General features: G+C 61.2%; 41 protein-coding genes and 1 other RNA gene (1 of these 42 running past the window's edge). 22 read left to right on the top strand and 20 right to left on the bottom strand.

Annotated features, from left to right (window positions below; all coding sequences use genetic code 11):
- Positions 1–37 carry the 5' portion of a hypothetical protein gene (locus tag AC6LKD_RS09315; protein WP_498115987.1) on the bottom strand. Its footprint begins 1,454 nt before the window's first position, so 37 of the gene's 1,491 nt are visible here — the first part of the coding sequence; it begins with the start codon at positions 35–37; its stop codon lies off the left edge, out of view.
- Positions 34–4,968 carry an AAA domain-containing protein gene (locus AC6LKD_RS09310; RefSeq protein WP_498115986.1) on the bottom strand — a complete coding sequence of 1,645 codons (4,935 nt, stop codon included), beginning with the start codon at positions 4,966–4,968 and terminating at the stop codon, positions 34–36. Before AC6LKD_RS09310 ends, AC6LKD_RS09315 begins: the two co-directional genes overlap by 4 nt.
- Before the next feature lie 559 nt (positions 4,969–5,527).
- Between AC6LKD_RS09310 and AC6LKD_RS09305 the strand changes: the two genes are divergently transcribed.
- Positions 5,528–9,019 (top strand): UvrD-helicase domain-containing protein, encoded by a 3,492-nt coding sequence (locus AC6LKD_RS09305; RefSeq protein ID WP_498115985.1) that lies wholly within the window; start codon positions 5,528–5,530, stop codon positions 9,017–9,019.
- 354 nt (positions 9,020–9,373) lie between these two features.
- Here AC6LKD_RS09305 and brxL read toward each other — a convergent pair whose 3' ends face one another.
- From brxL to trfA, 9 genes are all read right to left on the bottom strand, one after another.
- Positions 9,374–11,422 (bottom strand): protease Lon-related BREX system protein BrxL, encoded by a 2,049-nt coding sequence (brxL, locus tag AC6LKD_RS09300; RefSeq protein ID WP_498115984.1) that lies wholly within the window; start codon positions 11,420–11,422, stop codon positions 9,374–9,376.
- On the bottom strand, positions 11,422–13,764 hold the full coding sequence (gene pglZ / locus AC6LKD_RS09295) for a BREX-1 system phosphatase PglZ type B (protein WP_498115983.1): 2,343 nt from the start codon (positions 13,762–13,764) through the stop codon (positions 11,422–11,424). Before pglZ ends, brxL begins: the two co-directional genes overlap by 1 nt.
- Complete coding sequence (locus tag AC6LKD_RS09290; RefSeq protein WP_498115982.1) at positions 13,761–14,477, bottom strand: hypothetical protein; 717 nt, start codon at positions 14,475–14,477, stop codon at positions 13,761–13,763. The genes pglZ and AC6LKD_RS09290 overlap by 4 nt, the downstream gene beginning before the upstream one ends.
- Positions 14,474–15,748: an AAA family ATPase gene (locus tag AC6LKD_RS09285; RefSeq protein ID WP_498115981.1), complete on the bottom strand. Its 1,275-nt coding sequence runs from the start codon at positions 15,746–15,748 to the stop codon at positions 14,474–14,476. The genes AC6LKD_RS09290 and AC6LKD_RS09285 overlap by 4 nt, the downstream gene beginning before the upstream one ends.
- Entirely contained in the window at positions 15,745–19,167 is a 3,423-nt protein-coding gene (locus AC6LKD_RS09280) for a DNA methyltransferase (RefSeq protein WP_498115980.1), read from the bottom strand. The genes AC6LKD_RS09285 and AC6LKD_RS09280 overlap by 4 nt, the downstream gene beginning before the upstream one ends.
- 72 nt (positions 19,168–19,239) lie before the next feature.
- Positions 19,240–22,701 (bottom strand): BREX system P-loop protein BrxC, encoded by a 3,462-nt coding sequence (brxC, locus tag AC6LKD_RS09275; protein ID WP_498115979.1) that lies wholly within the window; start codon positions 22,699–22,701, stop codon positions 19,240–19,242.
- Positions 22,702–22,732: 31 nt separating this feature from the next.
- Complete coding sequence (locus tag AC6LKD_RS09270; protein ID WP_498115978.1) at positions 22,733–23,296, bottom strand: BREX protein BrxB domain-containing protein; 564 nt, start codon at positions 23,294–23,296, stop codon at positions 22,733–22,735.
- Positions 23,286–24,008 (bottom strand): hypothetical protein, encoded by a 723-nt coding sequence (locus AC6LKD_RS09265; RefSeq protein ID WP_498115977.1) that lies wholly within the window; start codon positions 24,006–24,008, stop codon positions 23,286–23,288. The genes AC6LKD_RS09270 and AC6LKD_RS09265 overlap by 11 nt, the downstream gene beginning before the upstream one ends.
- A 999-nt stretch (positions 24,009–25,007) precedes the next feature.
- Positions 25,008–25,910 carry a plasmid replication initiator TrfA gene (trfA, locus tag AC6LKD_RS09260; RefSeq protein WP_498115976.1) on the bottom strand — a complete coding sequence of 301 codons (903 nt, stop codon included), beginning with the start codon at positions 25,908–25,910 and terminating at the stop codon, positions 25,008–25,010.
- Positions 25,911–26,598: 688 nt separating this feature from the next.
- Between trfA and AC6LKD_RS09255 the strand changes: the two genes are divergently transcribed.
- Together AC6LKD_RS09255 and AC6LKD_RS09250 are read left to right on the top strand one after the other, a co-directional pair.
- Positions 26,599–27,144 (top strand): HAD domain-containing protein, encoded by a 546-nt coding sequence (locus tag AC6LKD_RS09255; RefSeq protein WP_498115975.1) that lies wholly within the window; start codon positions 26,599–26,601, stop codon positions 27,142–27,144.
- Positions 27,145–27,152: 8 nt separating this feature from the next.
- Positions 27,153–27,347, top strand: coding sequence for a hypothetical protein (locus AC6LKD_RS09250; protein WP_498115974.1), 195 nt, complete (start codon positions 27,153–27,155; stop codon positions 27,345–27,347).
- Positions 27,348–27,687: 340 nt separating this feature from the next.
- On the opposite strand, the gene AC6LKD_RS09245 is transcribed toward AC6LKD_RS09250, so the two are convergent.
- Complete coding sequence (locus AC6LKD_RS09245) at positions 27,688–27,867, bottom strand: DUF6471 domain-containing protein (protein WP_498115973.1); 180 nt, start codon at positions 27,865–27,867, stop codon at positions 27,688–27,690.
- Between the two features lie 209 nt (positions 27,868–28,076).
- On the opposite strand from AC6LKD_RS09245, the gene AC6LKD_RS09240 reads away from it, so the two are divergent.
- From AC6LKD_RS09240 to AC6LKD_RS09230, 3 genes are read left to right on the top strand one after another with little or no spacing between them, the layout of a single operon-like run.
- Complete coding sequence (locus AC6LKD_RS09240) at positions 28,077–30,833, top strand: TnsB C-terminal domain-containing protein (RefSeq protein WP_498115972.1); 2,757 nt, start codon at positions 28,077–28,079, stop codon at positions 30,831–30,833.
- Positions 30,833–31,828, top strand: coding sequence for a TniB family NTP-binding protein (locus tag AC6LKD_RS09235; protein ID WP_498115971.1), 996 nt, complete (start codon positions 30,833–30,835; stop codon positions 31,826–31,828). The genes AC6LKD_RS09240 and AC6LKD_RS09235 overlap by 1 nt, the downstream gene beginning before the upstream one ends.
- Positions 31,825–33,159: a TniQ family protein gene (locus tag AC6LKD_RS09230; RefSeq protein WP_498115970.1), complete on the top strand. Its 1,335-nt coding sequence runs from the start codon at positions 31,825–31,827 to the stop codon at positions 33,157–33,159. The genes AC6LKD_RS09235 and AC6LKD_RS09230 overlap by 4 nt, the downstream gene beginning before the upstream one ends.
- A 206-nt stretch (positions 33,160–33,365) precedes the next feature.
- Here the strand turns inward: AC6LKD_RS09230 and ssrA are convergent.
- The 5 genes from ssrA to ompA all read right to left on the bottom strand — a co-directional run bounded on the left by ssrA (position 33,366) and on the right by ompA (position 37,506).
- Positions 33,366–33,755: a transfer-messenger RNA gene (gene ssrA, locus AC6LKD_RS09225) on the bottom strand.
- 91 nt (positions 33,756–33,846) lie between these two features.
- Positions 33,847–35,025: an MFS transporter gene (locus tag AC6LKD_RS09220; protein WP_498115969.1), complete on the bottom strand. Its 1,179-nt coding sequence runs from the start codon at positions 35,023–35,025 to the stop codon at positions 33,847–33,849.
- Between the two features lie 349 nt (positions 35,026–35,374).
- Positions 35,375–36,049: an HAD-IA family hydrolase gene (locus AC6LKD_RS09215; RefSeq protein ID WP_498115968.1), complete on the bottom strand. Its 675-nt coding sequence runs from the start codon at positions 36,047–36,049 to the stop codon at positions 35,375–35,377.
- The gene (ubiG, locus tag AC6LKD_RS09210; RefSeq protein WP_013392384.1) at positions 36,046–36,774 is read right to left on the bottom strand and encodes a bifunctional 2-polyprenyl-6-hydroxyphenol methylase/3-demethylubiquinol 3-O-methyltransferase UbiG; all 729 of its coding nucleotides are present in this window, start codon (positions 36,772–36,774) and stop codon (positions 36,046–36,048) included. Before ubiG ends, AC6LKD_RS09215 begins: the two co-directional genes overlap by 4 nt.
- 150 nt (positions 36,775–36,924) lie before the next feature.
- A complete protein-coding gene (gene ompA, locus AC6LKD_RS09205; RefSeq protein ID WP_013392385.1) occupies positions 36,925–37,506 on the bottom strand; it encodes an outer membrane protein OmpA in 582 nt (193 codons plus the stop codon).
- A gap of 414 nt (positions 37,507–37,920) precedes the next feature.
- Here ompA and gyrA point away from each other — a divergent pair, with 414 nt between their 5' ends.
- The 15 genes from gyrA (at position 37,921) to cysM (ending at position 54,451) form a co-directional block, all read left to right on the top strand.
- The gene (gyrA, locus tag AC6LKD_RS09200; RefSeq protein WP_013392386.1) at positions 37,921–40,590 is read left to right on the top strand and encodes a DNA gyrase subunit A; all 2,670 of its coding nucleotides are present in this window, start codon (positions 37,921–37,923) and stop codon (positions 40,588–40,590) included.
- A complete protein-coding gene (gene serC, locus AC6LKD_RS09195; RefSeq protein ID WP_498115967.1) occupies positions 40,590–41,720 on the top strand; it encodes a 3-phosphoserine/phosphohydroxythreonine transaminase in 1,131 nt (376 codons plus the stop codon). Before gyrA ends, serC begins: the two co-directional genes overlap by 1 nt.
- Positions 41,713–42,798 carry a prephenate dehydratase gene (gene pheA, locus AC6LKD_RS09190; RefSeq protein WP_207474123.1) on the top strand — a complete coding sequence of 362 codons (1,086 nt, stop codon included), beginning with the start codon at positions 41,713–41,715 and terminating at the stop codon, positions 42,796–42,798. Before serC ends, pheA begins: the two co-directional genes overlap by 8 nt.
- A gap of 11 nt (positions 42,799–42,809) precedes the next feature.
- Entirely contained in the window at positions 42,810–43,931 is a 1,122-nt protein-coding gene (hisC, locus tag AC6LKD_RS09185; protein ID WP_013392389.1) for a histidinol-phosphate transaminase, read from the top strand.
- Complete coding sequence (locus AC6LKD_RS09180) at positions 43,928–44,830, top strand: prephenate dehydrogenase (protein WP_492274747.1); 903 nt, start codon at positions 43,928–43,930, stop codon at positions 44,828–44,830. The genes hisC and AC6LKD_RS09180 overlap by 4 nt, the downstream gene beginning before the upstream one ends.
- 5 nt (positions 44,831–44,835) lie before the next feature.
- Positions 44,836–46,158 (top strand): 3-phosphoshikimate 1-carboxyvinyltransferase, encoded by a 1,323-nt coding sequence (aroA, locus tag AC6LKD_RS09175; protein ID WP_498115966.1) that lies wholly within the window; start codon positions 44,836–44,838, stop codon positions 46,156–46,158.
- A 13-nt stretch (positions 46,159–46,171) separates the two neighbouring features.
- Positions 46,172–46,858, top strand: coding sequence for a (d)CMP kinase (cmk, locus tag AC6LKD_RS09170; RefSeq protein ID WP_492274745.1), 687 nt, complete (start codon positions 46,172–46,174; stop codon positions 46,856–46,858).
- A 197-nt stretch (positions 46,859–47,055) separates the two neighbouring features.
- A complete protein-coding gene (gene rpsA / locus AC6LKD_RS09165; protein WP_041655272.1) occupies positions 47,056–48,771 on the top strand; it encodes a 30S ribosomal protein S1 in 1,716 nt (571 codons plus the stop codon).
- A 3-nt stretch (positions 48,772–48,774) separates the two neighbouring features.
- On the top strand, positions 48,775–49,134 hold the full coding sequence (locus tag AC6LKD_RS09160; protein ID WP_013392394.1) for an integration host factor subunit beta: 360 nt from the start codon (positions 48,775–48,777) through the stop codon (positions 49,132–49,134).
- A gap of 139 nt (positions 49,135–49,273) precedes the next feature.
- The gene (locus tag AC6LKD_RS09155) at positions 49,274–49,588 is read left to right on the top strand and encodes a LapA family protein (protein WP_013392395.1); all 315 of its coding nucleotides are present in this window, start codon (positions 49,274–49,276) and stop codon (positions 49,586–49,588) included.
- Positions 49,589–49,642: 54 nt separating this feature from the next.
- Positions 49,643–50,857, top strand: coding sequence for a lipopolysaccharide assembly protein LapB (lapB, locus tag AC6LKD_RS09150; RefSeq protein WP_498115965.1), 1,215 nt, complete (start codon positions 49,643–49,645; stop codon positions 50,855–50,857).
- Entirely contained in the window at positions 50,854–51,795 is a 942-nt protein-coding gene (gene rfaE1, locus AC6LKD_RS09145; RefSeq protein WP_013392397.1) for a D-glycero-beta-D-manno-heptose-7-phosphate kinase, read from the top strand. Before lapB ends, rfaE1 begins: the two co-directional genes overlap by 4 nt.
- Positions 51,792–52,781 carry an ADP-glyceromanno-heptose 6-epimerase gene (rfaD, locus tag AC6LKD_RS09140; protein ID WP_013392398.1) on the top strand — a complete coding sequence of 330 codons (990 nt, stop codon included), beginning with the start codon at positions 51,792–51,794 and terminating at the stop codon, positions 52,779–52,781. The genes rfaE1 and rfaD overlap by 4 nt, the downstream gene beginning before the upstream one ends.
- A gap of 184 nt (positions 52,782–52,965) precedes the next feature.
- Positions 52,966–53,460, top strand: coding sequence for a ComEA family DNA-binding protein (locus tag AC6LKD_RS09135; RefSeq protein ID WP_498115964.1), 495 nt, complete (start codon positions 52,966–52,968; stop codon positions 53,458–53,460).
- 82 nt (positions 53,461–53,542) lie between these two features.
- Positions 53,543–54,451, top strand: a complete 909-nt coding sequence (cysM, locus tag AC6LKD_RS09130) for a cysteine synthase CysM (protein WP_041655288.1) — start codon at positions 53,543–53,545, stop codon at positions 54,449–54,451.
- A 104-nt stretch (positions 54,452–54,555) separates the two neighbouring features.
- Here cysM and AC6LKD_RS09125 read toward each other — a convergent pair whose 3' ends face one another.
- Entirely contained in the window at positions 54,556–55,536 is a 981-nt protein-coding gene (locus tag AC6LKD_RS09125; protein ID WP_498115963.1) for a Bug family tripartite tricarboxylate transporter substrate binding protein, read from the bottom strand.
- On the bottom strand, positions 55,533–56,309 hold the full coding sequence (locus AC6LKD_RS09120) for an IclR family transcriptional regulator (RefSeq protein ID WP_498115962.1): 777 nt from the start codon (positions 56,307–56,309) through the stop codon (positions 55,533–55,535). The genes AC6LKD_RS09125 and AC6LKD_RS09120 overlap by 4 nt, the downstream gene beginning before the upstream one ends.
- A 67-nt stretch (positions 56,310–56,376) precedes the next feature.
- Here AC6LKD_RS09120 and AC6LKD_RS09115 point away from each other — a divergent pair, with 67 nt between their 5' ends.
- A complete protein-coding gene (locus AC6LKD_RS09115; protein WP_013392403.1) occupies positions 56,377–57,426 on the top strand; it encodes a cyclase family protein in 1,050 nt (349 codons plus the stop codon).
- Positions 57,427–57,465: 39 nt separating this feature from the next.
- On the opposite strand, the gene AC6LKD_RS09110 is transcribed toward AC6LKD_RS09115, so the two are convergent.
- On the bottom strand, positions 57,466–57,671 hold a 206-nt coding region (locus AC6LKD_RS09110), incomplete at its 5' end, for a lytic murein transglycosylase (RefSeq protein ID WP_498115961.1).

Raw genomic sequence — 57,671 nt, 5'->3', positions numbered from 1 at the left:
AGGTGATTCTGTTGAAGAGGGCTTGGTCGATGCTCATGCCCTGAACTCCTGTGCCTTGGCGATGGCGGCTCGGTCTGCGCCACGCAATGATTCAATCTTCTTTAGCACTTGACCCAGCGGGGTGTTCTCATTCTTGCCTTTCCACATGGGAGTGGCTCCTACGACCACGAGGCGTTCCATCGCTCGTGACATCGCAACGTTAATGCGGTTCGGGCTTCGCAGGAAGCCGGGGTTCTGTTGGGGGTTATTGCGAACGGTCGAGAGAATCACGATACGATTCTCTTTGCCCTGGTAGCTGTCAACCGTGTCTATCTTGACCAATCGGCGCAGGTCCGCTGGAATCCAGCGAGATTCGCTCTTTAGACGATTCAAGACCGCGCGCTGCTTTGAATACATGCAGATGATGCCCACGATAGGGTCGCCAGGCTGCAACCCTTCTTTCAGGGCTCGAACGAGTGCGGCATTCTGCAGCAACGCTCGCAGGACATCCATCACGACGCGGGCCTCGACGTCGTTCCAGCAATCGACCTTATCGGGTGAGGTGCTTTCTGAGGCACTGCGTCCAAGAGATGCGGTGTCGACCCAGCACACCTCATGCCTCAACGGTGCGGGAAGTAAGCTCGTATCTAGCCACGAAGCGCCGCGACCTGTTGCCAATTGTCCGCCGTAGAATACCTCCGACACCAGTTCCCCGATGGTAGGCGCCATCCTGTACTGCTCCTTTAACGTGGCGCCAACAGTGAGGCCATAAGGAGAATCAAAGACGCGCTCAAAGTCGCTAGCAAAGGCGCGGGATTCGGTGGCGTAGCCCAGCTTCTTGGATACGGTGTTGCGCACATCTTGTTCGAACGTTGGAGGCAATTGTTTGTGGTCGCCTACCAGCAAAATTCGTCGTCCTGTTTGCATTGCTACAGCCAGCTCACTCGGAGCGGCGCGTCCAGCCTCATCGATAACTACCCAGTCATACATGTTCTGTATGACGCCAGCTGCACGGCGACCGATGCCGACCAGCGTCCCAGCAACAATAGTTCGTGATTTTGCCAAGAACTCAACAAAGTTCGCTGCAGGTTCGCCAAGAGTTTTGAGCCAGTCATCAGACATCATCAGCAGGCGACGAAGGCGCTCTACCGCTTGTGGCGATTGAATCTCGTGCAAGTCAGCCAACTGTGCGTAGAGGTCATCCAGCACTTCGCCGAGTTGTTTTTCACCGATGTCGTACTGATAGTCGCGACTGCAGATGTCGAATAGCGCCTCCATCAGTTGCCGTCCCCGGTGCACCGCTGGGTCTTCACTGGGCGGCTCCTGGTCATGGCCGTTGCCCGTTCCGGACGGGGGCTCTGGTTTGTCCACTGCCAATGCCGATATTTGGTTAATCAGCCGCCCCACGCTCACGTGTAATTGCACCGCAGCGGAAGCGAAGGTCGCTGGGAGTCCCATCTCAGTGCCCAGGCGAACAACGCGCTCCTTGTACTCTGCCTTGAAGCTCTCGCGATAGGACTGTTCGATGGACGAGGAATGGAGGTGACGGATAGTGTCAGACACAACAGACTCGTGGCCCAGCCGCACGGCATCGAACACTTCCCCTTTGCCTTCAAATAACTCCAGAGCTTTTTCCAGCGCGTTATTTACGGCCTCGTGTGCCTGGCTTACCACTAGTATTCGGCGCGCCCCCTCTTTGGTCACGAGATAGTGCAACAGGGACGCGATGAACCAGGTTTTGCCAGTGCCTGGCGGCCCTTGAAGTAAGCTCAGGGGGCCGTACTGTAGTGCCTTGCGGAAGGCCTCTTTCTGGCTCTCGTTCAAGCTCTTGTTGCCTTGCGTGTATGCATCCAATGCTTCTTCGGAGGGGCGATGGAACTCCATCGGAAATGGCTGTGTGTCGCCGGGCTGGAAGAAATCCAGCAAGTCCGGCACGACGGAGCGTCCCTCGATGATGCGGTCGACCGCCGCGGCTCTGCGCGTCAACGACGCGCTTTCCATATTGGTGCGCAGTCTCAGCTTCTCTCCGACTTTGGCTGGTTTGCCGTTCCAGCGCTCTATAGCAAGTTCGGCGTTGGCACCGAGAGATGTGTCTCTCAGCTCCAGGTCTCCGCAACGACGCCATTGGCCTTCGCCATTTAGCCTTTCAACCCAAGTCCGGTCATCGATGTCGGGGTCAAATCCCGCGCCATCGAGAGCGCAAGGCAGCAGTATTTGGTGTCCGCGTTGAGGATTGCGCCGTGCTTCGCTCGTAACGGTTGCGACAGGCAGAGATTCTTCCTCTGCTGAGAGTAAAGCCTGCCAAAGTTCCTTGACGTCAATGTCGAGCTTCGGACCTTTGGCCAGAGCAAGCTGTTCTTCATTGTCGTCGGCCTGAGAAGATGCAATATTTTCGGTGGTTGTATCACTATCGAGCGATTCTTCCGCTTCTTGTGCCGCTTCGTCGCTAAACTGCTCATCCCACAGTTCCAATGATGGCTCTAGGTCAGCGGCGTCGTTTCTGACTCCCTCGGATATGACGAGCCTTGCACGGATTCGCCCGAGACATTTTTCCTGTGCCCAGATGAGCTGAGTCAAATCTATCGGTTTGACGGTTACCCACGACGAGCGGCGCTTTGCGGTCTCCCACTCCACTGTCATCTTGGCGGTTGCGCCTGTCAGATGAATCAAGCGGGAGCCGTGGTTCTTCCGAGAGTTTTCTATCGAAAGATAAAAGTATCCGTTGTCCCCAAGCAATTCTCCCGGAGGCACTCCGGTATTCCGTAATCCTCGAATGGTGACACGATAGGGTTCTACGTCAGGAAGCTCTGTTGATTGCCCCTTGCCGTCCAAAGCACTCTGCAGCGGCTCAAGCGCCGAGACTTGACGTTGTGTGAGTAGTTGCTGAATCTCCTCCTGTACCCGCTCGAGTCCCAACAAACTACCTTGCTCTTGTCCTTGTATCAGCAGTTCGTTCAGCACTGCTGCCAGGGAGTATCGGTCCCTACCCAGGGGAGAAAGCGTCTTATAGTCTGGGGGCAGGTATGCGGTGGAGTAGACGTCGCCAGAGGTCCTTCTGAAATCCAACATATCGACGTAGACAGGTTGGCCATCAGGCGTGATGATGATGTTGTCGGGCTTTATGTCCCCGTGTGGCCATTCGAACTCATGCATCTGAGCCAGGGTGCTAGTCAGCTCGCGCGCGATTCTCAGTCTAGCTTCCCGTTCCTGAGGTTGAGTCAACCATTCCGTCAGCGTCTCTCCTTCCACCCAGTGTTGCACCACCAGCAGACTGCGTCTGCTCAATCCGCTATCAAGAACTGTAGCAACGCCCGGCAGCGCTGCGGCCCGCAGGTTGCGAGCCCGTTCTAAGAATGATAGTAGGCGAATGGCTTGGTCTGGGTGTTTGAGGTCGGGTTCGACGCCATGCCATTCTTTGACCAGAACCGGTTCACCTTCGAATGTGCTGCGAAAGGCAAGTAAGTCATCGTCGTCAATGAGCGGCTCTCCTTCCTCAGGATAGTCGCGCACTCGACTTTTGGCGCGATAGACGTCGAACGCAGCAAGGTCGATGACCTGTTCGTTGTCGCCTTTGGAGGCCTCGTTCAGGGCTTCTAGCATTTCGCGCGCTGTTTCGAAGCGGTCCTTCGGTTCGCGGGAAAGCGCCTTTTTCAGTACTGTGTCTAGCGCTCCGTCGAACGCATCCGATGCCCGCGATTCCCACACATAGTGTCCGTCTATGCGGGCAGGGCGTTCGCCATGCAATATCAAATGTGCCAGTACGCCGAGCATATAGATGTCGCGTCTGAAGGGAGTCGCCGCTTCTAACTGATTGGCATCCTCCGGCAGATTAGAGCGCTCCACTTGCACGCGTTCTCGGAACGCGCCCATGGTAGTCATAGTGGGATAATAAGCCGCAGGGAAGCCGGAGATAACCACCTTGGCCGGGCGTTCGACCCACAGGCAATGAGCACCAATATCGCGATGAGCGACGTTTAGGTCATGCAAATCAGCGAACCGCTGCAGCATCGCTTTGACCAGAACGATACGTTCCGGCGAGGTGAGTTTGGGTAAGCCGGAGTTAACAAATTCGCTGAGCCGCGTCACCTTGGGTGGCAGTGCATAGAGTTCAGCAAAGTCACGTGTGACGTCGGCCTCTGCCATTCGAGCTATAGGCCGTAGCAGGCTACGTGAAAGTTCTTCGTTCCGGGGTTCTACGTGCTCGAAGACGCGCTGCTCACGGAGGCCGATGAATCCACGCTCACCCTCACCTATGAGCTCGCTGCCCAACGCACCAAAATCCCATTGACGAAGCAAGGCAAGCTTGTCCGGGTCCTGCGTCTCTTTAGCTCGGAATTCTGCATAGAGCTTCTTCGGATGTTCCCAAAGCGCTTGCGCTTCAGGGCGATAGCCATGGATATTGAAGCCAGCCGGCCGACCCTTCTGTCCTTCAAAGAACAGGTCGTATGCAGTCAAGAAGCCGAGAGGATTGATGCGCGATGGCTGACTTATGCATTGTCGATACTTTGCCTCTTGCGACCAAGCCAATAATGCTTCCAATGAGAGAGTCGACTTGGCTTCTCCCGGTTCCTCTGAGAAGTCGAGCTCTTTGATGCTCCCGGTTAGTACTACAAAAGACAACACCCAAGGTCTTTTGGCTGCTCCAACGCGGGTCTCCAACGTCGTACCGAGGCGCTTCGCTTTCAGGTTGACCAGTGGAACAGGAGAGCGGCCGCGGGGTTGGCCGTCAACATACCAATTTCCTCCTCGCGCCTTGAGTTTGTTGCCGCGCCAGTTCTTCAACTCTAGAACGATGATATGCGTATTCGTGACGAGTACGAGGTCAAAGTCGTCGTCTCCTGCACCGGGACCACCACGCGGTAGTTTGAAGGAAGCATAGCCACGCCACTCTTTAGTGAACTTCGAGGCGTCGAATACCTTCTGAATGCGCTGAAGAGCGTCAATTTCCGACGCTGGCACCCCGGCCTTCTCAATGAGGCGAATTTCCACTGAGTTGCTCTCCTTTGCGCCGGTCAAACGACTTCGGGCGCGATGCTTGTCTGTCTGCCAGCGTCAAGCGGAGGTCAACCACGTGGGCCAGACGGCATATCTCGCGGTCAGATGCCGTTGCGTTGCGCCGCATTGCAACGCGGCTCAACTCGAATCCTGACAATTTCAGATATTCGATTGGCTCTTACATTTATCTCAGCAGGACACTAGCAAGCCGCTAGTATTCCTATATGTTGCCATATGAAACATTGTTAGTGGCACGCTATGGCGTGTTTTTCTACTCAGATTGCTGAAATCGTCATTTGACTGAGGCATTTGTGCAAGTTCGCTTTCGACCAAAAATTGTCGACGCTATGCAGATATCGTTTCCGCAGGGAAAGTCCGGATGCACACGGTCTTCAGGCCATCTTCTGCCCGTATTACAGTGAGTTACTATTTATGCTGGTTGTTGCGGTGACACGCGCCAACGACGTTTCATTACATATCGAAGGGCCGTGGAATGGTTAACGAGTGGAGCCCCAGTCTTTGGGGGCGGTATCTCACTGGGTCACCAGATTGGGTGTTGCGCATCCAAGATGCGCAGTTTCAACTGACCATCACTGGTCAAATTTACCGGGTCAACATAGAAGAAGAAACGGCCTACCGCTTTACTCGCGGATATTTCTGGTCGGACTTTACTCTGCACCCAGGGCGTCCTAGCGAGCTGAGGGTCGACGGTCTCCCCAATGGTGAGATGGAAACGTTGAACGCAGCGCGCGATGCGGCGTTGGCGCAAAAGCGTTTACGCGAAGACGTTGCCTTTCTCCAGCAGGCCCAGGCTGAGATGGAAGCTTGGCTGCGCGACAAATCGGCACGAGAAAGCACCGCCCGCGAAGTGCGGCGCTGGTTCACCTCCGAGACGCAGCGTGAACTTGAAAGAGTTCGTCCAGTCGTAGACTTGCAAGCCATCAACCGACGCTTGAAGAAACACGAGGTGCAGGCTCGGTTTGGGCATGTCGTTCAGTCAGTGTCTGCAACGCTGGCACATTGGGCGGAGGACCATCGAGCTGCTTGGAGCGCATTCAATGAGCAGCATACGATATCCGAGCTGGAGCACTGCAAAAGCCTATTCGACACCGTTGAAAGCAAACCTCTGACGGAAGAGCAAGCAAGGGCCGTAATCTGCTTTGACAATCGCGTGCAAACCGTGGCGTCTGCTGGGTCCGGGAAGACGTCAATAATGGTGGCGAAGGCCGCTTATGCTGTGCACCGTGGCTTTGTGCTACCGAGCCAAATTGTCATGCTTGCATTCAATAAGTCGGCAGCGGAAGAGCTCGCAGAGCGGGCTCACCGGTCGTTTGAGCGCCTAGGTATGCAAGGTGTTTCGGTCGAAACTGCTACGTTCCACTCGTTAGGTCTAAACATCATCGGCAAGGCTACAGGAGAAAAGCCAGATGTCCCCGATTGGGCAACCGACGCCATCGCGGGATGCCAGAAGCTCACCGAGATTGTCGACCAGCTCAAGGACAGCAACCCATGTTTTCGGACCAAATGGGACCTCTTTCGATTTGTTTTTGGGAGAGACCTGCCAAAGTTCGGAAGTGGTAGCTCCGCCGACGTATGGGATGCTGAGGGGACCGGCCGGACGTTGACTGTCGATGGCAAACGAGTGCGCAGCCAAGAAGAGGCGACTATAGCGAATTGGCTGTTCTATAACGGAGTAGAGTACCAGTACGAGAGCCAATACAAGTTCAAGACCGCGGATTCAGAGCACCGGCAATACCGGCCTGATTTCTACTATCCAGGGATAGACCTTTACCACGAGCATTTTGCCCTCGACGAGCAGGGCAATGCGCCTCCCCACTTCGCTGATTATGTGTCCGGGGTTGAGTGGAAGCGACGGCTACACAGCGAGCGCGGGACTTCGCTAGTTGAAACTACGTCGCACCAAATCCGCGTGGGTGCAGCATTCACACACTTGGAACATGAACTCACGAGCCGTGGGATTGCACTCGACCCTAACCCTGACCGGAAAATTCCGCTGGGTGGGAAGGCGCCGATGACGCCTTCCGACCTGATAGGTCTAGTGCGCACGTTCATTTCTCATGTCAAGAGCAATTCGATGACGATGGAGGCATTGCGTGCTCTTCTAGATTCGATGCCCAAGGATTGCTTCAAATTCCGGCATCAGATGTTCTTGGACATCATCGAACCTGTTATCAAGGGGTGGGATGCCGCACTGCGTGCAGAGGGTGGAATCGACTTCGAGGATATGCTGAATGTTGCTGCTGCGTACTTGGAGAAAGACCGGTATGTCGCACCATACGAGTTGGTGATGGCGGACGAGTTCCAGGATGCTTCGCGTGCACGGGCGAGGCTGTGCCGCGCGTTGGTGAAGCGGCCAGGTCGATTCCTCTTTGCCGTCGGCGATGACTGGCAGTCTATCAACAGATTTGCGGGCGCCGACGTTTCGGTTATGACCGGATTTCGTGAATGGTTTAGAGATGGAAAAATTCTTAAGCTCGAGCAGACGTTTCGCTGTCCGCAAGCGCTGTGTGATGTGTCCAGTCACTTCGTATCGAAAAACCCAGCTCAGCTTCGCAAAAGGGTGACTTCGAAGACTCCGGCATCGGGCCCCGTCCTCCAGGCGATTCAGGTCGATGATAAGAATGAGCTGATGGATGCCGTTCACGAGTTCCTCAGTAACCTAGGTCGGGCCGTTCAAGATGGGGTGGTTCCGCCTGGCCGAGACGGAAAGGTGTCAGTCTATATTTTGGGCCGCTACAGGGCGGAAAAGCAGTATGTGCCTGCTCGTTCGACACCCTTCTTGAAGTGGTTAGACGTGTCGTTTCACACGATTCATCGGTCAAAGGGTAGCGAAGCGGACTACGTCATACTTCCAGAAATGCTCAGCGTAATGCGCGGGAGAAGTTTTCCGAGCACGCGTGCGGATGACCCCGTACTTGCGTTGGCAATGCCCGCAGGCGACTCCTATCCTCTAGGCGAAGAGCGCCGCTTGTTCTACGTTGCCTTGACGCGGGCGCGGCGCGGCGTGGCTATGTTTACGGTTCGAGGTAAACGGTCGACCTTTCTCGAAGAGTTGAGAGCAGATGGAGCCGTTGCGGTTACTAATATGCGCGACGAGGTGATTGAGGAGCGCAATTGCCCCGCATGCAAACAAGGTGTATTCGTGACGAGGTCGGGCCGTCACGGTAACTTCCTATCATGCTCCAACTTTCCGTCGTGCAAATACAAGCCGAATGGAGCTGGGGAGGCTTCGGGAGCGCAAGTCGCGCCATTGAGTCAGCCAAAGATGAGGCTTTCCGCTATCGGCCCTGCGCAGACTCCCCGTCCTCCCTTGAACGATATCGGTACGGTTTTATCTTTGCTGCAAGACCGGTTGGCGAAGCAGAAAGCGACTGCTACAAGCTCTGTTGGTCAAGCGAATACACTAGGCCCGCTCAAGGCCAAAACTGTCGGTGAGGGGCGAGAGGGCATATTAGCTAGGACGCCGTCGCTCAGTTTTGACAAGCCTGGTGGTACGCGCGCGCAGCGGGCTGGACAGCAGACATCTTCGCCCGGCATCCTCCAGAAAATCAATGGAGCATTGCGAGCAGTGGCCGACGGAGTGGAGGCTGTAAACGCATCGGTTGGTCGAGCGAGAGCGTTGCAGGAGGCGACTTCGAAACTCGAGCTCAGTCTCTATTCGGAAAGGCTATTACTCGAAGGAACTCTAGCCAGGGCCAAGTCTGAACTTGAACTTGCCATAAAGCTCCAAGATGCTCATTTCCGAACAGCCTACGAGGAGGTGGAGGCACTGGTCAGTCGAGATGAGGACGAAGATGCTAAGGTTGAAGACCATAAACTACCTTTGTTCGACCGTAAAACTCCTCATTCGGACCCTGAGGTAGACATGGCGATTCAAGCTAAGCTCGATAGCCTGCGCCTTCAGCGGGACGCCTTCTTATCCGGTATTCGGAAGCAGTTGGCGTCGGACCCGGACCTACGCATTCAGTTTTTAAATCAGCTCAAGGGGAGAGGGCTGACTTGTTATAACGAGCTTCTTCTATAACTCATTACCCTTTCAGCATCCCTCGAACCTTGTTCGTGGCAGGTGGATATGTTCGGGTACTCGCCTATCACTGCATGGCAGTCCGGTGTTGCGGTCTGCGACTGCTTGACGCCGTTTAGACGCTGGTGGGCTGCCAGCAAGGTCGTGGTGATTTGCCTTGCGTGTGGTGGTGCCATGCCACTTTACGCGCTGGCAGCACGCTGAGGTGCCCAGAGCTCGACCATCAGGGTAGGAAGTCCCGGGGCTCATGTCCTAGAGCTGAAACTGGGAAAATGGCTCATGGATGCCGTTACCTCTTTTTTACCGCGAGCTGGTAGAGGCTCCTTCATCCTAGGGCCAGCCAGGGAGGCGCAGTCAATCTGCTATCGCCTTCAACAACGCATCGCGCCCGTCCTGATAAAACTCGATATCTAGCTTCGTTGCCATCTCATCAGATAGGTCGAACAGCTGTCGTCGGCAGGACACCGGAAGTAATAACGATTTGGCCCCTTTTTCAACAGCGATTTCGGCCAATGTCACTGCGTTATGGATAGGTTCTATGGTGCCGCCTAGAGTCACTTCCCCAACTACAACGAGGCCGCCGCGTACTGATTTTTTCAGTAACGCGCTAGACAAGGCGATGAGCGAAGCCACGCCAGTCTTAGCGCCAGATTTTGCGGCATCGAAACCACGCAATTGCACGGAAAATTCGTGCGACCGCGGGTCTCTATCCCCCACCAATTGTTGTGAGCGAGCATACAAATTCTGCTCCGCATAACGAATCGACTCCTTGAATGGGGCTGGTACAGGGTTGTTGAGAACTTTCACGCCGCTGCCACGCCCTTCAGTAACCTCTAGGCGGAAAAGTCCCGGATGCTCATCCTGCCCGCCTGGGCTTAGAGTCCAAATTTGCCCACATTCGAGCGGTTCATCGCCAATTCCTCCTTGGCTCTGAAGCTCTGGGGTGCTCACAAATTTCTCGACACCTTCTGTCCCGATGGTGTAGCTGAAGTGGGTATTGCGGAACTCGGCTGCCCCGATTCGCTTCTGTTGTTCCTTGACTCGGCGTCGCACCTCCAGAGCCAAACGCACCGCCCACTCCAAGTCTTCGTCGCTAACAGAGGTCTCTGCATTCGGATATAGCAATTTAAGGAGGCCGCTGACAGTCTTATTGACGCCGTTAAGGTCTCGGCCCGAGAGAGCGCCGCCCCAGTAGACCCTGTTTTGAAGCGTAGAGACTCGGCTTTGGTTACGCAGTTGAGTGAAGCATTCCGAAAGGAAGTCACTTACTAAACCGAAGTGAGCAGTGAACAGCGCCGGGTTGAGCTTGGGGACGTCCCAGCCAGGCAGGAAGCAGTGGATGCGGTCCATGAACGCAGTGTCGTCCCGCATTTCCGCGGGGAGAGGCCCGAAAAGATGACCGATACGCTGCTGATGTTCGACGTCGACATCGAAGTTGCCTACCAGCACGATGGAACCGTCGGCGCGGATGCTCTCCTTGCCACGTGAGAACTCACCGCTCTCCATGTAGCCCTTCATGATGTTTACGCCATCCTTCTGGTCAAAGGACACGCCGGACACCTCGTCGAAGCAGACCACGTCGTACTGGCATACAAGACCACGCTGACCACTGGCGTTGTTAACGAACATGCGCGCCACCGTAGCTTTGCCACCGGAGATGAGGTGTGCATACGGAGACACCTGCTGGAAGAGGTGCGACTTGCCAGTGCCGCGCGGACCTAGTTCAACCAGGTTGTAGTTACGCTCAACGAAGGGAACCATGCGCAGCAGCAGCGCATCCTTGGCCCGCTCGGACAAGGTCTCTGGCTCGAACCCGACGCTGCGCAGCAGCAGGTCCCGCCACTCCTGGGTTGAAAACTGCTCTCGGCCCTTGGCCAAGACGTCCAGAACCTCGCGCTTCGACAGCTGGATAGCTCGCAGCGCATCAACGCCGAAGGGGCGCCCACCCTTTTCCTGGGCAATGGAGGCGTCATACCCCAGCGTGACCTCGGCGTAAAAGCCGCCGGTTAGCATGCGCTCATTGTCCTTGACCATCTCTGGCGTCAGCCGAACGTCGTTCAACCGCAGGCTGGGCAAGGTAGCGACGTAGGAGTCGGTCTTGGAGTCAAGCCGAGCCGTGATGATGTCGATGATTTTCACGGAGCCGGATTCACGCGCGCGTGCTTTGAACAGCTCCTCCTCGCCCGCCTTGACCGTGCGCGAGCCCAACTGCCGCTGCACGATGTCCAGGCCTTCCTGGATTTCGGTCTCGTCCGTCGTGGCGCAATAGCGGCCAAGCAGGAACTCGACCACGTAGGTCGGCACCGGGAACTGGCGGCTGAAGGTGCGGACCAGGTCCTTGCGCACCACGTAGCCCTCGTAAGTGGCCGTAGCCTTGCGGTCCAGTTCATCGAGTTGCATCATCACTTTTCTCCTACCGTGGTTGCTTGCTTCTGCAAGACCTCGCCGTCAGCTCCAAGCACCACTACCACGGCTGCCGCGCCTATCTGCTCATCATCCGCCACCGCCAGGCTAGCCTTACCGCCGTCCAACGGCTTGCTCACTGCCAGCGAACTGGAGGCCAGTGCCGCTTTGGTTCGAATGTCCACGCGCTGCGCCGCGGAGGCGCCGGCCACCACCACCGAGCAGCGCAGGCCCTTCCACGTGACCGACTGAATCGTCACGGCAGCTCCTGCAGCAGCCGTGCCGGCGCACTCCAGTTGCAGGACGGGGACCAGGCACTCCTGCAGGCTGATGCCGCCGTGCGCGTAGTCTGCGCCCGCCATGAAGTTGGTCACCCCGGGCGCGTACGCTACCTGCACGTCTTTGCACCAGTCCCACCCGAATGTCAGCGGTGTGCCATGGGCGCTGTCCTTAAGGACGGCGCAGCGTCCCCACCGCGTCTCGGCTTGGTGCTTGGCCAGTTCAGACTTCGGCAGCCCACCAGGCACCAATAGCCAGCCGTGGTCGGTCACAACGCGGATGCGCTTCCAGCCGGCGTCGGCCAGCTCGGTGATTCGCTCAAAGACCTGGTCTAGCTGGGTCGTCATATCTCGCGCTAGGCGGACACCGTGTTCGTGCCCATAGTGGTCCAGGTCACCAGCCTCGGTCCAGGCGCGACCTTGCGGGTCACCTGTTTCGTGCTTCTGCAGAGGTGCCACACCTTTTTCGGCCAGCAGCTTACGGAAGTTGTGGCCCGAGAGCGGCTTGCCATCGGCGGTCACCCTGGGTTCGAAGTCGACATCTTCAGTTGTGCCGGCAATGAAGCTCGCCACGGGCGAGCACCACGCCTTTCCAGATGCCGTGACCGAGGGCATGCTCGTCCAATTGGCTTTGAGGCTTGTTGTGCCCAGCGACGCAAGGCGCTGCTCCAGCAGTCGGGCGACGTCATACCGCAGGCCGTCGACAAAAACCGTGCAGGTCCCCTCCGCGAGCGTTCCGTCGTCCTGAGCTGGCAGTACCTTCAAGCCACCCGCGCCCTTGACCGCCTCTTGCAACCTCTTGGCAGATTCCTCTAACCAGGGGAGGTACATCGCACGCAAGGCCGCCCCAACGGGTTCCGCATCGCTCTTGGCCTGGACGCAGCCTAGAGCTTTCAGTGCAGCTAGGTCGACTTGCCACCCTGACTGCTGGTAGCTGGTTGCCAGTTCTGCAGGTGTCTGTCCGATGGGCAGAGTTGCGCTTCTCTGGGCAACTTCTGCCAGATGCTCCAGCGCGGCTGCGAGCGGCGACCGCCCCATTCGAGCCCACAGCCAGCCGCGGCGGGAGCCATGCTCCTTCTCTGCTGCGGCAACCGCTGAACGCGCCTGCGCCGCATCCAAGCTCGCGCAGGCTGCCAAGGCATAGCGCAGGGTGTTTTCGCTTTCCTCGTTGACCTGTGGGTAGCCGGCCAGTTGCTTCTCGTCCGGGAATAGTCCCAGTTGCGGCGGCTGGACCTTGGCCACCAACGGATAGATGTTTGGGAAGCTGGCGAACGAGTCACGGTACAGCATCGCAACTGCCGCCCACTTGCCTTCTCCTCTGGCCAGGCGCTCGGCAGCCATCAGAACGCCGTCGGCCACTGGGTCGAAGCTGAAGTCGGATTTGCAGCGTTTCTTGAACACATCCCACAGCACGTCGCCCCATTGCTGGCGTGTTTCGTCGGGCGCGTTCATCCATTGCAGCAGGTCTCTGGTGGGATTCGGTGCCAGCAAGCTCAGCAGCCATTCCGCGTTGATGGCACGCCCTTGAAGCTCGACCAGCGGCCGTTCGAGTAGCACGCCTGCCCGCAGAGCCTGGCCTAGCGCTTCCAGCGTCGCCTTGTCCTGGGCGACGTCTAGACCAAGGCCACCGTTCTTTGACGCAAGGAAAGCGCTGACCGTCCAGTCCTTCGCGTTCGCTTGGCTCCAGAACACGCCGCGGTACTGCAACTCTGCGAGCGGCTGAAGGTCGCGTGGACAAGATTCGATGGCGCGCAGCTCTGCCCGGCTGACGCCGGGTAGGTATACGACCGGCACATCATTCACCTGCACCTCAGGCACAAGCCCTGCCATCGCGCACTTCAACCAGATGGCCGGGCCGGAGTGGCGCTCAACGTCGTAGGTGTCCAACGTCAGCAGGTTGGGCATGGCCTGCCGCAAGAGTCCGATGGCCGGCTCCCAGTGGCGGTCCTTGTCGGGCCAAAGAACAGCGGCGGTTGGCGCCGCTGTGTGAGGGTTGCCCTTGGCTACGGTTTGGATGGCCGTGACTAGTGCCCGGGCCAGCGAGACGTGTTCTTCCTGCTTCATTGCTGACCTCTCATCCGCCGACGTCTCCGTTCTTCACGCTCAGCATGGCGCAGCGCGCTTTGGGCAATGGCAACACAGTAGGCTGGCAGACGCTGCTGCCCATCTGGCTGCATGACCTCTACGGCCAAGCGGCGAGCAGCCTGAGCGGACAACTTCGCTCCTTTTGGGTAAAGTGCTCCCTTGATGATTGCAGCACGGTCATGCACCAGCGTCTTGTGGTTCAGCTTGAGAACCTCGACGGTTTTGCTGCCGTTTGCCGTGCGCCCCGTGACCCTGCCATGCTCGTCGAATTTGAAGTGGGCTTCTGCGGCCTCAAGCACGGGCGAGACGAAGTTGTTCTCCTTAGCTGGGTCGAAGCTCGCCTTCGCGTGGGCACCGAACTCGCATGCCACTTTCGATTGACTGGGCGGATAGCAAGCGACCATGTTCCCGTAGTCGATGTCTTCACCAGGGACCTTTCGGCACTGTGGCAACAGGTGTTCGATGTGACAGGATGACCGAGTGTCTTTCGCGTCGGCTTCGCAAGCCGCGGCTGTTTTCAGCTGACGAAGCGTGTACGCGCACAGATGAAGCTGCTCCGCCAACAGGCTCCCTCGAACAGCCTCTCCAGGGAAGTTTCCTCCCCCATACACAAGGTTCTGAGGCGAGGCGGCATTGTCGGCACGCCATCGAATCAGTTCCTCTGGCTGCCCCCTCTTGTTGATGTGTCTCATGCGCCGTCTTCCTCCAGCCATTTGAGGCTGTCAGCGGCGGCTTGGAGTTCCAGCACCTCGGGTAGGTCGCCAACTTTGTTCTGCAAGTCCGAGAGCGCTGTCTGTGCTTGCGAAACGTCGTCGTTGTCGAGAAGCGTGCGAATCCTAGAAAGCTCGGCGTCCACTATCGTGTTCCGAGCATCACCTTCCATCAGTTCCTCGAGAACTTCTCCACTGCTCAAGCCGAGGGTACGTTCGGCATGGCCGAGCAGACGGCCGTCACGGAGAAGCATCACGGACTCGGGGGCGAGCTCTCCAACGACTTGAGGCGAGTGCGTGGAAATGACGAACTGGCAGCTGGGGAATACTCTCTCCAGAGATGACACGACAGTTCGTTGCCATTTCGGGTGAAGGTGCAGGTCAATCTCGTCTATCAAGACGATTCCGGCGCCTTCAAGCGGGTTGGCCCTTTCCGTATTCAGCAGGCTGAGGCGGCGTGCGAGGTCGCCGACCAGGGCGAGCAGACACTTCTCGCCGTCGGATAGTTGCAGGACGTTGAACTCGGTTTTACCCTTCTTGACGGTCATTCGCAGGGTTGGCTTGCGTCTAATCCGCAGTTCAGTGAACTTGGTGAAGCTCTCAATGGCATCGCGTACTGCCTTGAGGTCCCGGTCTGTGTATGTGGGGTCGTCGCGGACGCGTTCGTTCTCTGCATCCTCGCGGTCTCGAAACCAGGCGAAGAAGCCCCGGAAGTCCGTGCCGCCATGGCCTAGCGCGTCGTGATACGCCTCTCGTGGAGTGTTCTTGATGGCTCCTCGAACCCGTAGAGGCACATCAAGCACTGCGCGGTGGACGTCGTAGTAAACCGCGAGAGGGAGATTGATGGGCAGCCCGTTCGATTCCCGATAGAGCAACCGTCCATTCAACAGGCTCGTCTGAGCATTCAGCGCGTCAAGGTCGCTGCCCTGCTCGGCGGAATCCTTCGGCGTCTTCTTATGTCTCTTCAGCGCAATGGCCCAGGTCGTTCGCTCGTCAGCCTCCAAATTGACTGAGACCTTCAGGCGGGCGAAGTCCTCGCCGCTCTTGATGTCGTCAGGCGAGATTCTTCGAGCACGCGCGGCCTGCCCAACGATGCGCTCCGTCATGTTCGAAAGAGCTATCGCAAGCGCATCAAGCACCGAGGACTTGCCGACACCATTGACGCCTAGAACCGCGGTCGTCTGCTTGCTGAACGTCAGAGACATCTCTTTGATGCCCCGAAAGTTCACCAACTCGATTTCCTTAAGCATCATGGACGGTCTCCTTTGACAGCCAGTTTTTCAGCCAACGTGAGGTGATGGTCATTGATGCGGTCACCACCGAATACCTTGAACCACGGCGCGCTCTCGACATCCTTGCCGCGGTCCTTGTCCCAGGTGATGTTGAGCTTGGGCTTCTTGTTGTGACGCAGGACCTCGGCGGTCATGAAGGGGCGGATGTTCAGGCGCACGCCGTCGTTGAGGTCGGGGTTCCAGCCGATAGGTTGTTCGTGCAGGGCCTTCCAGCGCACGAAGATGTCGTAGCCGGTCTTGCCGTCAGACTCGCCTTCGAGGATGAGCTCCAAGCGGCGCTTCAGGTCTTGGGCAGCCGCTAGGCGCTGCTGTGCGCCGTCGATGCCATCACGCACGCCGGCCTCCTGCTGGCGTATCCAGTCGCCCACGTAGGTGTGGATGAGGCGCTCCAGCTTCTTGTGGTCGAGCTGGTGATAGTTCACCAGCGCAGCGAAGCCATCCTTCAGACCGTCCCACACATGCCAGATGAAGGGGCGGTGATGGAAGCGCTTGGCGTGCTGCTCGAAGAACTTCTCGCGCAGCCAGACGTCCAGGCCTATTCCGGCGCAGTCGGCATCGGCCAGCAGCTTATCGAGCACGGCTGGCTTCCAGCTGCCGGGCTGGACAGTCTCCCAGGCAGCAATCAGCAGCTTGAGCAGTCGGTCATGCGCAGGCGCCTCGCCGCGCACCGAGGGTAGGCAGACGATGCCGTCGTCGACGGTGTGCTCCGCCAGCTTCTCGCAGCGGGCAATCCAGGCGCGGGCCTCGTCGGCCAGTTCCATCGCTGTGTCGGTCTCGGCCGGCCAGCGGTAGCCGGCCAGGCGGGCGACGGCAACTTGCAGCGGGTCAGTAGCCGGCTGCGGGTGGCCGTGGAATAGCCATTGCGTGGGGTCGTCGGAGTACGGCTTGGGCAGGCCATTGGGGTAGCGCTCTGCGGCGACTCGTTGCCAATGGGCCAGGTCAAAGGGAACCTTAACCAGCGTGGCATTGGTGACATTCAGTTTTTGGTCGATGCGCCGGACGGCTTCGCTAAAGTCGGCCGACGAACAGAAGGACCAGAGCGCGGGCAAATGCTCCTGGTCATAGGGGACGACCGCGCTCATGTTGTTATCAAACTTGGTACCGCTGTACAGCGCGCGGGGGAGTTCTCGCATCAGACCTACTGCCACGCCACGCTTGCTCCAGACCGGAGCTCCCTGTCGGTCTCGGCCCCTATCTCTGTCTTGCGCAGCAGCAAGTGCGCGCATTCGTCCATTGCCCTTCTCGTACAAGACGATGCGCTCACATCCACCCCAGTACATCGACTCTTCGACTGTGCTCTGGTGAAACTCCCACGCGTCACCACGACTTGAGTTCTCCCAATGGAACTGGACAAAGAGCGGGGAATCGCTAGTCGGCATGCCTTGAGCGGCCAGCGCGAACTTCTGGAGCAAGTCACCGGATTGCTGTTCGCTAAGGCCGACCCGAGCATCTGGATTGGAAAGCTGCCCCCTCTGACTTACGGCCACCACCTCACCGTCGCGCAGTAGAGCCGCCTTTTCCTGCGCGACCTTGGGCGCGCTGGCATCCACGCCGCGCAGCTGAAAACCCTCCGCTGCCGGGGCGCGGGTCTGGGTGAGCAGGACGGCCTGCACTACCTCGCCGCTGATGGTCTCGAAAGCGCCGGCCCCCAGCCGTGCCAGCAAGTTCCACTGCACGCGCTTGAGTAGCGATTCCCGCTGTTTCTTGTAGCTGGTCAGGAACAGCCAGTTTTGCGGCATGACGATTTGCACCACACCTGCGCTCTGCGAGCCCTTGGCCGGTAGGCTCAGTTCCAGGCAGCGCTCCAGGAAAACGTTGGCCAGGTCGTTCTTGGCATCGGGGTAGTGGGTCTCGCAGTAGTCCTTCAGCGCATCCAGCTGCTTGCCGCGCGCCAGGTAGGGCACATTGGTCACCACCAAGTGGTAGCGCCGGTCCAGCAACCGCGCCGCATCGAGCAAGCCCTTTGCAGTGAGCGCCAGGTCCCAGCTATCGTCCTGCAGCTCGCTGATTTGCCCACACAGCGTGGTTGGGCGTTCGGTGGCTAGCGCGCGGCCCAGCAGGTCGCGTAGGGTGTCGAAGCTGGATGTGGTCAGGTCGTTCCTCAGGGTGCGCACCGGGTCCAACAGGCTGCCCAGCAGTGGTGCCTGAGCGAAGCTGGCGTGCAGCAAGCCCAATTCCTGCCGCAGGTAGGCAGCGTTGGCAGCATCATCCGGCACCAGTGTTATCCAGTCCCCGGGCTTGGCGGCCACCTTCAGCCCGCAGCAAGCCACCTGAGGCGTGGGCATGTCCGCGCGCACACCCAGCGGCTCGCCGTTTTCGTCCGGGAAGCGCCAGGCCGCAAGGGCCAACGCGAAGACGGCAATTTCCACGCAGCGGGCGTCCAGTTCCAGGCCGTGCAGGTTGTCGGCGAGCACGGCGTCCACCGCGTCCATTGCGCTCAGGCCCTCGGCTGCCATACGCATGGGCACCACCATCAGGAAGGCCGCCACCAGGAAGTGGCCCGAGCCGCAGCAGGGGTCGAGCAGTTTGAAGTCCTCCAGCCGGTCGGGCCAGCCTTCGAACTTGCCGGCCGCAGGCGTGCCGTCGTCCAGCTTGCGGAGGTAGGTCAGCGGCACCGGGCAGGTCTGGCCGGGGTGGCGCGTCACCCACCAGGCGCCCAGCGAGTTGTGGAGCAGGAAGTCCACCATGTAGGGCTCGGTGAATAGTTGGGTGACGGCGGGCAGCTCGTCGGCGCCAATCTTCACCGCCGAGGCGTTGACTTCGTCCTTGCGCTTGGCCTGCCAGAATTGGTAGACCCAGCCCAGGCTGTCGCTGGACTTGAACACCTCCGGTGGCAGGATGGCCAGCAGACGCTCCAGCTCGCGCTGGTGCTCGGGTGCGAAGGCCAGTTCGAACACCGGGCTCTGCGGCTTGAACACCTGGGGCAGCATGCGGGCGGCCAGCTTGCCGGCCAACTCCCACTTCGTCTTGGCACCTAAGTTCATCGCCGAGTCGGCTTCCTGCACCAGGGCTTCGCAGTCGTCCAGCGACACTGCCGCACCGGGCTCCCAAAGTAGCAGACCGTTCTCGGCAAGGAAGCGGGCAAACAGCATTCGGTGCCAGTGCTCGTAGGCCGCTTCCCAGACCAGGTGCTGCAAGGCCTGGGTGTCGTCGTTGGCCTTCTTGTCGCCCTGCGCGCGGCCATGGGCGCGCAGGCGGCGGCGTAGGGCCTTGAACTCGTCAGTCAGGTAGTCGGGGGCTTTGGCTTCGCCGACGGCGAGCTGGGCCAGGGCGGCGTGGGCACCCTTCTCGGCGACGTCGCGGGCGGCTTTGACGGTGGCCTCGAGCTGGCTGCGCAGGGGTTTAGGTAGGGGCTGGTTGTTGATGCTTTGGCTCGACATGTTGTTCGGTGTCTTGTTCTCGACGTAACCCAGGTAACGGGGTATCGGTTACCTGGCCTCCTTGTACCGCGCTCAGAGCGCCACGGGCCCTTGCTTCAGTTTGGCGTCCAACAAGGCCTCCACTTCTGCCAGCCAAGATTTAAGCTCGGCTCGGTCGTTCAACGTTCGTTTGGGTAGCGTGACGTGGACGACGTTGGGCTTCAGGAGTTGCACGGCGGCCTGGCGCGCGGCCTCGAATCGGCTGGACAGCGCCTGAGCCTTGGAGACCCAATGCTCCAGGTTGCACTCGTCCAGGGCGTCCTGCAACTGCTCGGTCGTGCCGAGCGGCAGCGTACGAGGTGTGGACAGATGGTGTTGCGCAACCAGGTCCGCGCGTTGGGTGTTGTTGAGCTTCTTCCAGTCCGTATCGGCGTGGAGCTGCGCCTGCTGCTGGTTGAAGGTCTGTTGGAAACCCTCAAGCTTGGCGTTCAGAGCGTGGCGCAGCAATTCCACAGTCTTGTCCAGCAGCGGCCGCACCGGGTCCGGGTCGGCGAGCAGGCTTCGCTGCGCCGCGATGGCATCCACTTCGTCCCTCAACTCCGCGTAGGGGCCCAGCACCTTTGCGTGACGCAGCAGGTCGCCTAACCTGCGCCACACGGGCAGGCGCTTGGCGATGTCGTCGGCGGTCTTACTCCAGGTCTTGGACAGGCCCACCAGCTCGTCGTAACGGGTGAACAGCTCCAGCAGTTGTGCGTTGCCGGTCTGGGCCTCGATGGCTTCTAGCGAGGCCAGATTTGGGGTCTCAGGTGCAGGCGCAGGCCCTCCAGCTTTGGCCGCTTGGTCGCGCAGCTTCATCAGCAGGGCTGGCAGCTTTGCAAGTTCTTCCTTGGGCTGACAAGGCACGCCCACGGCGCTGAACAGCGAACGAATCTTGATGAGCTGCGGCGGCGTGACGTTGACGCTCTCGCGCTGGAAGCTGGTCTGAGTCAGCTTGGTGCGGTCAAGGCTCTTGGCGTCTACGGTCTTTGAGGCGGCATCGGTTGCCTTGATGTGCCCGGCGGCCAGCAGCGCGTAGAGCGCGCCGTCGATGGCGTCGCGCGGCCAGCCGAAGGGAGGCGCGTCGAAGTTGTCGCGAATCTCAGCCCCTTTCTTGCCGGGGCCAATGTAGGCTAGCAGCTTCTGGCAAACCGGGTGCTTGTCAGCCTCCTGGGTGTGGCCAACGAACTTCAGAGCCTCCAAATTGCCCTTGCGCGCCTCCTCAAACACCTTGCTCCACAGGTCGTGGTCGGCCGCGTCGAACTGGCTGTAGAGACGGATGGCCGAGGACTTGGCAGCGCGGTTGATGCGGTCGGCCAAGTCGTTGCCGTCCTGCGCTTCCTGCCCTCCGGCCTGGAATACGCGTACGTTGGCCATTAACTGGTCCAGCAACTCCGCCAATTCCTTCTCGGCGGTGCGCTGGCGGCTTTCCATCGAGCGTTGGGCATCGCGGCCCTCCTCGGTGGATGGACTGCCCTTCGTCTGCAGCGTAGTGCGCGCTGCTTCCAGCGCCACGATGGCGTTGGCCAGCTCGGTCTTGTGCTGGGCGGGCAGGAAGGCGAACAGAGTGGGGTTTTCGGCGCTTTTAGCCTTGGCTTCGGCGATTACGGATTTCTCCTCCGTCTGCCAGCCATCCTGAATCCACAGGTACAGGGTCTTGTCGTGGTCCTTGGGAAGACTGTCGTCGTAGGTTGGCGTCAGACGGCGTTCGACGTTGTCCTTACCCTGGACGACACGAACCTTCTTAAACACGTCACCAAAGCGGCCTTTGAGCAGTTCGGCTCGCTTCTGTTCGACTCGCTGCGGTGCGGCCTTGAACTCGGCCTCTCGCGCGCGGAACTCGTCGTACCAGGCGCTGGATTCGCGGGTCTGCAGGCGGAACTCCGTCCCGCTGCCTCCAGCCAGTGCCATGACCAGACGGTCCTTGTTTTGCAACTCGTCTAGCAGTGCGGGTAACTGCTTGCGCAGTTCCGAGGACCCGGCCGACAAATCTGTGACCAGCAGGTCTGCCAGCACGTCTTCGGTTGCCTTCAGCCCGATGTCCATCGCCGCATCGGCGGGCAGCTTGTTGATGAGGTAGATGAGTTTGAGCAGCTTGCCCTTGAGTTGGGCGTGTGGGTCTCCGGCTGCGAACCGCTGGACGTTCTCAAAGACCTCTTTGGGCAGTTGGGCCGTGGAGACCAGGTTTGCGGCAATTTGGTCGTACAGGAAGTCGCCCGAAACGACATGGCCCAGGGGAGCGTCGGCCGTGGCCAGCACTGCCTCATGCACCACGCGCAATTGGCTGCGCAGTTGTGACACCGTACCGGTGGTGTCGATGGTCCGGAGCACACGCTCCCAGAAGCGCCGGCGAACCGGCAGCAGCGGATAATCGGACGTCATCACGTCTTCGTCGTCGGTGACGTGCTCGAGCTTGGTGCCGCGTAGGTGTCGGGAGATTTCGCCGAGGTTGGCGCGCCAGACGTGCTCGACATCGGGCTGGGCCGAGGGCTTCTTGGCCAGGATGATTTGGCGGGTGACATTCTCGACGTCCCAGTCGCCCAGCATCACCTGCACCGGAAAGCGGCCCATCAGACGCTGAAGGTTGGGCATGCCAGACAGGGCGGACTGCCCTGTGCCCACGAACAGCAGTTTGCCGTTGAAGTGCTTGCTGAGGGTCTCAGTCACCTCTTGCACCTGGAAGGCTTTTTCGGCGTCGGCGCCAATGTACTGCTGCACTTCGTCTAGGACCACTAGCGTCAAGGGGAACTTGCCATCCACCGCCAATGCGGCTTCGATGGCGGTGGTCATCTGCTCGCTGGTGACGTCGGTGACCTGAGGGAACTGCTCCTTGAGCAGCCTGCGGGCGTCGGCTTCGGTGTGGGCCAAGTCCGGGCGAGCCTTTAACAGAGCCTTGGCAAGGTGGCCGGACACGTACATGTGCGGCAGTTCTTGGGCCAGCGAACGACCCGCGGCCTTCGTCTCGGCTTCAACGGTTGGCAGGAGACCCTCACGACTCATCCACAGCACCAACTGAGCCTGGTTGTACTGCTCGGGTAGTCCCTTAGACTTAAAAATGATGCCGAGTAAAGCCAGGCGCACTTTGTCACCGGCACCCGCGCCGAGCTTACCTGCGGCCGCATGGAGCGCACCGTGCCGCCTCCCTTGAGTGCTGAGCTCTTTCAGTTTCTCAAAGATACCGGTAGGCAGCTTTGCCAGGCTGCGGGCAGTGGCGCCGTCAATGAACTGGTAGTCGGTCCACAGGGTGCGCAGCATCTTGGCCAGGTGCGACTTGCCGCTGCCGTAGAAGCCGGAAATCCAGACGCCTGGCTGCTCTGTGCCAGAGTCCAGGTTTATCAAGAATTTGTCGAGGATGGTCTCAAGCCCCTTTTCGTACTGACCATCACAGACAAAAGTTTCCAGTTCGTAGCGCAGAACGTCCTGCGCCGCAGAAGAGTGGTCCTCGGATACCTCGGCGACGCCGTTATTGACGAGCCTATTCTCCTTTGGCAGTTTGTTGTAAATGTCTTTGTTCTGCATAGAGGTCCTTAGCTTGTGCTTATGTCGTTATTCAGGCTTGAGCAATGAGTGGTACTGCCAGATAATTCCAGCCGTCGCGAGCATCTAGCAATCGATAGGTATGAGTATCGGGATGGTATTCGCCCGGAAAAAAAACCAGCAGTCTGCCTTGAACCGCTTCTTTGATGCCTTCGACCAACAGAGAAACGCGCGCTAGGCCGAAGAGTGTACCTACGCCTAACAGCGCAATTACGGTGTTGGGCCCAGCTTCCATTTCAATGCGGGCTTTGAGCTCCGCAATGATGTGAGCCGCAAATTCAGTGAGCTCGCCAGATTGGTAACCAGCCAAATCGTCAGGCGATTCGAAGTAGGCCTCGCGGTATTCCTGCGACGCCATCCATTCCGGAAAGGCATTCGTGATATCCAGGAGCAACCATTCCTTGTCTGCTTCTTGTGTAGCAAGCTCGAACTCGGCAACATTGGCACGCAAACGTAATTCATCCGCCTTGTCATAAACAGCGAAGATAACGCGTTGAATCGCAGCCAGCCCGGATTGCCACGGCACCGTAAGGTGCTGTCGATATGCGGAAACCAGTTTGGCGACTTTAGACGACACGGGAGACCTCCTGGCGAATATTTTCTTCTTCTGATGTAAGGTAGCCGGGGAAGCGTACTTCCTTTACGCCACCCGCATTCATAAATACAAGTGCGCCGCGGTGTGAAGCTGAGTTCGTTAGAGCTTCCAATTCGTCCTGTGGAACGCCAAGTATGGACATCCAGCCGGAAGAGAAGAGGCGTTGGCCAGTACGGCCTTCGAGGTGACTCAAGAACAGCAGCATCGCTATCGACTCTGGTTCAAGCGATGGTGCGCTTCTTACCTTCCGTCTGTGACCACGCAATAGTCCAACAGCCGTCCAAGAGCCTGCGATATTTTGAGCGAATGATTTTAACGAGGCAGGACTAAAACGGTCAGGGTAATCGCGGAGAATGAGATTTTCCAGGGCCTCTCGAGGAACTACTGACCCCAGTGGCTTTTCCAAGATAAATGACTGAGTTCCACGAAGTAGTGGGTCGCGGGCCAAAGCAACTGAAAATGCGAGAAGAGGTTGTGCGGCTTCATTTGACTGCCAGAGTCGTCGGAGAGCGCGGAAAATAGGGTTGGTCGTATCCAAACCATAAAGTACAGCCAAATGCCTCAATGCGAGTTCACGGGCTTTGCGAGTGGCTTTCCCAAGAATGTTGCCGTCGATTATCGCTGAGGCGTAGTCTGTGCGAGTTGCTTGCGATGACGTATGAGATAGCAACACGCGCAGGTCTTCTAGCATCATGGTCCGGGCAGCATGCGGTCCATTTATGCCAAAACGGAATCCTAGTTTCGAAAGAAGGGATTCACGGTCCTCAATCACGATTTGACCCTAGCTGCATAGTGTTCGGAAGCGCGTCGTCGGGAACCCCTTCTAGGGGATAGCCATGCATACGACAGTACGCGACCACCATGACTTCAACCATGTTGGCCAAACTGCGCATCTCGCGCTCAGCTGCCGATTGCAGCGCGGCTTTTAGATGTGGTTCTACTCGAACGCTGACAACTTCAGATTTGCCAATGGCCATCAAATTCCCCAGCAGAGTGCTAGCAAAACGCTAGCGCTCTGCAATGTTACCATGTGAAACCGCTAAGGTGGTGTGATGTGAGAAGATTCCGCTTCTACGACGTCCAAGATGACAATGAAGCTGTCGTACGTGAGCTGACCGACGAAATGCTAAGGGCTAGCCATGCGACTCATGGTCAAGGGTTTCCCGCGCGAGTACAAATATCCACCTGAGATGGCGGATGCTGCCGGTGAGCTGGTACTGATGCTGGCTGAAAGGTTGGGGGGGGCAATGGGTCGCTTGACCCGTCGCGTTCAGGTCGAACACCGGTGCCACCTTTCGGCTCTGTGCATGAGGCGGTAAAGCCCGCCACGAGGGCGTGGCGCTTTGGCGAATCGTTCATCGTTATCGTCGACGTGCAGGGTGGCCTGAAGGAACCCTCTCCGCGCGCGGCCAATGTCGTGCGATTACGAAAATATCAACTTTGTCGCGACGGCGCAGAAGGCTGCGTATGCTCAGAGGTTGCCGGCGGCAGCCCCGCATATGCCGACTCGTGGATTGTCCCCATGAGCACCCACTGCTCGGGCGTAAACATTGAAGGTGCAGTCTTCGCGACCTCGATGGCCTCCTGAAGGGACAACTGACGCCTTTTGGACACAGGGGACGATTTGCGCATGACACTCTCGCTGGCATGGGTTCACGCCAGTATATGCAATGCGCCTCAGGGCTGGTTGGTCTCAGATGTCGATGGCCGTGCGAATACGCTCGAGCTCCATGCGGGCGTCGTCCAGGCTTGCGGTGGCCATGCGTTCCAGAATCGGCATCCCAGGGAACGCAGCGTTCGGGGCTTTTCCCTGAGTACGCACCACCGTCACCTTGCCGTCGGTGCCGAAATTGCAGACAGGCCATCCCGTTACCTCTCGCAGACGAACCAGTGCTGCGGTGAGCGCCTGCCGCCATTTGCTGTCTTGCATGCACTGGCGGCCCAGCAGAAGTTTCAAGGTCTGCGACTTGATAGGGTACGGCGTGACATGGCTGGCGAAATAAGCGTGCAGCCCGCAGGCAATGGGCTCCCGAAGAAGTGGGCCCCGCTCCGCACGCCTGAGAACCACGAATTGGTGCCCTTGAACGAGCTCTGGCAATCCCGTCCCCAAAGTGACCTTCAGTCGCCCAGATTGGGTGGCGGCTGCGGTGATGGCCACCAACGGCTGAAAAAGGACGGTCTGGCGACGGCACCGTATCTCGAACGTCGCAGCCATCAGTCTTTGCAGCGAGCTCGACAAGAGCGTACGTGTCTTGCCGCCCTTGTTTCGTGACGCCGCAGACATCAACTGGGTATGGGAAACATCGACGGTGGCGTGTGAGGTCACGACGCTCTGGCCCTGTAGCACCGCCACACGCACGATTTGATACCACAGCTCAGCGTCTGCCTGGTCGAGCTGCCAACCCGACAATTGCCAGATTTCAAACTCATCGGCTGACGCCAAGCGTGTGGGGCGTTGGTAGCAAGGCCGCGTGCTCGGTCCGCGAAAGGTCTGGGCGCTGAAGACGGCACTTCTGACCAATGCCCTTGCCGTCAGGGTGTTGCCGCCCAGCCCGTATGGCAGTGGCAGAGGGTAAGAGACGGAGTTCCGGCTCATTCAATCGAATCCTAAGAGGCACCTGACGCTTGCGGCAGGCCGGACCGAGTATAGGAACGAAGCGGTGTTTTACATGCGGCGTAGCGAGGCCAGGGATGGTGGGCTGGGGGCTTGTGGCTACATCCTGGGGGACTTGTCGCTACCCAAGGGGGGACTTGTGGCTGCGCTCAACGCCAGAAAGGCCAAGTTTCCAAGGGATTTCTGGAGATTCGGCTAGCGCAAAAATATAAAGAAAAGAATATACAGACCTGATATGCGGCCGCCGGGCTTCTCGACCTTCGTGTTGGGTATCTCGTCCTCGACGAGCGGCGTTGGTACTGTGATGCTGTTCTATTGCTGCCGCATGAGCCATTGCGTACGTTGCGCAGCCAGGGAGGGTGGTAGTGTCGGCCCGCGTTATTGCGGTGTGCCACCCTCTATGCCCATGGGCGGGCGGTTGCCGTGGTGTTTCTGTGTTCGGCGACTGGGGGAGTTCAAGATGCTCCCTGGGCGCTTCATGTGCCGAAACTTCCCGGCGGGGAGGGCTGCCACTTGCTTGGGCTATGCGTTGCCCATCAGTAAGTCGTTCGCTTGCGTTTCATGATGTGTCGCAATCAGAAAAACTGTCGACTGGGCGCGGCACCGCAAAATTTTCGGCAATCCAGCAATGCCCTTCTTTGCCACCAAGGTTGCGGAAATCGTCTTTTAAGTGAAACCGTTGCACGGGCTTCGATGCGACGACAAAATAGTCGTCATGGGAACCGTAAAGCGCGCCGATAAGGTGCTTTATCTCGACTTCGACGGAGTGCTGCATTCTGAGGACGTTTTCTGCAGCGCCAAGCGAGGCATCTACATCAAGACGCCTGGCCGGGAGCTCTTCGAATGGATGCCAATACTCGACCAACTCCTGCAGCCGTATCCCGATATTGCCATCGTCTTATCGACGAGCTGGGTCCGGGTGCGCAGCTTTGAGTTCGCGAGGGCGCGCTTGAGCCCGGCGCTTCAGGCGCGAGTGATTGGTGCGACGTTTCATCGACGCCACATGCACAAGGACGCTTTCGCGGTAAAGGCGCGCGGTGTACAGATTGTCGAGGATGTGCAGCGGCGTCAGCCGCTGTCCTGGTTCGCCATTGATGATGACGACGATGGTTGGCCCGCACCTGACCGGGACCGACTCGTGCGGACGGACGGCGGGCTCGGCCTTAGCGCGACGGATGCGCAGGAAAAAGTTCGAGCAAAACTCGCGACACTCTAGAGGTTGGTATGGAAACGACAGACATATCCATTGCGCTGGAAAAGCTGCATCGGTTGGCTCTGGAGGACGGCGATTTGGGCGCGATGTATTGGAACTCCATCAGTCGGCTGCTACGGTCGGCTGCGGAACTCGAGCGTGAGAATCAGGAGTTGAGGGAAGCCCTGAGCGCGCGGGAACGCGCGCAGCCGCAATCTAAGCGATAGAAGGCCCCCTGTCGCCCGGGACATGTCTTCATCTCTCGGTTGAAGACCAGTTCGCGCAGAAAGCGCCGCTGGGTAGCGGTATCAAACGGTTGTCGCTTTCAGCGGCCGGAACCATGGCAAATACAACATGAAGCCTGCATGTTTCAGTTTCTTGTGCGGATGATTTGTGTCAGCCGCATATGTGGGGGTAGCATCGGAACGTCAGTAGCAGCAGTGGACTGATACGGCAAAGCGCTATAAGCGTACCGATGCTTTCCCGCAAAGCCCGTCGGCATGTCCCCTATTTATGAGAGGGTATGACATATGCCGGGAGCTTGCCATGTTGCGCTTTTCCCTTTGTCTACAAGGACTTAATTACGTCCTTGACCGCCAGGTAGTAGGCCGCCGAAAACGTCCCCGCGGCCAGCTTGGCGGACAGTCCCTTCGCCGTTTCGTTGATGCCCAGTCTCTCCAGAGCCCGGGCGACGGCCTTCTGCGCCAGGTTTTTTTGCGCCATCAGAACGCGCAGTTCTTGGCTCACCCTCTGTTCATAGGCTCGCAGCCCTGGCGAGACTGCCTGCTTGCTCTCTCTCATCACCTGACCTCTGCGGATTGCACCCGAGGCTACCTCGCACGGCCCTCGAAATCCTATAATAAAGGGATTAATCCCATAAAAGAAGGATTTCATGCTCGTTTTTGATGTCCGGCACCTATACGCCCGCTCTCATAATTTCGTCATGGAGGCAGGACATGTTGACTACGCCTGCATTCGAGCAACTATTGGACGAGCTTGGGCTACCCGACAGGGGGCGGCGGCTCGCTGCGGACTGCAGGCAACATGCCCCGGTTCGTGAGGTTCAATCGCGTGGCAGCAACGTCATTACGTTGCTTGCCAGCCGCAAGATGGGGCGGGAAATTGCCACGGAAAGCCGCACGGTAGAGTATGCCGCCGCGCTGAATCACGAGGTGGAGCCGCAGGTGCTCGAGTATTACCCCCAGCCTTGCACGCTCAAGCTGGAGCTTGTGGACCCCGAAACCGGAGAGGTCCACACCATTGAGCACACGCCCGATTTCTTGGTCATCACACGCGGGCATATCTTGCTGCAGGAGTGGAAGACCGAAGAAAAGCTGCTGCATCTGGCGCGCAAATTTCCCTGGCGCTACCAGAAGGAAGGCGAGCGGTGGCGCAGCCATCAAATCGAGCAGTCGCTTGCCGAGATGGGCATCGCCTATGAGGTCCACAGCGGCGCCGAGATTCCGAAGAATCGCACCAAGAACTGGGAAATTCTCGAAGACTATCTGCATGTTGGCGCACCCGCGGCCTCTGCGGCGGTCATCGCCCAGCTCAAGCTGGCTCTGGCCGAGCATGCCGCGCTCAGCGTCGGAGACTTGCTGGACGCCCCGTTTCTGTTTCTGGCTGACGACATCAATACGGCCATTGTCGAAGGTCATGTGGCCTGCAACCTGGACACATCCTTACTGAGCCAGCCACACGATTTCATGCTCTACCGGGATGAGGCATTGATGCGCTTTCAGCAGGCCTTTTCAGTGGCACTCTCCCGTCCAGCGCACGAACTGGAGTTTTCGCTGAGCCTACATCCGGGGGCGCAATTTCGCTACGAAGGGCAAGTGCTGGAGGTGTCGCTGTTGGGTGAGCGCGAGGTCGTGCTTCGGGTCATCGATGAGGGCCGAAGCATGACGGTGGACAAAGATTGGTTGCTGGCCACTTTCGAGCGAGGTTCGCTTACGGCCAATAGTGCTGATGAGCCGCGCGACATTGATGTCCATCCCCTTGCTCACTATAAGGCCGCGTCGCTTGAGAAGGCGCAGTCCGCAGCTCGATTTCTGGCCATGCCTTTTGATGCCAAGAGCACGCCATTCTCGAAACGAACCTATTACCGGCTAAAGGCTCAACAGGCATTGGCAGGTGTCAACGGCGGCCATGAGATTTTGACCTTGGCCCCGCGCCATCACGAGAAGGGCAACCGCTCGCCTCGCCTGTCTGAGGACCAGCTTTCGGCTATGGAGCATATCCGCAAGACGGTGTACGCCACCACGCGCGCGCCCAACGGTGCAGCGGCCTTCAAGCAGCTTCGCGCGTATTGCCGAGAAGAAAACCTCTCGTGCCCCAGCTACCCGACGTTCTTGAAGCACCTGCACCAGCATGACGACGACAGGTCTCGCCGAACCCGATTCGGTAAGCGGATGACCTATCAAGGGAAGAACTTTTACTACTCACTGGCCTACGATACGCCGCGCCATGGCGTGCGGCCGTTCGAGAGCGTGCATATCGACCACACCTTGCTCGACATCGAGCTAAAGTGCCGACGCACAGGCCTGGACCTAGGCCGCCCTTGGCTGACTCTGATGATTGACGCGTTCTCGCGTCGCATCATGGCTGTGCATCTCGGATTTCACCAGCCTGACCGGGGCTCCGTGTTGATGGTCCTGCGTGCATTTGTAAAGCGCTGGAATCGTCTGCCGCAGATGGTTGTCAGCGACAACGGCAAAGACTTGGTCGCAGCCGACGTCAAGCACTTCCTGACCAGCATGGGAGTGCACATCCGTCTGCGTCCTGCAGGCCAGCCGCGCGTCGGCTCTGTCATGGAACGCATATTCGGTACGCTCAATACGCAGTTGATTCACAACCTGGACGGCAATACGGAGCTGACCAAGCAGGTTCGCATGCTTTCAGGCTCCCATCTTCCCAAGCGCCTGTCGAACTGGAATCTGGAGAACCTGTACACCGTCATCGCGCACTGGGCGTTTGAATTCTATGACCAGGCGACACACCCGACGTTGGATGCGTCGCCCCGTCAGGCGTTTCAGCGTTCGGTGCGAGAAACCGGCGAGCGTGCACACCGGGCAATTCTGTTCAATCAAGACTTCATTGTTGCGACGAGCCCGTGCGTGGACCGTGGGGCGGAGCGCACCATTGACCGTCAGCGCGGCGTGAAGGTCCATAACTTCTACTACCAGTCGCCGCAGTTCGATACCTACGCACTGGCCAAGAGGAAATGTCCTGTGCGCTACGACCCTTATGACATCTCCCACGTGTTCGTGCAGTTGCCAAACCGGGAATGGGTCGAAGCCCATTGCATGCAGCTGATGCATCTGCCACGCATGAACGTCAAGCAGCTCGAGGCCATCAGCGCCGAATACCTGGCGACACACTCGCGTTCGGCCCGGTTCCGAAAAGACGACATCGCGGTCGGTCCCTTCCTGGAGTTCATTGCGACCATGAAACCGGATTCGCAAGCCCTGCGCCAAGCTCAGGAAATCGGTGAAACCGAGTTCTTGCATGAGCGGCTGGGACTGCTTGGCAGTCGGCAGCAGGAGGGACGCCCCAAGGTGTTTGGTCTGGAGTCGCTGAAAGCCGTTGCGCTACGGCAGTCTGGTGGATGGGACTCGCATCCTGAGCGCGCATTACGCAAGGTCCCAAACAAAGCCAAGACCCCTACAAATCCTAAGGCCGATGACGCAACCATGTACGGGGACTTGGACTGATGAGAAATGTCAACGAAACATCAGCTAGTCCGGTTTTGGACCTACTGCAGCGCCGGATTTCGCATCCTCGTATCAGCGAAGTCATTGATGAAATCGAAGCCTTCGAAAGCTTAGGGGCAAACCATATTCTGATGGTGACGGGCCCCACCGGCGTCGGTAAGACGACCCTGGCCAAAACGCTGCAAACCAGAATCCTGAAGCGCTATGCGCATGCAATGCAAGAAAACGCAGGGCTGATGCCCGTGGTGTTGATTGAAGCTCGTGCGACATCCGAGATGGATTTCAATTGGAAGCTGTTTTACTCCGATATTTTGGAGCAACTCGAGGGCCCGGAAGGCACTCCGCCTGCGGTGGCCTATGCCGTAGACCCAATAAGCAACCGTGTCGTCCATCCTCTGGGAAATAGCAAAAACACGGCAGCGGGGCTACGAAAAAAGGTGGAGCTGGCGCTTCGTGCCAGAGGCGTAAAAGTCCTGATGATTGATGAGGGCGGGCATTTCACCAATGTGTCTGAGGCGCGAATGAAGCGCCAAACGGATGCCCTGAAGAGCCTTTCCAACTGCGCCGGCTGCCAAATCATCTTGTTTGGCTCATACGACATCCTCGGGGTTAGCCGTCTATCGGCACAGTTGGCACGCCGCATCAAGGAAATTCACTTCTCTCGATACCGAATTGACTCGTCAGACGACTGCTTGGCTTTCAATAAATTTATCCAAACAGTAGAGAGTCGCGCCAACGATTATTTCGGTGGATTGTTGGTCGAGAACTCTCGTGTCCTGCAAACCAATACCTTGGGCTGCATCGGAACCCTAATGGACGTACTTCGAGGCTTTGCCTCGCGCGCCCATGCGCAAGGCGAAGTGTCGCAAGAGCTGTTGGAGCGGTGCCTGCTGACCGAAGGCCAATATGCTGCCATTTTGGAAGAGATTCGCCATGGCGAGGCGCGCTTTGAATCGAATATTTTCCGGCCCGGTAAACCAAAGAGTGAAAAATGAGTTCTGATTTTACGCCGCGCTCCGTCTTGCACGCGCTGGCACCGATGAGGATGGGAACTGCTCAGGTCGAAAGCCTGAGCAGTTATTTTTGTCGACTGGCGAACAGCCATTCGTGTTCCAGTCTGGATTTGGCACAGTTTGTGATTGACCGCATAGCCCCGGACCGCTGGGCTACATGTCTGGGAGTTGAGGGAAAGAGCCGGTTCTTGTGGTACGAACGTTCTATCTCAGGCTTGGGGAGTAGCGCCCAGTTATGGGCGCAAACTTTGTCGACACTGACCACCGTACCTTTCCTGCACCGCTTGACGCTTGCCCCACTTCAATCCGTTATTGCATCCAGAGGGATGGCTTCGAGTCAGGAGCGGTGGTGTCCGCATTGCCTGCAAGAGGATTTAGCGCAAGGACGGGCACCGTATTTCCGTTTGGCGTGGGACGTGGGGCCAAACAAGATATGCGGGAAACATCAAACAAAACTCATAGAGCATTGCTCTCACTGCAAGAAGAACAATGTCCGACACTCAGCCAGTTACGTCGTCCCCGGTTGGTGCACCGCTTGTGGAGCATTTCTTGGTGTCAGTGATTCGCCATGTGCTGCTGTCGCTCACGAAGGTGACATAGAAAGAACCAATGAAATTGAAAATCTGCTCGCGGCAAGTTCGAGAGCAGATATTTCTGTTGATTTGGAGGCGCTTCACAAAGCCATTGAAACGTTGGGCGAACGATTGGACAGTGGAGTAGGTGCTCATTTCGCAAAACGCATCGGAGTTCGGAAATCCACGGTCCATCATTGGAAGCACAGCCGTGCGCCACTTACCCTAGATGCGTTAATGCAAGTGTCGATGCAATGCGGTGTTCGGCTATTGGATTTGGTTCAAGGCTCTTTGGAAGGCTGGACGTCAATCGCCGTTGTGGAGGCTGACAATGATTCACGGAATACGTCATACAACAATTCCGGAAAAACGCGACGCTTACATGCTTGGGGAGACGTTCGAGCATACTTGCGCAAGGAGATTGATAACCAGAAAAGCCCCAAGAGCGTCGCGGAGATTGCGCGAAAGCTGACTATTAACAAGCGGGCTTTATATCTCAATGCAAAACAAGAAACGCGACAGTTAGGTGCGCGCTATGTAAAACATCGCCATGAGCGAGCCGAGCAAAAGCGGGCCGAGCACCACCGGGTTCTTGAGCAGGTCTGTGAATCCATTCGTCAGAGCGGCCAGGGCATTACGCTAAGACTGGTAAGCAGCCTGGTCGACAAGAGGGTGCTTACTGGAACGCCGAATCTTTATAACAAGCTGTCGCGTATTGCCAGCAACACATCTGTGCCCTGAGCATCAAGGGCATAGCCCGTCCAGCTACCCGCAATAAAAAAAGGCGCTCCATTTCGGAGCGCCTTTTTTGCGGTCAAACCTTCTATTATTGCCATATTTTTTCGACAAACCAAAATTTGGCAATTCGTGAAATTAAGCATAAGAAGGCATTAATGCCAACTTATGCTTAACTCCACAACCGGTTTTAGTCTTGCGTCTGCGGTATTTGGTGGAGCCGGGGGGAATTGAACCCCCGTCCGCAAGCCCTCTGCAATCAGTTCTACATGCGTAGTCGATTTATTTAGTTTTAACCTTGGACTTAGCCAACCGACAGGCCGGACCAAAGCGATTCACGTAATTTAAATTTGAACCGTGTGACCCCAGTTCAAACCGATTCCTTGTGAATGTCGCTGCTGCGGTTCGAGGGTTACCCCCCTAGGAAGTTGCCTTCCTCCGCCTGACCCAAGGACAGATCAGTGCAGCGGCTCACCGCTTAAGCGGCGAGAGCGAAACGCTCGTCGTTGGCGTTTGTAGTGTTTCCAGTGGTTTAACGAGCGTACTGGTGCTCGGCATGCCCTGAGTTGTTTCGCGACCCACGTCGAATCCGGATCGGCCCCAAGAACATCTATTGTACTGGTAAATGCCATAGCCTGCTGTCCCGCCCGCGCAGCCTTGCCCCGGCGTGGCGCGGACGATACAGGCGGCCGTTCAGGCCGCGTTGGCGCAGACCGCCTTGGGCTCGTGGCGCGGGCGCGAGGCTGCCATCAGCGCCAAGGCCAGGATCACGGAAATGGCGACGATGACGGCCGCGGCCCAGCCCAGCGAGGCCAGTCCGTAGTTGTCGATGACATGTCCGCCGACCACGGCGCCCAGGCCGATCCCGGTGTTGGCGCCCGAGATGTTCAGGGAGGCGGCAAAAGCCGGCGCTTCCGGCGCGGATTTCATCAGGCGCACGTGGCAGACGATGAAGAGCGCGGCTTGCGCGATGCCCCAGACGCCCAGCGCCACGGCCAGCAGACCATGCGACTGCATCACGGGGGCGATCGCCGCCAGTCCTGCCGCCATCAGCGCCGAAAAGAGCGCGGTCGCGCCCAGCGGGCTGCGGTCCACCATACGGCCGCCCAGGGTATTGCCGACCAGGCCGACGGCGCCAAATGCCATCATCGTCCAGCCCACGATCTGGCCGTTGAAGCCGGCCAGCCGCTCCAGCATGTCCGCCAGATAGGTGTAGGCAGTGAACATGCCGGTGAAGACCAGCAGCGACAACAACACGTGGCCCACCACGATGGGATTGCGCAGGATACGCAACTGCGTGACGAGTTTGACGCTGTCGGCGCGGATGCGGGTGCTGGGGAAGGCGAACAGCAATAGCAGCGCCTTGGCGAACGCCACCGCCGAGAGCACGCCGAAGGCGGCGCGCCAGCCGAAAGCGTCCGAGATCAGCACGCCGATGGGGATGCCGAACACCGTGGCCGCGACGATGCCGAAGGCGACCATGGAGATGGCCCGGCCGGCGCGCGCCGGGCCGACCAGTTCCACCGCCGTGGCGCTGGCCAGCGACCAGAACACGGGCAGGGCCAGGGCAGGGAAGAGGCGCGCCACGGCCATGACCCAGATGTTCGGCGCGGCGGCCGCCAGGGCGTTGGACAGGCCGAACAGCACCAGCACGCCGATGAACAGCCGCTTGCGCTCGACGTTGGCCATCAGCGCCGTGAGCAGCGGGCCGGTCGCCGCCACCGTGAAGGCGAACAGCGAAACCAGCAGGCCGGCCTGGGAAACGGTGACGTTCAGGTCGTGGGCCAGGCCGGGCAGCAGCCCGATGATCAGGAATTCTGTCGTCAGGATGGTGAAACCGGCGGCGGAAAGTAACAGGATGGGCAATAGCATAGGCATTCCTCTGGCGCGGCGCTGGAGGGCGGCGCGCGGGCGGCGTTGTAGGCGGTCTAAAAAAGGTCAGGGGTGCGCCGGCTTCTATGCCGGGCAACTGCATCGGGGTCGAAGGACGCCGGTGCGTGGGATCAATGGTGGCGGGCGGCAGTGTCCGCAACCTCCGGCAAGAGCCGGAAAAGGCAATCGGGAAGCACCCGCATGCCTTGCATGAGTCACACTTTAAGTGACTTTGGTTTCAGGATAAAGGCCTTGGTCTGGGAAAGATTGTTCGGCAAATTCAACTAATTTTCGCGAACCATCATCAGGCCGGAAACGGGCCGCGCGGCGGCGGCCCTGCCGAGCGGAATCAGCGCAGGTCGCTGGGCAACAGCGGCTGGATGGCGGACCAGAGTTCCGCGGGGGAATTGGCGCAGGTTTCCGCTTCCCAGGTCGTGATGTTGTCGTCTTCGCCGACGTAGCCGTATGCGGCCGCCACGGCCGGCATGCCTGCCGCGTGCGCGGCCTGGATGTCGCGCAGGTCGTCGCCGACATAGACGCAACGGTCGACGGAAAAGCCTGCTTCGCGCGCGGCGTGCTGCAGCGGCAGCGGGTGCGGCTTGGCGTGCGCCGTGGTGTCGCCGCAGACCAGGACCGCGCTGTCGCGCGTCAGGTCCAGGTACTCGACGATAGGCAGGGTCAGGTAGGTGACCTTGTTGGTCACGATGCCCCAGGACAGCCCGCGGCCACGGATGTCAGCCAGCAGCGTCTCGATGCCGGGAAATAGTTTGCTGTGGACGGTCGAGCCGGCGGCGTAGTCTTCCAGGAACTGCAGGCGGGTCGGCTCGTAATCGGCGTCGCCCGGCTTGAGGTCCAGCGCCACGCGCAGCAGGCCGCGCGCGCCCTGGGACGCGACGGGCCGCAGGGCCTCGTACGGCATGGGTTCCAGACCCTTGCGGGTACGCTGGCGGTTGGCCGCGGCGGCCAGATCGGGGGCAGTGTCGGCCAGCGTGCCGTCGAAGTCGAACAGGATCAGGGCGCTCATTTGCGGGTAGCCATCAGGTAATTGACCGAGGTGTCGGACGACAGGGTGTAGATCTGGGTGATCGGGTTGTATTCCATGCCGCGCATGCTCACCGGTTCCAGCCTGGCGCCGCGCGCCGCCGCCGACAGCTCGCTGGGCTTGATGAACTGGTCATAGCTGTGCGTGCCGCGCGGCAACAGGCGCAAGACGTACTCGGCGCCCACGATGGCGAACAGGAAGGACTTGGGATTGCGGTTCAAGGTCGAAAAGAACACCCAGCCGCCCGGTTTGACCAGCGTGGAGCAGGCGCGCACGATCGAAGCCGGATCCGGCACATGTTCCAGCATTTCCATGCAGGTCACCACGTCATACTGACCGGGTTGCTCCGCGGCAAGTTCCTCCACGGGAACCTTGCGGTACTCCACCTTCACGCCGGATTCCAGGCCGTGCAGGCGTGCCACCTTCAGGGACTTGTCGGCCAGATCGATGCCAGTGACCTCGGCGCCACTGTGCGCCATGGCTTCGGACAGGATGCCGCCGCCGCAGCCCACGTCCAGGACCTTTTTGCCCGCCAGGCTGCCCGCGCATTCCTGGATCCATTCCAGCCGCAGCGGATTGATCGCGTGCAGGGGCTTGAACTCGCTTTCGGGATCCCACCAGCGGCTGGCCAGGGCGCCGAACTTGTCCAGTTCGGCCTGGTCGGCGTTGATCGCGGGGCGGGCAGTGTCGTGCGTTTGCGTGGTCATGGGCAGGTCCAGCGTAAGGCGACTCTATATATAGAGGGGGTCCGTCGCGCTAGGCGAGGGAAGGGCGCAGCCTTGCACCGCTTTGGTGCGTGGCCGGCGAAAAAAAGGGCCTCGCTATGCGAGGCCCTCTTATTGTAGCTAGTCCAGCAATTACTTGCGGCTACCCACGATTTCGATCTCAACGCGACGGTTTTGGGCGCGGCCTTCCTTCGTCTTGTTGGAAGCGATCGGGTTCAACTCACCCTTGCCTTCCGTGTAGATACGGTTCGGGTCGATACCCTTGCTGACCAGGTAGGTCTTGACCGAAGCGGCGCGGCGCTCGGACAGCTTCTGGTTGTAGGCTTCCGTACCGATCGAGTCGGTGTGGCCCACAGCAATGATGGTTTCGAGGTCGATACCGCGAGCTTGCTGGGCGACTTGGTCCAGCAGCTGACGGCCTTCGGGCTTCAGCGTCGACTTGTCGAAGTCGAAGAACGTGTCAGCGTTGAACACGACCTTGGCCGCCATCGGGGCCGGCTTCGCCTTCTGTTGTGCAACCGGAACGCCGTCGCAACCGGGGATACCGGTGGCCGGGGTCCAGAATGCATCGCGCCAGCACAGTTCGTTCGTGCCGTTCTTCCAAACGTCACCGAACGGGTTGCGCCAGTTGTCCACGGTTTGCGCGGAAGCTACACCAGAGGCCGTGACGGCGGCGAAGGCGAGCGCCAGAGCGAATTTGGAGGGTTTGTTCATGTTTCTCCTCGTTGAGCTTGAAGCTGGATAAGTGACTCGCAGCGAACCCCCGCCGCATATCAGGAAAACGGGGCCAGTATAGCAACGCCAAGAGCTGGTTCAAAGGAATAGCTACTGGGTTTCCTGCGTGCTGGAAACAATCTTAAGGCATTTGGGGGGCTTTGGCTTCCCTGGAGAGGCGCATTGGCGCTGGATATGACGTTTTCGGCGCTCCTTCGGTTTTCCATGTTGGTTTTTGACAACAGGGCCGTGGGACGCGGGCTGACGCGCGGCCGCTCGCGGCCCCATGTCCGCCGCTCCGGTCCGCCGAGGCGCTGCTTGGGGAGGCGCTTCTGACCGCTCGGGGAATCGGATGATAGAATTTCCTGTTTACCCGGCCCGGGTTCCTCCTTACACGATTCTGTCGTTATATATATGGATTCCTTTGCCAAGGAGACGCTTCCGGTATCGCTGGAAGAAGAGATGCGCCGCAGTTACCTCGATTACGCGATGAGCGTGATCGTCGGTCGGGCGCTACCGGATGTGCGGGACGGCCTCAAGCCCGTCCACCGGCGCGTGCTCTACGCGATGCACGAACTGAACAACGACTGGAACCGCGCCTATAAGAAGTCGGCGCGTATCGTCGGGGACGTCATCGGTAAATACCACCCCCACGGCGACCAGTCCGTCTACGACACCATCGTCCGCATGGCGCAGGATTTCTCCATGCGCTACATGCTGGTCGACGGCCAGGGCAACTTCGGCTCGATCGACGGCGATAACGCCGCGGCGATGCGTTACACCGAAATCCGCCTGGCCAAGATCGCCCACGAATTGCTGGCCGACATCGACCAGGAAACGGTGGACTTTGGCCCCAATTACGACGGCAGCGAACAAGAACCGCTGCTGTTGCCGTCGCGCCTGCCCAACCTGCTGGTCAACGGCAGCTCGGGCATCGCGGTGGGCATGGCCACCAACATTCCGCCCCACAACCTCCAGGAAGTGGTCGACGGCTGCCTGTACTGCCTGCGCAATCCGGGCTGCTCGGTCGATGAGCTCATGGAGCTCATCCCGGCCCCCGATTTCCCCACCGGTGGCATCATTTACGGCATGTCCGGCGTGCGGGAAGGCTACCGCACCGGTCGCGGCCGCGTCATCATGCGCGCCAAGACCCACTTCGAAGACATGGAGAAGGGCAACCGCCAGGCCATCGTGGTCGACGCGATCCCCTACCAGGTCAACAAGAAGACGCTGCAGGAACGCATCGCCGAGCTCGTCAACGACAAGAAGATCGAAGGCATCTCGGACATCCGCGACGAGTCCGACAAGGACGGGATGCGCCTGGTCATCGAACTCAAGCGCGGCGAGGTTCCCGAGGTCGTCCTGAACAACCTCTACAAGAACACGCAGCTGCAAGACACCTTCGGGATGAACCTGGTGGCGCTGGTCGACGGCCAGCCCCGCCTGCTCAACCTGAAGCAGATGATCGACTACTTCCTGCAGCATCGCCGCGAAGTGGTCACGCGCCGCACGGTATTCCAGCTGCGCAAGGCCCGCGAACGCGGCCACGTGCTGGAAGGCCTGGCCGTCGCGCTCGCCAACATCGACGATTTCATCGCCATCATCAAGGCGGCGCCGACCCCCCCGGTCGCACGCCAGGAACTGATGGCCAAGTCGTGGGATTCCTCGCTGGTGCGCGAAATGCTGTCGCGCGCCGACGGCGACACGCCGGGAGGCCGCGCGGCCTTCCGTCCGGACGACCTGGGCACCGAGTTCGGCCTCCAGGGCGACGGCATGTACCGCCTGAGCGACACGCAGGCCCAGGAAATCCTGAACATGCGCCTGCAACGCCTGACCGGGCTGGAGCAGGACAAGATCGTCGGCGAATACAAGGACATCATGTCCACCATCGCCGACCTGCTGGACATCCTGGCGCGCCCCGAGCGCATCACCACGATCATCTCCGACGAGCTGCAGGCCATCAAGGCGGAATTCTCGACCGGCGTGAAGGATACGCGCCGCTCGGACATCGAACTGAACGCCACCGAGCTCGACACCGAAGACCTGATCACGCCGACCGACATGGTCGTGACCCTGTCGCACGGCGGCTACATCAAGAGCCAGCCGCTTTCCGAGTACCGCTCGCAAAAGCGCGGCGGACGCGGCAAGCAGGCCACGGCCATGAAGGAAAACGACTGGATCGACCAGTTGTTCATCGCCAACACGCACGACTTCCTGCTGTGCTTCTCCAACCGCGGCCGCGTGTACTGGCTGAAGGTCTGGGAAGTGCCGCAAGGCACGCGCAACTCGCGCGGCAAGCCCATCGTCAACATGTTCCCGTTGACTGAAGGCGAGAAGATCACCGTGGTGCTGCCGGTCAAGGAATTCAGCGAAGACCACTACGTCTTCATGGCGACCTCGCGCGGCACGGTCAAGAAGACCCCGCTGTCCGACTTCTCCAATCCGCGCAAGGCCGGCATCATCGCCGTGGACCTGGACGATGGCGATTACCTGATCGGCGCCGACCTGACCGACGGCAAGCATGACGTCATGCTGTTCTCGGACGCCGGCAAGGCCGTGCGTTTCGACGAGAACGATGTGCGTCCGATGGGCCGCAATGCCCGCGGCGTGCGCGGCATGATGCTGGAAGACACCCAGACCGTCATCGCGTTGCTGGTGGCTGGCGACGAAACGCAAAGCGTGCTGACCGCCACCGAAAACGGCTACGGCAAGCGTACGCCGATCACCGAGTACACGCGCCACGGCCGTGGCACCAAGGGCATGATCGCCATCCAGACCAGCTCGCGCAACGGCAAGGTCGTGGGCGCAGTGCTGGTCATGCCTTCGGACGAGATCATGCTGATCACGACCGGCGGCGTGCTGGTGCGCACCCGCGTCTCGGAAATCCGCGAAATGGGCCGCGCCACGCAAGGCGTCACGCTCATCAACGTCGATGACGGCAGTTCGTTGTCCGGCGTGCGCCGCGTCGTCGAAAGCGATGCGGACGATGATGGCGACCTGGGCGAAGACGGCCAGGAAGCGGATGGCGGCGACGACAACGGCGCTGCGGACTCGACGGATTCGACGGAACCTACGGAGCAATAATGGCCCGCCCCTGGAACTTCTCGGCAGGCCCCTCGGCCTTGCCCGAGGTGGTGCTGCAGCAAGCCGCTGCGGAAATGCTGGACTGGCACGGCAGCGGCATGTCCGTGATGGAAATGAGCCATCGCGGCAAGCATTTCGTGCAGATCTGCGATGAAGCCGAGTCCGATCTGCGCGACTTACTGGGCCTGCCGGCGGACTACGCCGTGATGTTCATGCAAGGCGGCGGTTCCGGGGAAAACGCCATCGTCCCCATGAATCTCATGGGGCGCCGCGGCACGCCGGCAGCCGACTTCGTCGTGACGGGCCATTGGTCCAAGCGTTCGTACAAGGAAGCCGGCCGCTATGGCAGTACCCATGTGGCGGCAAGCAGCGAGCAGGCCATCCAGTTGGATGGCCGCGCGCAGGCGCCGCTGACCTGGGTGCCGCCGGTCGATACCTGGCAGGTGCGCCCGGATTCGGCCTATCTGCATCTTTGCAGCAATGAAACCATCGGCGGCGTCGAGTTCATGGACTGGCCCGACACCGCCGCGCTGGGCGCGCCCGACGTACCGTTGGTCGTCGACGCGTCCTCGCATTTCCTGTCGCGTTCGATGGACGTGACGCGCACCGGCATGATGTATGCCGGCGCGCAGAAGAACGCCGGTCCGGCGGGCGTGACCATGGTCATCGCGCGCCGCGACCTGATCGGCCACGCCTTGCCGATCTGCCCGTCCGCGTTCGACTACGCCAATGTGGCCGCCGAGCATTCGCGCTACAACACGCCGCCGACCTTCGCTATCTACGTCGCCGGCCTGGTGTTCAAGTGGGTCAAGGCCAATGGCGGCGTGGCCGGCATGGAAGCGGCGAACAAGGCCAAGGCCGATCTGCTGTACGGCTACCTGGACAGCACCAGCTTCTATCGCAATCCCATCCACGCACCCGTGCGCTCGCGCATGAACGTGCCGTTCGTGCTGCGCGACGAATCGCTCAACGACGCCTTCCTGCAAGGCGCGGACGCGGCCGGCCTGACCCAGCTCAAGGGCCACAAGAGCGTGGGCGGCATGCGCGCCTCCATTTATAACGCCGTGCCCCTGGCAGGGGTGTCGGCGCTGGTCGAGTACCTCAAGGAATTCGAGCGTCGCTATGGATGACGATCTGCAGCGCAAGCTGCTCCCCCTGCGTCAGCGCATCGACGCCTTGGACGCCCAGATCCTCGACCTCCTGACGCAGCGCGCGAGCGCCGCGCTGGAAGTGGGCGAGGCCAAGCACGCCGCGAACGCCGATGGCCCCGTGCTGCGCCCCGAGCGCGAAGCCGATGTCATCCGCCGTTTGCAGCAGACCAATCCCGGTCCGTTTCCGAACGCTGGCGTGGCTGCGGTCTGGACCGAAATCATCTCGGCCTGTCGCGGCCTGGAGCGCGGCATGACGGTCGCTTTCCTGGGGCCTCAAGGTTCGTTCTCCGAGCAGGCGGCGCGAGAGCATTTCGGGCAGGCCGTGCAGAAACTGCCGTGCGCCTCGTTTGACGAGGTTTTCCGCGCCGTCGAGGCAGGACAGGCGGACGTGGGCATGGTGCCGGTCGAGAACTCCACCGAAGGCGCGGTCAACCGCAGCCTGGATCTGCTGCTCAACACGCCCCTGAAGATCCTGGGCGAGCGTTCGCTGGTGATACGCCATTGCCTGATGTCGCAGTCCGGCAGCATGGACGGCATCAAGACGATCTCCGCGCATCCGCAAGCGCTGGCCCAGTGCCAGGGCTGGCTCACGCGCAACTATCCCGACGTGGCCCGGGTGGCCGCGTCCAGCAATTCCGAGGCCGCGCGCGCGGCGGCGTCCGACCCGAGCATCGCGGCGATCGCCGGCGAGGTGGCGGCGCCCGCCTGGAGCCTGCAGATCGTCGCTGCGGGCATCCAGGACGATCCGCACAATCGCACGCGCTTCCTGGCGATCGGCAACATCGAGCCGCTGGTCAGCGGCAAGGACAAGACCAGCCTGATCCTGGCAGTGCCGAACCGTGCGGGCGCCGTTTACGAAATGCTGGCGCCGCTGGCGGCCAACGGCGTCTCCATGACGCGCTTCGAGTCGCGGCCCGCGCGCACCGGGCAGTGGGAATACTATTTCTATGTGGACGTGCTGGGTCACCGCAATGATCCGAACGTCGAACGCGCCCTTGCTGCCTTGCAGGCGCAGGTTGCCTACCTGAAAGTGCTGGGTTCCTACCCGGCGCCGTGAGCCTCTCCGACATGACCACCGCACCCAAGCCCCTTGTTGCTCCCGCGCACGTCAGCGCCATCGCGCCTTACCAGGCCGGCAAGCCTATCGAAGAACTGGCCCGCGAATTCGGGCTGGATCCTGCCGGCATCGTCAAGCTGGCGTCCAATGAAAACCCGCTGGGCATGCCCAAGTCGGCGCGCGAGGCCATGCTGGCCGCGGCCGAGTCGCTGGCGCGCTATCCCGATCCCAACGGCTTTGATCTGAAGGCGGCATTGGCCGAGCGCTACGGCGTGCCGATGAGCTGGGTCACGTTGGGCAACGGTTCCAACGACATCTTGGAAATCGCGGCGCTGGCGCTGCTGGAGCCGGGCGTGTCGGCGGTGTACGCGCAGCATTCGTTCGCGGTGTATCGCCTGGCGACCCAGGCGCGCGGCGCGCGCCACATCGTGGTGCCGGCCAAGGACTACGGCCATGACCTGGACGCGATGTTCGACGCCATCGCCGACGATACGCGGCTGCTGTTCATCGCCAACCCGAACAATCCGACCGGTACCTTCGTGCCGGGCGACCAGATCGCGGCCTTCCTGGAGCGTGTCCAGGCCGCCCACGGCGACCGCGTGACGGTGGTGTTGGACGAGGCTTACAACGAGTACCTCGATCCCGAGTTCCGCTTCGACAGCACGGCGCTGGTGCGCCGCTATCCGAATCTGATCGTGTCGCGCACGTTCTCCAAGGCCTACGGCCTGGCGGGCCTGCGGGTGGGCTTCGCCGTGGCGCAACCCGTCCTGACGGATCTGCTGAACCGCGTGCGCCAGCCGTTCAACGTCAATACGCTGGCGCAGGCCGCGGCCATCGCCGCGCTGCGCGACGCGGCCTACCTGGAAGAGGCCTACGCCTCGAACAAGGCAGGCAAGGCGCAACTGTGCGCCGCGTTTGAACGTCTGAAGCTGCGCTACGTCCCCAGCTACGGCAACTTTGTGCTGGTGCACGTGGGCGACGCTCCGCGCATCAACCTGGAACTGCTCAAGCGCGGTGTGATCGTGCGCCCGGTGGCCGGCGACGGCTTGCCGGAGTGGCTGCGGGTGTCCATCGGGCTGCCGCAGGAAAACGACCGATTCATTGACGCGCTGACCGCCATCCTTTCCGCATGAACGACGCGTCACCGAAATCCGATCAGGGGGCCGCTGGCCCCCTGATTCCTGTATTGGCCGTCGTAGGCGTGGGCCTGATCGGAGGCTCCTTCGCCGCGGCCTTGCGCCGGGCCGGCCAGGTTGGCCGGGTGCTGGGGGTGGGGCGCAACGCGCAATCCCTGGCCCGCGCCGTTGAATTGGGGCTGATCGACGAGGCCGCTTCCATCGAGGAAGCCGCGGCGCGCGCCGACCTGATCCTGCTGGCGACGCCGGTGGGCGGGCTGGCCGACGCGCTGTCGCGCATGCGCGCGCACCTGCGTCCCGGCACCGTGCTGACCGATGGCGGCAGCACCAAGGTGGAAGTGGTTGCGGCCGCGCGCGCCGCCCTGGGTGACCGGGCCGCGCAGTTCGTGCCTGGCCATCCCATCGCCGGCGCCGAGCGCACCGGGCCGGAGGCGGCCGATGCCGACCTGTACCGCAAGCGCACCGTCATTCTGACCCCCCTGGCCGAGAACGGCGCGGCCTCGCTGGACCTGGTGCGCCGCGCGTGGCAGGCTTGCGGGGCGAACGTGATCGACATGGACGCCGACGCCCACGACCGGGTGCTGGCTTCGGTCAGCCATCTGCCGCATCTGCTGTCGGCGGCGTACATGGAGCAGGTGGCCGAGGCCGCCGACGCCGCTACGCGCCTGGATCTCGCGGGCAGCGGTTTTCGCGACTTCACGCGCATCGCCGCGGGTTCGCCGGAAATGTGGCGCGACATCTTTCTGTCCAACCGCGACGCGATGCTGGCCGAACTGGCCGACGTGCGCGCGGTGCTGGATCGTGCCGAACGCGCCATTGCCGACGGCGATGGCGCGGCTTTGCTGAAGCTGCTGGACACGGCGGCCCGCGCCCGCCGCAACTGGCGCAAGGAGTAGCTGACATGGGTGCTTTGCCTTATCTCGATCTGCCGCGCGTGCGGCAAGCGCGGGGCGTGATTGCCCTGCCAGGTTCCAAAAGTATTTCCAACCGTGTGCTGCTGCTGTCCGCCATCGCTGAAGGCAGCACGGTCATCACTGGGTTGCTGGACTCCGACGACACCCGCGTCATGCTCGGCGCCTTGCGCCAACTGGGCGTGCAGGTGTCGGAACTGGACGCGGGCAGCGTCACGGTGCAGGGCGTGCGCCGCTTTCCCGTGGAAAGCGCCGACCTGTTCATGGGCAATGCCGGCACCGCGATCCGGCCGCTGACTGCCGCGCTGGCGCTGATGGGCGGCGACTACCGCCTGTCGGGCGTGCCGCGCATGCACGAACGTCCCATCGGCGATCTGGTCGACGCGCTCAAGGGCCTGGGCGCCAGCATCGATTATCTGGGCCAGCCTGGTTATCCGCCGCTGCGCATCGGCCGCGGCGAGATCGCGGTGGACGCGGTCACGCGCGTGCAGGGTTCGGTGTCCAGCCAGTTCCTCACGGCCTTGTTGATGGCCGCGCCGCTGCAGGCCGGCCGCAGCGGCAAGCCCGTCACGATCGAAGTGCTGGGCGAACTCATTTCCAAGCCCTACATCGAGATCACGTTGAACCTGATGGCGCGCTTCGGCGTGCAGGTGCGGCGCGACGGCTGGAGCCGTTTCGTCATCGACGGCGGGGCGGCCTACCGCAGCCCCGGGCAGATTGCGGTCGAAGGCGATGCCTCCACGGCTTCCTATTTTTTGGCGCTGGGCGCGATCGGCGGCGGGCCGCTGCGCGTGACCGGCGTGGGCGCTGACAGCATCCAGGGCGACGTCGCCTTTGCTGCCACCCTGGCCGACATGGGCGCCTCGGTGAGCTACGGTCCCGACTGGATCGAAGTGTCGGGCGCGCGCGTGGCCCAGGGCGAACGCCTGAAAGCCTTCGACACCGATTTCAACCTGATCCCGGACGCCGCCATGACCGCGGCTGCCCTGGCGCTGTACGCCGACGGCCCGTGCCGCCTGCGCAACATCGGCAGCTGGCGGGTCAAGGAAACCGACCGCATCCACGCCATGCAGACCGAGCTGGAAAAGCTGGGCGCCCAGGTGGAATCGGGGCCGGATTGGCTGCGCGTGACGCCGCCGGAAAAGGATGGCTGGCGCGATGCGCACATCGGCACCTGGGACGATCACCGCATGGCCATGTGCTTCTCGCTGGCGGCTTTCGGGCCGGCGGCGGTTCGTATCCTCGATCCGGGTTGCGTCAGCAAGACCTTCCCGGGTTACTTTGATGTTTACGCGGGCCTGGTTGCGGCCTAGCGAAGAATTGCCCATGACTTCGATTTCCCCTGAAACTGCTTCTGTCCCCGTCATCACCATCGACGGCCCCACCGCGTCCGGCAAGGGCACGGTGGCCCACCGCGTCGCCAAGGCCCTGGGCTGGGACGTGCTGGACAGCGGCGCGCTCTATCGCCTGACGGCCCTGGCGGCGCTCAACCGCGGCTTGTCCGCCGAAGACGAGCCCGCCGTGGCGCGCGTGGCCGAAACCCTGGATGTGCGTTTCGAAGGTCCCCATGTCTACCTCGAAGGCGCGGACGTGGGCCACGAGATCCGCCGTGAGGAAGTCGGCAATTTCGCCTCGCGCGTGGCCGCCTTCGCGGGCGTGCGGCAGGCGCTGCTCGAGCGCCAGCGCGCTTTCCGGGTGGCGCCGGGCCTGGTTGCGGACGGGCGCGACATGGGTACGGTGGTGTTTCCCGATGCGCCCCTGAAGGTGTTTCTGGTCGCCGATGTGGTCGCGCGGGCGCAGAGGCGCTGTAAGCAGTTGATCGAAAAGGGAATTTCTGCTAATCTTGATGACCTCCTACGGGATATGCGCGAGCGGGACGCCCGCGATATGGGGCGAATTACAGCGCCCTTGGCTCCCGCAGCGGATGCACACGTGCTGGATTCGTCTGATTTGACGATTGCGGAAACGGTGCAGGCAATACTGGATTTCTGGAAGAAGGCCGCTGCGGATTGAGCGATCGGTCCCGGACTTTCCCCAAGGATCCTCCGTAGTTTTCTGTTTTTTTTATCGGCCCTGTTCACGCCAGGCGCAACCCCCACGGGCCACCCCGCAAGGGCGAACCGGCAAACAGGCATTTTGACTCCACTGTGGCGGGCAATCCGCTGCGGTGTGTTTTTAACGGCCATTTCGGCCTAATGGATTTCAACCCCATGTCTTCCGTTTCCACTACCGTCGCCACCGGCGGCGAAAGCTTCGCCGACCTTTTCGCACAGAGCCTCAAGAGCCAGGACATGAAGTCCGGCGAGGTCATCAGCGCCGAAGTCGTCCGCGTCGACCACAACTTTGTCGTCGTCAACGCCGGCCTGAAGTCCGAAGCGCTGATCCCCCTGGAAGAGTTCCTGAACGACCAGGGCGAGCTCGAAGTGCAACCCGGCGATTTCGTCTCGGTGGCCATCGATTCCCTGGAAAACGGCTACGGCGACACCATCCTGTCGCGTGACCGCGCCAAGCGCCTGTCGGCCTGGCTGCAGCTGGAAAAGGCCCTGGAAAACGGCGAGCTGGTTACCGGCACCATCACCGGCAAGGTGAAGGGCGGCCTGACCGTCATGACCAACGGCATCCGCGCGTTCCTGCCGGGTTCGCTGGTGGACCTGCGTCCGGTCAAGGACACCACCCCGTACGAAGGCAAGACCCTCGAATTCAAGGTCATCAAGCTCGACCGCAAGCGCAACAACGTCGTTCTGTCGCGTCGCCAAGTGCTGGAAGCCAGCATGGGCGAAGAGCGCCAGAAGCTGCTCGAAACCCTGCACGAAGGTGCTGTGGTCAAGGGCGTGGTCAAGAACATCACCGACTACGGCGCGTTCGTGGACCTGGGCGGCATCGACGGCCTGCTGCACATCACCGACATGGCCTGGCGCCGTGTGCGTCACCCCTCCGAAGTCCTACAAGTGGGTCAGGAAGTCGAAGCCAAGGTGCTCAAGTTCGACCAGGAAAAGAGCCGCGTCTCCCTGGGCGTCAAGCAGCTGGGCGAAGATCCGTGGGTGGGCCTGGCTCGCCGCTACCCGCAAGGCACCCGCCTGTTCGGCAAGGTCACGAACCTGACCGACTACGGCGCGTTCGTTGAAGTCGAAGCCGGCATCGAAGGCCTGGTGCACGTCTCCGAAATGGACTGGACCAACAAGAACGTCGATCCGCGCAAGGTCGTGACCCTGGGCGAAGAAGTCGAAGTCATGGTCCTGGAAATCGACGAAGACCGTCGTCGCATCTCGCTGGGCATGAAGCAGTGCCGCCAGAACCCGTGGGAAGAGTTCGCCACCAACTTCAAGCGTGGTGACAAGGTCCGCGGCGCCATCAAGTCGATCACCGACTTCGGCGTGTTCGTCGGCCTGCCCGGCGGCATCGATGGCCTGGTTCACCTGTCCGACCTGTCGTGGACGGAAACCGGCGAAGAAGCCGTGCGCAACTTCAAGAAGGGCGACGAGATCGAAGCCGTGGTTCTGGGCATCGATACCGACAAGGAACGCATCTCGCTGGGCATCAAGCAGCTGGAAGGCGATCCCTTCAACAACTTCGTTGCCACCTTCGACAAGGGCGCCGTTGTTCCGGGCACCATCAAGTCGGTCGAAGCCAAGGGCGCTGTCGTCACGCTGTCCGTGGACGTTGAAGGCTACCTGCGCGCTTCCGAGATCTCCTCGGGCCGCGTCGAAGATGCCACCACCGTTCTGAACGCTGGCGAAAACATCGAAGCCATGATCGTCAACATCGACCGCAAGACGCGTTCGATCCAGCTGTCGATCAAGGCCCGCGACAACGCCGAAACCGCCGAAACGATCCAGCGCATGTCCGACGCCAGCGCTTCGTCCGGCACCACCAACCTCGGCGCGCTGCTGAAGGCCAAGCTGGACCAACAGCGCAACGACGGTTAATTCGTGACCAAGTCGGAGCTGATCGCCGCCTTGGCGGCCCGCTATCCTCAGCTGGCCGCCCGCGACACCGATTACGCGGTCAAGACCGTGCTCGACGCAATGACCCAGGCCCTGGCCTCGGGTCAGCGCATCGAGATCCGCGGTTTTGGCAGCTTCTCGTTGTCGCAGCGGTCTCCCCGCATCGGTCGCAATCCGAAATCCGGCGAACAGGTGCTGGTGCCTGGCAAACAGGTGCCGCACTTTAAGGCGGGCAAGGAATTGCGCGAGCGGGTGGACTTGGCCGGCGGCAATGACGAGGACGCTCAATCCTCTGGATCGAGTGAACCGATGCCGTCGATGGTGAGTCTGCACGCCATGCATTGACGGCACGGCAGTAAGGCCGCCTTCGGGCGGATCGGACCGAGAACCTGGCCCCTTGAGAAATCAAGGGGCTTTGTTTTTTGGCGCCAGGCGGGATCCGTCGCTTACAATTGATAGTCTTGAATTCTTTGGAGCATGCGCCATGCGCTACCTAGTCTGGGCCCTGCGATTGCTCGTGTTTGTTGCAGTATTGATGTTCGCGTTGAAAAACACGGACCCGGTCGCCGTGAAGTTCTACGCCGATTACGTGGTGCAGGACGTTCCGCTCATCGTCGTGATGCTGGTCGTGTTCGTGCTGGGCGCCTTGTTCGGCCTGCTGCTGACCGTGCCCGCCGCCATGCGCCGCCGCCGCGAAGCCATGCGCCTGCGCCGCGAACTGGACCGCGTTCAGGCCGCCGTGGCCGGTACCACGCCTGCGGTGCCGCCGGAGGCCGTGGCCCCGATGTCGCCGCTGTAACGCGCGCCGGCCCCGTATCCCTTTCCGCACTGAATTACCGCAAGAGCCCGCATAGTGGATTTTGAACCTTGGTGGTTGATTTTCGTGCCGGTATTGTTCGCGCTGGGCTGGCTGGCCGCGCGCTTCGATATCCGGCAAATGCTGCGGGAAACCCGCAGCCTGCCCGACTCCTATTTCCGCGGGCTGAATTTCCTGCTCAATGAAGAGCCGGACCGCGCCATCGACGCCTTCGTCGAAGTGGCCAAGCTGGATCCGGAAACCACCGAGCTGCACTTTGCGCTGGGCAGCCTATTCCGTCGCCGGGGCGAAATGGAGCGCGCCATCCGCGTGCACCAGAGCCTCTTGAACCGGTCCGACCTGCCCGCCGCCGAGCGCGAGCATGCGCAGCACGAATTGGCGCAGGACTTCCTCAAGGCGGGCATGCTGGACCGCGCCGAAAGCGGCTTCGAGCAGCTCAAGGACACTCGCTACGCCTTGCCCGCGCTACGCTCGCTGATCCGCATCTATGAATCCGAGCACGACTGGCCGCGCGCCATCGAGGCCGTGAAGACGCTGCAGGGCCTGGTCGACGAGCCGGTGCCGCAGATCGTGCACTACTACTGCGAACAGGCCCAGACCGCGCTGGCGGCCAAGCCGGCCGACATCGACGCGGCCCACAAGGCGCTGGACGCCGCAGACCATGCCTTGTCGGCCATCGACCCTGCTTCCAGCAAGGGCGCCATGGTGCGCACCGCGATGCTGCGCGCCCGCCTGGCCCTGATCGAACAGGACCCGAAGCGCGAACGCCTGTATCTGGAGTCGGTCATGACCGACGCTCCCGAGTACGCCGGCTTGGTGGCCGAGCAGGTCCTGGCGAACTATCGCGCCGCCAATCAGGAAGCGGCCGGGCTCGACGTGCTGCAGAAGCAGTATGCGCGCCACGCGTCGCTGGACCTGTTCAACGTACTGTTCCGCGAACTGCGCGCCCAGCAGGGCTCTGCGCCGTCATGGGCATTTGCCCGCAATGCCTTGCGCAGCCATCCGTCGCTGCTGGGGCTGGACCGCCTGCTGGAGGCCGAGTTGGCCAATCCGGAAGGCGGCGCCGAGCAGGCGCCGGTGCCGGGCGCCGACCTGACGCTGTTGCGCAGCCTGATACACAAGCATACGCAGCGGCTGGACCGCTACGCGTGCCGCAGTTGCGGTTTTCAAGCGCGTCGCTTTTACTGGCAATGTCCCGGCTGCAATGCCTGGGAAACCTATGCGCCGCGCCGTCTGGAAGAACTTGAATGAACTCTTTTCCCGCCGAAGCCATTTCGCATAGCCGCGTCCTCGTGGTGGGCGATGTGATGCTGGACCGGTACTGGTTCGGCGAAGTCGAACGCATCTCGCCGGAAGCGCCGGTGCCCGTGGTGCGCGTGGCGCGCCGCGAAGACCGCCTGGGCGGAGCCGCCAACGTGGCCCGCAACGTGGCGGCCCTGGGCGGCCATGTCACGCTGGTGGGTGTGCTGGGCGAAGACGAGGCCGGCGACAGCGTCCGACGCCTGTCGGCGGAAGCCGGCATACAGGCCGAACTGGTCGCCGATCCGTCCCTGCACACCACCTTGAAAATGCGCGTGCTGGGCCGCCAGCAGCAGCTACTGCGGGTGGACTTCGAACAGCATCCGGCGCAGGCCGCGCTGGATAATGTCGATGCGGCTTTCGCCCGCCATCTGGCCAACCACGACATCGTCGTGCTGTCCGACTACGCCAAGGGCGTGCTGACGCGGGTCGAGTCGCTGATCGCCCTGGCCCGCAACGCGGGCGTGCCGGTGCTGGTGGACCCCAAGGGCCATGACTACGCCCGCTACCGGGGCGCTACCCTGGTCACCCCCAACCGCTCGGAAATGCAGGAGGCCGTGGGCCGCTGGAATGCCGAGGCAGAGCTTACCGATCGCGCGCAGCGCCTGCGCGCCGACCTGGACCTGGAAGCCTTGCTCGTGACGCGGTCCGAGCAGGGCATGACTTTGTTTACCGCAGCGGGACGCGACCACATCGATGCGCAAGCGCACGAAGTGTTCGACGTGTCAGGCGCGGGCGATACCGTGCTGGCCACGCTGGCCGTGTCGCGTGCCATCGATCTGCCGTGGGTCGAGGCGATGGGCTGGGCCAACAAGGCCGGCGGCATCGCCGTGGGCAAGCTCGGCACGTCCATCGTCACCGCCGCGGAATTGGCAGGAGAATCCTCATGATCGTCGTTACCGGAGCCGCGGGCTTCATAGGCAGCAACCTGGTGCGCGGGCTCAACCGCCGCGGCATCCAGGACATCATCGCGGTCGATGATCTGACCGAAGGCGACAAGTTCGTCAACCTGGTCGATTGCCAGATCGCCGACTACATGGACAAGGACGACTTCCGGCGCCGCGTCCTCGACGGCAGCCTGCGCGAAGTCCGCGCCGTGCTGCACCAAGGCGCGTGCTCGGACACGACCGAGCGCAACGGCCGCTACATGCTCGACAACAACTACCGCGTCACGCTGGAGTTGTTCGAGTTCTGCCAGGAGCGCCGCATTCCGTTCCTGTACGCCTCCTCGGCGGCGGTCTATGGTGGTTCGTCCATCTACGTGGAAGATCCCGCCAACGAAGGCCCGCTGAACGTCTACGGCTATTCCAAGCTGCTGTTCGACCAGGTCCTGCGCCAGCGCATGGACAGCCTAACCGCACAGGTCGTGGGCCTGCGCTACTTCAACGTCTACGGTCCGCACGAACAGCACAAGGGCCGCATGGCTTCGGTGGCGTTCCACAACATGAACCAGTTCCTGGAGCATGGGCATGTGCGCCTGTTCGCCGGTTGGGACGGCTATGTCGATGGCGGCCAGAGCCGCGACTTCATCTCGGTCGAGGACGTGGTTGCCGTCAATCTGCATTTCCTGGATCACCCGGAACAGTCCGGCATCTTCAACTGCGGCACGGGCCGGGCGCAGCCCTTCAACGACGTGGCGGCCGGCGTGGTCAATGCGCTGCGCGCCGAGCGCGGCGAAGCCGAACTGACGCTGGCGCAGCTGGTCGAGCTGGATCTGATCCGCTACATCCCCTTCCCGGACGACCTGAAGGGGCGCTACCAGAGCTACACGCAGGCCGACGTCACGCGTCTGCGCGCGGCGGGATTCCAGGCGCCCATGCGCGATGTGCGGACTGGCGTCACCGAATACGTTCGCTATTGGCGCGCCCGGAAGTAAAGGCCCGCGGCGCCGCAGCAGCGGCGTCTTCGCATGAAAACCACCGCTCGCGGTGGTTTTTTTACGCCTGGCGGTTTGCCGGGGCGGATGTTTCCGTTCACTGCGCCGCCGCGGGCGGGAAGGGCGCCGGCATGATCTGGACGTGGCGTGACAGCCGTTGCGCCAGACTCCAGGGAGACCCTCCATGAATCCATTTCTTCAATCCGCCGCGGCCCGGCCTGCGCCCCATGCGCGGTGGCGCAGGCAGCGCTTGGCCGCCGTTTCCGGCGCCCGGCCGCGCCCCTTGCGGCAGGTCCTGGGCGCTTTGCTGGTGACGGCCGGCCTGGGTTTTGCCGCGCCGCTGGCGCACGCGCTCGACGTCAATCAGGCCAATGCCCAGCAGCTTGAAGGCGTACGCGGCATAGGCCCGCGCATGGCTGAGATCATCGTGAAGGAGCGCGAGCGGGGCGGCAAGTTCGAGTCGCTGAACGACCTGGCTGAACGCGTGCGCGGCATCGGCCCGAAAAAGGCCCAGGCCCTGCAAGAGGCAGGCCTGCTGGTGGGCGGCGCGGGGCCCCAGGCCGGACCGGGGGATCCGGCGGCCAAGTCCCCGCCGGGCAGGGCGGCAGCGCCCAGGACCGAAGCCAAACCTGACACGAAACCGGGGACATCCCAGCCCGCGGCCCGCGCCCGGCCCTGACTGCGCCGGTCGGCGCGGGTAGCCCTGGCGGGAGCGCGGCCTTTGGCGCCGCGCGCCGCCGGGCAAGGTTATGATCGTCCGCATGACTACTACCTATCCCACTATCGAGCAAACCGTCGGCAACACGCCGCTGGTGCGCCTGCAGCGCATTCCCGGGGCCGCGGGCGCTGCCCGAGGCAATGTCATCCTGGCCAAGCTGGAGGGTAACAACCCCGCCGGCTCCGTGAAGGACCGTCCGGCCCTGTCGATGATCGCGCGCGCCGAAGAGCGCGGCGACATCAAGCCGGGCGACACCCTCATCGAGGCGACCAGCGGCAATACCGGCATCGCGCTGGCCATGGCGGCCGCCATGCGCGGCTACCGCATGATCCTGATCATGCCGGACAACCTGTCGGTGGAACGGCGCGCGGCCATGACGGCCTATGGCGCCGAGCTGATCCTGACGCCGGCGGACAAGGGCGGCATGGAGTACGCCCGCGACCTGGCTTCCGCCATGCAGGCGGACGGCCGCGGGCTGGTGCTGGACCAGTTCGCCAACCCCGACAACCCGCGCGCTCACATCGAGACCACCGGGCCGGAAATCTGGAACCAGACCGAAGGGCGCGTCACCCACTTCGTGAGCGCCATGGGCACCACGGGCACCATCATGGGCGTGTCGACCTATCTCAAGTCGCGCAACCCGGCGGTGCAGGTAGTGGGCGCGCAGCCTGCCGAAGGATCGTCGATCCCGGGCATACGCAAGTGGCCCGAAGCCTATCTGCCCAAGATCTTCGACCGCAGCCGGGTCGACGCCTACGAATCCATCGAACAGGCGGAAGCCGAACAGATGGCGCGCCGGCTGGCGGCGGAAGAGGGCATCTTCGGCGGGATTTCCTCCGCGGGTGCGCTGGTTGCGGCCCTGCGCGTGGCCGAACGCGTCAACGATGCCACCATCGTGTTCATCGTGTGCGACCGCGGCGACCGCTATCTGTCCACGGGCGTTTTCAACTGAACGCCCGCCTGTAGCCGAACTCAAAAAAACCGCCATGCCGGGGCAGCCCGACATGGCGGTTTTTCATTGGAGGGGCGCGGCGGGCTCCCCGGTCTTTTGCCTGCTTACTCGGGCTGGATGCCGGCGTCCTGCATCACCTTGATCCAGCGCTGGCTTTCCGCGAGGTTGAAGGCTTCCGCTTCCTGGGAGCTCATGGCGCTGGGCAGGGTGCCCTGCGATTTCAGCGCTTCGACCACCTTGGGCGATTGCGACGCTTCGATCATGGCCTTGTTCAGCTTGGCGATGATGGGTTGCGGCGTATCCTTGGGCGCCCACATGCCGTACCAGGTGACGATGTCGAAATCGGGCAGGACGCTCTCCGCGATGGTTGGCACATCGGGCAGTTCAGCCAGGCGCGTCTTGGTCGTGACGGCGATCGGGCGGATCTTGCCGCTCTGGATGAGGGGCAAGGCCGGTGCCAGCGGCGCGTACATCAGGTCCACGTGGCCGCCCGCGACGTCGGTCAGGGCCGGGCTGCTGCCGCGGTAGCCGACGTGGGTGATCTTGGCCTTGGTGGAGGTATTGATCAGCTCGCCCGCCAGGTGCGGCAAGGTGGCGACGCCGGGAGAGGCGAAGGTGAGCGAGCCGGGCTGCGCCTGGGCCTGCTTGATCAGTTCGCCGAAGGTCTTGAATTTGGAATTGGGCGGGACGACGGCCACCATCGGCACCGTGCCCAGCACGCCCACCATCTGGAAGTCCTTGATCGGGTCAAAGCTCAGATTCTTGAATTGGGCCGGGTAGATGCCCTGCACCGACGGGTTCATCAGCAAGGTGTAGCCGTCGGCAGGCGCCTTGGCCACTTGGGCGGTACCGATGGTGCCGCTGGCCCCCGCACGGGTTTCGATCACCAGCGGCTGGCCCAGGATCTCTCCCATCTGGACCGCGATCACGCGGCCGACCACGTCCGTCGGCCCGCCCGCCGCCCACGGCATGATCACGCGGATGGGCTTGTCGGGATAAGCCGCCTGCGCGTAGGCGTTTGCTGCCGGCAACGCTGCCGTGGCGATCGCCGAGCATGCCGCGGCGAGGAAAGTGCGTTTGTTCATCTACTGTCTACTCCTACAAAGGTGAGATTGGCCGAGGGCAGCGCCGCCTGCAGCATCGCCTTGACCTCGGTCAGCTGTTTCCCCGTGGTGGCTTCGTTCTTCAGCATCCGGCTCAGCGGGCCGGCCACCACGATGGCAAAGGGTTGTTCGTATGCCCGGAATCCGAGCGAAATGGACATCACGTCCTCGACGTTTTCGCCCACCGAGCGCTGCCAGCCGCGCGCCACGCCCGCTTCCAGGTCGCGGTCGAAGGCTTCCCGGCTGGTGAACGTGCTGTCCGTGTAGGCGGCAAATCCGCTGTAGGCCTTGAACCACTTCTGCCGTTCGTCCTGGGACAGCACCGACAGCAGCGCCTTGCCCGAGCTGGTCGCGTGCACCGCTTTGAAGCCGCCGGGCTGATGCGAGAAGCGGATCGTCTGCTTGGATTCTGCGACGATCAGGTACACGACCTTGTCGTCGGCCAGCTTGGCCAGCAAGGCCGTCTCGCCCGTCAGGTCCCGCACCCGGGCTAGCACCGGCTCGATCACCGCGTTGAGCGGGTCGCTATGGCAGATCAGGGTGGCCACGTGGATCAGTTTCTGGGTCGGGTAGTAGCCATGCTTCTTGCCGATTTCATAGAGATAGCCGCGCGCCACCATGGTCTTCAGGAGACCGTGGCAGCTGGAGAGCGGAATTTCCATCTGGGCAGCGATTTCGCTGTACAGCAAGGGCTTCTGCGCCTCGGCGAAGAGGTTCAGCACATCCAGCACACGGCCTGCAGTTTTCACATCCATGATGTTAGTATCCTATACGTGATAAATTTATGTCAAACAGCATTCAATCGACCAGGAGTTGCAAGGCATGAGATGGAACAACCGTCCCGAGGGATCGAACTGGGGAGATTTCGGGCCTGACGACCAGCGAGGTTGCCTGAATTACATCACCCCCGCGAACGTGCTGAGCGGCATGCGGGAAGTCCGCGAAGGACTGAGCTTCTGCCTGTCGCTGCCGCTGGATTACCCGGGCGGCAATGGCGTGAACGTGCGCCGTCATCCGCCCAAGCTGCGGCCTACCGAGAGGGATGGCGACCAGTACCTGAACTTTCCGTTGGGACGCCTGCGTCCCGGCTGCGTCGACGTGCTCAGCGACGACATCGTCGAAATGAGCTTGCAGTACTCGACGCAATGGGATTCGCTGGCCCACGTCGGCGCGCTGTTCGACGCCAATGGCGACGGCCTGCCCGAGCGCGTCTACTACAACGGCTATCGGCCCAACGAGCATGTTGTGGGCCCGGTGGACTACGACGTGGACAATGGCTATGCCAAGACCGACCTGGGGCAGGGGCCGGCCTCCAACGCCAAGAAACTGGACATCACACAGCTGGCCGAATCGTGCCTGCAGACGCGCGGAGTAATGGTCGATCTGGCGCGCCACTACGGGCGGGAGCAGAAGTCGGTCGGCTATGACGACCTGATGCGCATCCTGGAAGCGGACCGGATTGAGATCGAGCAGGGCGATATCGTGCTGTTCCATACGGAATTCGGCGACGCCCTGCTGGAAAAGAACCGCGAGCCCGACCCCCACACGCTGCACGAAATCTGCGCCGGCCTGGACGGCAGCGACGAGAAGCTGCTGCAGTGGATCACCGACTCGAAGGTGGCGGCCATGGCGTCAGACAACCATGCGCTGGAAATCTATCCCACGCAGAAGCCCAATGCCTGCTGCGCCGCATTGCCCTTGCACCACCACTGCATCTTCAAGCTGGGCCTGCCGATAGGCGAGATGTGGTATCTCGGGGCGCTGGCGCGTTGGCTGACGGCCAACGGCCGCAGCCGCTTCCTGCTGACGGCGCCGCCGCTGAACCTGCCTGGCGCCGTGGGTTCGCCCGTGACGCCGGTCGCGACGGTGTAAAGCGGGCCACGGCGTCGGACGCCGCGGCCCAGGGGGCTGTCAGCGGCCCACGCGGGCTTCGATCTCGCTCGCCAGATCCGCCACCGAGGTCGCGTAGAAGTAGCTGCGGTTGTACTTGGTGAGCGCGAAGAAGTTGGGCGTGCCGACGCGGTATTGCGCCGTGCCGCGGGCTTCCTCGACCAGATCGACCACGCCCAGCGGCTGGCTGCCCCAGCCGGCGGCCGAGGCGCCCGGCTGCAGGCGGG

It is taken from the genome of Achromobacter sp. D7-1, assembly GCF_059760445.1.
The sequence above is the reverse complement of the archived record's forward strand: the minus strand, read 5'-3'. Positions and strand labels throughout refer to the sequence as shown.

Coding starts and splice junctions, on each gene's coding strand:
- brxL (WP_498115984.1), bottom strand. CDS start 11,422: ATGATGCAACTCGATGAACTGGACCGCAAGGCTACGGCCACTTACGAG.
- pglZ (WP_498115983.1), bottom strand. CDS start 13,764: ATGAAGCAGGAAGAACACGTCTCGCTGGCCCGGGCACTAGTCACGGCC.
- AC6LKD_RS09290 (WP_498115982.1), bottom strand. CDS start 14,477: ATGAGACACATCAACAAGAGGGGGCAGCCAGAGGAACTGATTCGATGG.
- AC6LKD_RS09285 (WP_498115981.1), bottom strand. CDS start 15,748: ATGATGCTTAAGGAAATCGAGTTGGTGAACTTTCGGGGCATCAAAGAG.
- AC6LKD_RS09280 (WP_498115980.1), bottom strand. CDS start 19,167: ATGTCGAGCCAAAGCATCAACAACCAGCCCCTACCTAAACCCCTGCGC.
- brxC (WP_498115979.1), bottom strand. CDS start 22,701: ATGCAGAACAAAGACATTTACAACAAACTGCCAAAGGAGAATAGGCTC.
- AC6LKD_RS09265 (WP_498115977.1), bottom strand. CDS start 24,008: ATGATGCTAGAAGACCTGCGCGTGTTGCTATCTCATACGTCATCGCAA.
- trfA (WP_498115976.1), bottom strand. CDS start 25,910: ATGAGCCGGAACTCCGTCTCTTACCCTCTGCCACTGCCATACGGGCTG.
- AC6LKD_RS09250 (WP_498115974.1), top strand. CDS start 27,153: ATGGAAACGACAGACATATCCATTGCGCTGGAAAAGCTGCATCGGTTG.
- AC6LKD_RS09240 (WP_498115972.1), top strand. CDS start 28,077: ATGTTGACTACGCCTGCATTCGAGCAACTATTGGACGAGCTTGGGCTA.
- AC6LKD_RS09235 (WP_498115971.1), top strand. CDS start 30,833: ATGAGAAATGTCAACGAAACATCAGCTAGTCCGGTTTTGGACCTACTG.
- AC6LKD_RS09230 (WP_498115970.1), top strand. CDS start 31,825: ATGAGTTCTGATTTTACGCCGCGCTCCGTCTTGCACGCGCTGGCACCG.
- AC6LKD_RS09220 (WP_498115969.1), bottom strand. CDS start 35,025: ATGCTATTGCCCATCCTGTTACTTTCCGCCGCCGGTTTCACCATCCTG.
- AC6LKD_RS09215 (WP_498115968.1), bottom strand. CDS start 36,049: ATGAGCGCCCTGATCCTGTTCGACTTCGACGGCACGCTGGCCGACACT.
- ubiG (WP_013392384.1), bottom strand. CDS start 36,774: ATGACCACGCAAACGCACGACACTGCCCGCCCCGCGATCAACGCCGAC.
- ompA (WP_013392385.1), bottom strand. CDS start 37,506: ATGAACAAACCCTCCAAATTCGCTCTGGCGCTCGCCTTCGCCGCCGTC.
- gyrA (WP_013392386.1), top strand. CDS start 37,921: ATGGATTCCTTTGCCAAGGAGACGCTTCCGGTATCGCTGGAAGAAGAG.
- serC (WP_498115967.1), top strand. CDS start 40,590: ATGGCCCGCCCCTGGAACTTCTCGGCAGGCCCCTCGGCCTTGCCCGAG.
- pheA (WP_207474123.1), top strand. CDS start 41,713: ATGGATGACGATCTGCAGCGCAAGCTGCTCCCCCTGCGTCAGCGCATC.
- hisC (WP_013392389.1), top strand. CDS start 42,810: ATGACCACCGCACCCAAGCCCCTTGTTGCTCCCGCGCACGTCAGCGCC.
- AC6LKD_RS09180 (WP_492274747.1), top strand. CDS start 43,928: ATGAACGACGCGTCACCGAAATCCGATCAGGGGGCCGCTGGCCCCCTG.
- aroA (WP_498115966.1), top strand. CDS start 44,836: ATGGGTGCTTTGCCTTATCTCGATCTGCCGCGCGTGCGGCAAGCGCGG.
- cmk (WP_492274745.1), top strand. CDS start 46,172: ATGACTTCGATTTCCCCTGAAACTGCTTCTGTCCCCGTCATCACCATC.
- rpsA (WP_041655272.1), top strand. CDS start 47,056: ATGTCTTCCGTTTCCACTACCGTCGCCACCGGCGGCGAAAGCTTCGCC.
- AC6LKD_RS09155 (WP_013392395.1), top strand. CDS start 49,274: ATGCGCTACCTAGTCTGGGCCCTGCGATTGCTCGTGTTTGTTGCAGTA.
- rfaE1 (WP_013392397.1), top strand. CDS start 50,854: ATGAACTCTTTTCCCGCCGAAGCCATTTCGCATAGCCGCGTCCTCGTG.
- rfaD (WP_013392398.1), top strand. CDS start 51,792: ATGATCGTCGTTACCGGAGCCGCGGGCTTCATAGGCAGCAACCTGGTG.
- AC6LKD_RS09135 (WP_498115964.1), top strand. CDS start 52,966: ATGAATCCATTTCTTCAATCCGCCGCGGCCCGGCCTGCGCCCCATGCG.
- cysM (WP_041655288.1), top strand. CDS start 53,543: ATGACTACTACCTATCCCACTATCGAGCAAACCGTCGGCAACACGCCG.
- AC6LKD_RS09125 (WP_498115963.1), bottom strand. CDS start 55,536: ATGAACAAACGCACTTTCCTCGCCGCGGCATGCTCGGCGATCGCCACG.
- AC6LKD_RS09120 (WP_498115962.1), bottom strand. CDS start 56,309: ATGGATGTGAAAACTGCAGGCCGTGTGCTGGATGTGCTGAACCTCTTC.
- AC6LKD_RS09115 (WP_013392403.1), top strand. CDS start 56,377: ATGAGATGGAACAACCGTCCCGAGGGATCGAACTGGGGAGATTTCGGG.